The following is a 53,051-nucleotide window of genomic DNA, read 5'->3' on the forward strand; positions in this document are numbered from 1 at the left end:
GCACGACCTCGGCCGTGGCGCCGTGGTCGGACAGCTTGCCGGTGATGCCGCCGGCCTGCTCCTTGGTGCGCGGCACCAGGACGCGCCAGCCGAACAACGGCTTGGTCTCGTACCAGGAGTTCTGCTCGCGCAACGCGACGACGTCACCGATGACGGCCGTCGTCGGCGACCCGTCGAGGGCCGTGGCGATCGGCTCCAGCTCACCCAGGGTCGTCGTGGTCGTCGACTGGGTCGTCGTGGTGCCGTGCGAGGTCAGCGCGACGTGCGTCGCGGCCGACCGGCCCGCGCCGAGCAGCCCGCGCGCGGCGGCGGCGATGTCGTCACCGGTGCCGAGCACCACGACCGTGGCGTCGGAGTCGGCGTGCCGGGACCAGTCCAGCGACCGCCCCGCGGGGTGCACGACGTTGACGCTGGAGGTGCTCGGGGTCGTCATCGGCACCCCGGCGTAGGCCGGGACGGCGTTGACGGCCGAGACACCCGGCACCACGTCGAAGGAGACGCCGGCCTTGCGGCAGGCCGCGACCTCGTCCACCAGGCCGGTGAACGTCGACGGGTCGCCGTCCATGAGCCGCACGACGCGGCCGCCGGCCTTGGCGGCCTTCACGACGAGCTTGGCGCGCGCGGCGCGGGTCAGGGGCTGCCCGTCGTCGCCGAACCCGGCGTCGACGACCTCGACCCCGGAGCGGCCGAAGCGGGCCACCAGGTCCTCGCGGCTGCCCTGGTCCAGCACCACGACGTCGGCGGTGGCCAGCAGGTCCACGGCGCGGACCGTCAGCAGCCCCGGGTCGCCCGGGCCGGCGCCGACGAAGGAGACGTGACCGAGCGCCTTGTCGCCCTTGGTGGCCTTGTCGGAGCCCTTGGCCGGCTTGGCGCCGGACTTGCCGGTCACCTTCTTGGACCTGGACTGCGCGGGCACCTCGTCGCGCTCCTTCGCGTCGACCACCTCGGGCGCCTCGGTCAGGATGCTCACCTCAGGAGCGTCCGTGACCAGGTCGACCGTTCGCTCGGCCGGCACCTCGACCGGCTGGGCGACCAGGGGGCTGTTCGTCATCGTGCTCACGAGCCACTCTCCGGATCGGGACGTGGACCGTCGCCGGGACGGTCCTGGGGGTGGTTCTCCGGGGCGACCTTCGCACCGCCGTCGGCGGTGTTCCACAGTGCGTCCCGCAGTTCGTTGCGCAGCAGGTCGTGGGCGACACCGGCTCCGAGGGACCGCGCGGCGTCCTCGTCCGGGACGCCGGCGAACGCCGCCGTGCGCCGGACCAGCGCACCCGCGCCGTCCTGGACCGCCACGTGCAGCGTCGAGGCGTCGGCGTAGGCGCCGACGGGTGCCGAGCAACCCGATTCCAGGGTGGCCAGCAGCTGCCGCTCGGCCGCCACGGCCCGGCGCACCGCCGGGACGTCGAGCACGGCCAGCGCGGCGACCACCTCGGCGTCGTCGGCCCGGCACTCCACGGCCAGGGCGCCCTGCCCGGGGGCGGGCACGAAGGTGTCCGGTGCGAACAGCTCGCTGATCTCGGCCGACCGCCCGATCCGCGCCAGGCCCGCCGCGGCCAGCACGACGGCGTCGAGCTCACCGGAGGTCACGAAGCCGATGCGGGTGTCGACGTTGCCGCGGATCGCGACGACGTCGAGGTCGGGTCGCAGGGCCTTCAGCAGGGCCTGCCGCCGCGGGGAACCGGTGCCGACGCGGGCACCGGCGGGCAGCTCGGCCACCGTCCGGCCCCCCGAGGCCACCAGCGCGTCGCGCGGGTCCTCGCGTTCGGGCACCACCATCGCCAGGCCCGGCGCCGCGGCCGTCGGCAGGTCCTTGAGCGAGTGCACGGCGAGGTCCACCTCGCCGCCGAGCAGCGCGTCGCGCAGGGCCGAGACGAAGACGCCGGTGCCGCCGATCTGCGCCAGCGGCGCGCGGTTCACGTCGCCGTGCGTGGTGACCTCGACCAGCTCGACCTCGGAACCGGCCCGGCGCAGGGCGTCGGCGACCCAGGAGCTCTGGGTGGTGGCCAGGGCGCTGCGGCGGGTGCCGAGCCGGAGGACGCGGGTCTGCGGTGCGGGAGTCACGACACGCGTCCCACGGCGTCGGCGACCGTTCCCGACAGCGGCGCGTCCCCGGGCAGCGTCACCGCGCCGGACGTGCCGACCTCGAGGTCGAACAGGGCCCGCAGCGCGGCGGCGTACCCGACGCCGCCGGGGGCCTCGGCCAGCTCCTTCACCCGCACCGTCGGGGTGTGCAGCAGCTTCTCCACGATCCGGTGGACCGTGCGGTCGACCTCGGAGCGGGTGGACTCGTCCAGGTCGACGCGGCTGGCCAGCCGGCGCATCTCGGCCTCGACCACGTGCCGGGCCTGCGCCCGCAACGCCACGACGGTGGGGGCCACGTCGGCGGCCCGCAGCGACGCGGCGTGCGCGGCCACCTCCTCGGCCACGATGGTCCGCACCGAGCGCAGGTCGTCGGCCACGGCCGAGTTCGCCAGGTCCCTGCCCAGCCCCTCCAGGTCCACCAGGTGCGCGCCGGGCAGGGTCGCCACGTCCGGGTCGACGTCGCGCGGCAGGGCCAGGTCGGCCAGGAACAGCGGCCGTTCGGGACGGTCCAGCAGGGCCGAGGCGACGATCGCGACGTCCAGGACGTGCCCGACGGCGCCCGTGCAGCTGACCACGAGGTCGGCCGCGGCCACCTCGGCGCGCAGGTCGTCCAGGGCCACGGCGCGGCCGCCGACGGCGCTCGCCAGCCGCTGCGCCCGGTCCGGGGTGCGGTTGGCGACGATGACGTCCAGCCCCGCGCGGGCCAGCGTCGTGGCGACCAGCGCGCTCATCGCCCCGGCCCCCACGACGAGGGCGCGCCTGCCGGCCAGCTCGCCGACGACCGGGGTGGCGCGGGCCATCGCGGCGTCGACCAGGGAGGCCCCGGCGGCGTCCAGGCCCGTCTCGGAGTGGGCGCGCTTGCCCACGCGCAAGGCGTTCTGCAGCAACCGGTCCAGCGTTCCGCCGGCCAGGCCGCGTTCGTGCAGACCGCGCAGGGCGCCGCGCAGCTGGCCGATGATCTGGCTCTCGCCCACGGCCATCGAGTCCAGCCCGCAGGCGACGCGGAACAGGTGCTCGACGCCGGCGTCCTCGTAGTGCACGTAGAGCTGCTCGCCGAGCTCGTCCGCGCCCAGGCCGATGCGCCGGCACAGCGCGTCACCGACGTCGGCGACCCCGCCGTGGAAGCGCGACACGTCGCAGTAGAGCTCGACGCGGTTGCAGGTGGAGAGCACGAACGCCTCGTCGACGTGCGGCGACGCCGTCAGCTGCTCGACGACCTCCTCGGCCGCGGCGGCGTCGAAGCTCGCACGCTCCAGGACTCCCAGCGAGGCCGTCCGGTGGGACAGGCCCACGACCATGAGCGCCACTCAGACCACCTCCCCGATGCGGGGGCGCGGGGGCGTCACGAGGGACTCCAGCGGGGTCTGCAGCGGGCGGTCGGTGGGGGCGGTCGCCGGGCTGGTCGCACGGACGGCCCGCCGCTGGGCGTGGAAGGCGAGGATCTGGAGCTCCGAGGCGAGGTCGACCTTGCGCACGTCCACGTCGGCGGGGACGCGCAGCACGGTGGGGGCGAAGTTCAGGACGCTGGTGACACCGGCGGCGACGAGCCGGTCGCAGACGGCCTGGGCGTGCTCGGCCGGGACGGCCAGCACGCCGATGGTGGGTTGGCCGGGGCGGACCACGGCGGGCAGGTCGGCCAGCGGGCGCACCCGCATGCCGTTGACGACCTCGCCGACGACGTGGGGTCCGTCGTCGAACAGCCCGACGACGCTGAAACCGCGGGAGGCGAACCCGCTGTAACCGGCCAGCGCGTGCCCGAGGTTGCCGATGCCGACGATGACGACGTTCCACGGGACCGTCTGGCCGAGGTGGTCGGCGATCTGCCGGCGCAGCTGGGCGACGTCGTAGCCGACACCGCGGGTGCCGTAGCTGCCCAGGTGGGACAGGTCCTTGCGCAGCTTGGCCGAGCCGACGCCGACGGCCTCGGCCAGGGCCTCGGAGGACACGGTGCGCAGACCGGCCTCGGCCAGCGCGGTGAGCGCACGCAGGTACTGCGGCAGTCGCGCCACGGTCGCTTCGGGGACGTCGACCGTCCCCACCTCGTCCTCGTCCACAGCGGTCAGACCGGCATCCTCGTACGCGTTGCTCCCGGCTCCGGAGACCCCCGGAGCCGCTGGTCGTGCGCCAGCAGACTAGGCTCTTGTGAACCCGCGCACAAAGTCGTGAGCGTCGTGGGTGACGAGCGCCACGTCCGTCCTGAACTGCGCATTCGCAGGAAGGGTCACCTCACCGCCCCCTCCCGCACGGTCGCGTCAGCGTCGTCGCCGCCACCACCGGCGGCCCGCCAGCGCGTCGGTCAGACGCCCCGCGTCCAGCCGCCCGAAGTCGCGTTCGGCCCCGTCGACGAGCACCACGGGGACCTTGTCGGAGTAGCGCCGCAGCAGGTCCGGGTCGGCGTCCACGTCGACCTCGCTCCAGGAGGTGCCGGTCGCCGCGGCCACGGTCCGCACGACCTCGCGTCCCTCGTCGCACAGGTGGCAGCCGACCCGTGAGACCAGCACCACCCGGCCCGACCCTGCGTCACGCATCCACCACTCCCCTGTCCGGACGGCGTCCTACGATGCCGCGGTGCCCCAGTCCAACGTCGTACCCCGCACCGCCGGGCCGAGCGTCCCGTCCCGGGTCGACGCGGCGTTCTTCGACCTCGACAACACCATGGTCCGGGGCGCCTCGCTGTTCTACTTCGCCCGGGGGCTGGCCGCCCGCGGCTTCTTCTCCCGCCGCGAACTGCAGGGCTTCGCCCGCCGGGCGCTGCACTACACGCTGCGCGGGGAGGACCTCGGCCGCCTCGGGGAGGTCCTGGAACTGGGCCTGGCCTTCGTCGCGGGCCACTCCACCGCGACGATCGAGCAGATCGGCGAGGAGGTCTACGACGAGCACGTCGAGGCCAAGGTGCGCGCCGGCACCCGGACGCTGGCCCGCCGGCACCTGGCCGCGGGTGCTCCCGTGTGGCTGGTGACGGCCGCCCCCATCGAACTGGCCGGGGTCGTCGCCCGCCGCCTGGAGCTGACCGGCGCGCTGGGCACCGTGGCCGAGTCCGTCGACGGCGTCTACACCGGGCGGCTGATCGGCCAGCCGCTGCACGGCCAGGCCAAGGCCGACGCCGTGCGCGAGCTGGCGGCGGCCGAGGGCTTCGACCTGGCCCGGTGCGCGGCGTACTCCGACTCGGCCAACGACCTGCCGCTGCTGTCCCTGGTCGGCTTCCCGGTGGCCGTCAACCCGGACACGAAGCTGCGCCGCCACGCCGCAGTTCACGGCTGGCCCGTGCACGAGTTCCGGCAGTGGCAGCACGCCGTGCGCTGGACGCGCCGGATCGGCGGGGCCGGGGCGGTCGCGGCCGGGGCGGTGGTCGTGGCGGGACTGCTGCGGCGGCGCTGACGGCGCAGCAGGAAGGGTGCGGACCCGGTGGCCCGCCCGCCCTGCGGAGCCCGTGAACACCGGAGGGCGGGCTCCCCGTGGGGAACCCGCCCTCCGACGACTCACTTCTTGTTGCGGCGCTGGTGACGCGTGCGGCGCAGCAGCTTGCGGTGCTTCTTCTTCGCCATGCGCTTGCGACGCTTCTTGATGACAGAGCCCAAGGGGTCCTCGCTCACTCGATCGACTGGTGGTGCCTGTTGCCGTCCCACCAGTGCGTGACCGGCAGACCGACGCGCCGCCCGGGAGCGGCAGACCGACGTCGAGTCTACCCGTCGTTCACACCGGGGAGTGGACACCCCGGAGTGTCGCGGCGGGTGATCAGGCGGTGTCGATGTAGGACTGACGCAGGTACTCGTGCACCGCGTCCTCGGGCACCCGGAAGGAGCGACCGACCCGCACCGCGGGCAGCTCCCCGTTGTGCACCAGGCGGTACACCGTCATCTTCGACACGCGCATCATCGACGCGACCTCGGCCACGGTCAGGAACCGGACCTCGGACAGCGGGCGATCCTCAGGCATCCCCACAGCACCCTTCAGTTTGCGCGCCAGCGGTGCGCCGTCCACCGCGGACGGCCCGGTGGGGGCGCGTTCACTGACCACTGTAGGGGCACGTGTGACGTGCGTGGAAGATCTTCGTGTCCGAAAAGTCACGCAGCGTGACTTAGACACGCTGTGACCAGCGACAACGCTCTGTGAAATTTCCGGGGTCAGTCGAAGTCGGGGTCCAGGCCGTGCAGCGGGAAGGCCGCCCGCCGGGTCGCCAGGATCGCCCGGTCGACGGGGTCGTCGGGGTCGTAGCCCGCCTCCCACCCCGTGAACGTGGCCGGCTCACCGTCGGTCATCGACACCGGCGCCTCCCGGCCGAAGACCTCCTCCACGTGCCGGCGCCAGCCCTCCGGCAGCGGCATCGCCGGGTCCAGCGGCTGCTGGGACGCCTCGGCCACCAGGTGGGCCCAGGTGCGCGGGACGACGTCGACGACCTCGTAGCCGCCCCCGCCGAGCGCGAGCCAGCGGCCCTGCGCCGCCTCGTGCGCCAGCCGGTGCATCGAGGCGGCCGCCACCCGCTGGGCGTCGACCGAGACCTGCAGGTGCCCCAGCGGGTCCAGGGCGTGGGTGTCGCAGCCGTGCTGCGTCACCAGCACGTCGGGGGCGAAGGACGTCACCAGCTGGGGAACGACGGCGTGCACGGCCCGCAGCCAGCCCGCGTCCCCCGTGCGGGCCGGCAGCGCCAGGTTCACCGCGCTGCCCAGCGCGTCCGGGCCGCCGAGCTCGTCGGCGAACCCCGTCCCCGGGAACAGCGTCGTGCCGGACTCGTGGACGCTGATCGTCAGCACCCGCGGGTCGTCCCAGAAGACCGCCTCGGTGCCGTCGCCGTGGTGGCAGTCCAGGTCGACGTAGACGATCCGCTCGGCCCCCTCGCGCAGCATCGCCACGATGGCCGCCGCGGCGTCGTTGTAGACGCAGAAGCCGCTGGCGCAGCCCGGTTTCGCGTGGTGCATGCCGCCGCAGAAGTTAACCCCGTGCAGGGTCTGCCCGGCCACCAGCGCACGGCCGAGGTCGACCGAGCCGCCGACGATCCGGGCCGCCGCCTCGTGCATGCCGGGGAAGGCCGGGTCGTCCTCGGTGCCCAGCCCGAAGACCGCCTGGGCCTGCTGCGGATCGGCCGAGGCCGCCTTGACGGCCGCCACGTAGGCCGGGTCGTGGACGCTGGTCAGCAGCTCGTCGTCGGCCGGTTCGGCGGACACGACGCGCACGCCGGGACGCTCGAAGAGCCCGAACTCCTCGCACAGCTGGGCCGTCAGGGCCAGCCGGACCGGCGCCATCGGGTGCCAGCGACCGAAGTCGTACCCGTTGAAGGCGGGGTCCCAGACGATGTCCACCCGATCGACCACGTCAGCCCCCCGACAGCTGCTCGGACCGGACCGCAGCCGCTTCCACGGCCGAGACCAGCGCCGCCCGCACCCCGGAGTCGTCCAGCTGGCGCAACGCGGCCGCCGTCGTCCCGGCCGGGGACGTGACCTGCTCGCGCAGGACGGTCGGGTGCTGACCGGTCTCGCGCAGCATCGCGCCCGCCCCCACGACGGTCTGGACGACCAGCTCGGTCGCCGTCGCGCGCGGCAGGCCCAGCAGGACGCCCGCCTCGACCATCGCCTCCACGACGTAGAACACGTACGCGGGCCCCGAACCGCTCAACGCCGTCACGGCGTCGAGGTGCTTCTCGGCCAGCACCACCGTCCGGCCGCACGAGCGCAGCAGGTCCTCGGCCTCGGCCAGCTGCTCGTCCCCGCACGCCGAGCCGGCCGTGAGCGCCGCCATCCCCTCGTCGACCAGCGACGGCGTGTTCGGCATGACGCGCACGACGGCGGTGCCCGGGTGCAGCCGGGCCTCGATCGCTGCCGTGGTCACCCCGGCGGCCAGCGAGACGACGAGGGCGTCCGGCGCCAGGTGCGCGGCGATCGAGTCCAGCAGCGCCGGCAGGTCCTGGGGTTTGACGGCGAGCAGGACGGTGGAGGCCGCGCGCACGGCCGTGACGTCGTCGACGACGCGGACGCCGAACCGCTCGTGCAGCTCCCGGCCCCGGCCCGCGCGGCGGTCCACGACCAGGACGTCACCGGGGTCGCGCCCGGCGCGCAGCAGCCCGCCGAGCAGGGTCTGCCCCATCACCCCCGCACCCACCAGCGCCAGCATCAGGAAGCCACCTCCGGGGTGCGGGCCAGGTGGGCCCGCGCGAACTCCAGCGTCCGGGCCAGCGCCTGTTCCCGCGCCGCCCGGTCCCGTGCCTTGCGGGTGTTCACCTCGGCCACCACCGTTCCTGAGAATCCGTTGCGCACCAACTCGTTCAGCGCCGCGGCGACGGGCTGGGAACCGTCGCCGGGCACCAGGTGCTCGTCCTTGACCGAGCCCGTCCCGTCGCACAGGTGGACGTGGGCCAGCCGTGAGGCGAAGGCCCGGGTGAGTTCGAGGCTGTCCTGCCCGGACGTCGCGGCGTGGGAGTAGTCCAGCGTCAGGTTCCGGTACCCGGCGTGCGTGGGGTCCCAGCCGGGCGCGTAGGCGACGACCTCCCGGCCGCGGGCGCGCCAGGGGAACATGTTCTCCACCGCCAGGACGAGCCCGGTGCGGTTCTCGAGCGACTCGATCCCGGCGGCGAAGCCGCTCGCGTACTCGCGCTGCCAGCGGAACGGCGGGTGGACGACGACGGTGCCGGCGCCCAGGGAGGCGGCCAGTTCGCACGACTTCTCCAGCTTGCCCCAGGGGTCGCCGCGCCCCCAGGTGCGCTGGGTCAGCAGCAGCGTCGGCGCGTGGACCGACAGGACCGGCACCCCGAAGTGGTCGACGAGCCGGCGCAGGGCGGCGGCGTCCTGGCTCACCCGGTCGGTCCACACCAGCACCTCGACGCCGTCGTAGCCGAGCCGCGAGGCGATCTCGAACGCCGCGGTCGTCGACTCCGGGTACGAGCAGGTGGTCGACAGCCCCACCGGGACGCGTCGGTCGTCCTCGCAGGTGTCTTCGCCTGTGCGTTCCAGCGCGGGTACGGGCACGGGCGACAACCTAGAACGTCTCGGTACCGGTGAGGGAATGGATCCGGTCGGCGGCACCGATCGCGTCCAGCCGGCGCAGGATGATCCCCTCGCGCAGCGCCCACGGGCCGACGAGGGCCTCCTCGACGCCGAACAGCTCGAAGGCGGCCTCGGCGACGAGGGCACCGGCCAGCAGCTGCGGGGCGCGTTCGACGCTGACCCCGGGCAGCTCGGCGCGGCGCTGGGCGCTCATCTCCGCCAGCCGCGGAACCCACGCGGACACGTCCGCGCAGCTCAACGTCCGCCGCACCATCGGGCCCTCCTCGCGCGGCGCCGCACCGCAGATCCGGCCCAGGCTGCGGAAGGTCTTGCTCGTCACCACGACCCGGTCCGGAACGCCGGCGCGGGTGACGTCGCGCACGCGGGAGGCGATCTGCTGACGGACGTACCGGCGCACGTCGCGCACGGCCTCGGCCGACGGCGGGTCCCCGTCGAGGCGGTCGCGGGTCAGCCGCCCGGCGCCCAGCGGCAGCGAGAAGGAGACGTCCGGCGCCTCGTCCAGGCCCGCGGCGACCTCGAGGGAACCACCACCGATGTCCAGCACCAGCAGCCGGCCCGCCGACCACCCGAACCAGCGGCGCACCGCCAGGAACGTCAGGTCGGCCTCCGCGGTGCCCGGCAGCACCTGCAGGCGCACACCGGTGGCCAGCTCGACGTGGTCGAGGACCTCCTCGCCGTTGACGGCCTCGCGCACGGCCGAGGTGGCGAAGGCCAGCAGCTCCTCGACACCGGCGTCCTCGGCCGCCACGGTCGCGGCCGCCACGGCGTCGGTCAGGGCGGCCACCCCGGACTCGTCGATCGCCCCCTCGGGGGTGAGGTGCTCGGCCAGGCGCAGCAGCCGCCGGGTCGAGTTCGCCGCCAGCGGGTGAGCCCCGGGGTGGGCGTCGACGACCAGGAGGTGGACCGTGTTCGAGCCCACGTCGAGAACACCCAAACGCATCCTGCGACCCTATTGGACGTCAGCGCCTGCTCCGCACGCGCTTACGCTTCAGCGGTGAGCGTCGAGACCCCGCTGGACACCGCCCGCCTGTGGATCGAGTTCCCCGATCCCGAGGACGTCGCGCGCGCTCTGGCCGAGGGCGGCGGGACCGAGCAGCAGCCGGACACCGTCTACCGCTGTGACCTCACCTGGCTCACGAGCGACTACACGTGCATCTTCGGGCGCGGCTGCCCCGGCATCTACTCCGAGTCCCCCGACGTCGGCTGCTGCACGCTCGGCGCCCACTTCACCGAGAAGGCCGACGAGAAGCGTGTCGCGAAGGTCGTGGCCAGGCTGACGCCGGACACGTGGCAGTTCCACGACGAGGGCCGCGCCGGCGGCTGGACCGAGGTCGAGGACGGCGCCCGCAAGACCCGCGTGCACCAGGGCGGCTGCATCCTGGCCAACCGTCCCGGTTTCCCCGCCGGCGCCGGCTGCGCGCTGCACCTGCAGGCCCTGCGCGACGGCGTCGACCCGCTGACGTACAAGCCCGACGTGTGCTGGCAGCTGCCGCTGAAGCGTTCCTACCGCACGGTCACCCGCGGCGACGGCACGACCTACCTCGAGGTCAGCATCGCCGAGTACGACCGCCGCGGCTGGGGCGAGGGCGGTCACGACCTGGACTGGTACTGCACGGGCAACCCCGCCGCGCACATCGGCGAGCGGCCGGTGTTCCGCAGCATGGAGAACGAGCTGCGGGAGATGATCGGCGACGCCGCGTACGAGGAACTGGCCCGGCACTGCGAGGCGCTGGTGGCACGCTCCCGCCGGGGATCGGCGCACCGGCGGCTGCTGCCGCTGACGGTCCACCCCGCCGACCGGACCCGCGCCGGGCTGTGAGTCCGGGCTCGTGAGCTCGGGTGTCGTCCCCAGCCCGAACGTGTGGAACTCCCCCGACGTCTACGAGCTGGAGAACCTCGCCGTCGACCGCGGGCAGCGCATCGAGGCGGCGATGCGCTCGGTGCACGACTGGGCCGGCCTGGACGTCCTCGACGTCGGCTGCGGAACGGGTTTCCACCTGCCCCGGTTCGCCGCCACCGCCCGCTCGGTGACCGGCGTCGAACCGCACCCGCCGCTGCTGCGCCGTGCGCTGCAGCGGGTCCGGGACGTCGGCGGCGTCCGCGTCCTGCACGGGGAGGCCGGCGCGCTGCCGCTGCCGGACGCGAGCGTCGACGTCGTGCACGCCCGCTGGGCCTACTTCTTCGGGCCCGGCTGCGAACCGGGACTGGCCGAGCTGGACCGCGTCGTGCGCCGGGGCGGGACGGCGTTCGTGATCGACAACGACGCGACGCGCTCGACGTTCGGCCGGTGGTTCTCGCGGGCGCTGCCGTCCTACGACCCGCTCGCCGTCGACCGGTTCTTCGCCCGCCGCGGCTGGTCGGCGCAGCACCTGCAGGTGGCCTGGGAGTTCGACCGCCGCGCCGACCTCGAGGCCGTCGTGCGCATCGAGTTCGCCCCCCGGCAGGCCGAGGCGATCCTGGCCGAGCACGCCGGGACCGGCGTCGACTACGCGGTCGTCGTGCGGTACCGGTCGTACTGAGGGTCCGGGGGGTCGCGCCGGGGGTCGCGCCGGGCGCTCTCCACCCGGTCCCGGCCGGCCGACTTGGCGTCGTAGACGGCGGCGTCCGCCGCGGCCAGCGCCTCCTGCCACGGCCCGAGCGCCGCCCCGACGCTGACCGTCACCGCACCGGCGCGGTCGGGCCGGGCCGGGTGCGGCAGGGCCAGGTCGCGCACCGCGGCCCGCAGTCGCTGCCCGGCCGCCAGCACGTCCTGCGGCCGCGCGTCCTGCAGGACGACCACGAACTCCTCGCCGCCGAAGCGGGCCACGACGTTGCCCGGCCGCGAGTGCGCCGCCAGCGCGGCGGCCACCCGGGCCAGGCAGCGGTCGCCCTCGAGGTGGCCGAAGCGGTCGTTGTAGGCCTTGAAGTGGTCCACGTCGACGACGAGCACGCCGACGGTGCGGTCCTGCGGAACGCGTTCGAGCAGCCCGCGCCGGTTGAGCAGCCCGGTCAGCTCGTCGCGCACGGCCGCCTCGGCCAGGGCCCCGATGAGCCGCTCGCGCTCGGCCGCCAGGGCCCGCTCGCGGCGGACGGCGGCGAACCGGGCCCGCTCGCTGCCCTCGACGCTGGCGGCCATGACCAGCCCGAAGAACCCGCTGACGCCGACGGCCAGCAGGGCCGCCAGGTCGCCCGTCCCGGCCTGCGCGCCGACGAGGTTCTGGCTCCACGCGAAGGCGGCGAGCATGGCCGCCAGGCAGGCCGCCGCGCGGCGGACGTCGTTGCGCAGCAGGGTCACGAAGAACACGACCACGACGAAGGCGCCGGCGAAGTAGGCCCCCTCCAGCGCCCCGGGCGCGCTGCTCTGCACGGCCGCCAGCGCCAGGACGACCAGGGCCGCGGCCCCGGCGACCAGGGGGCCGTCCACGCCGGAGGCCGGCACGGCCCGCAGGCGCCGGGCCCGCAGCCACAGGCCGACGAGCACGACGGGCGTGACCACGCCCAGCCGCAGCAGCAGCGACCGGGCCAGCACCTCCGGGGCCAGCGCGAGGTCGACGAGCACGTAGGCGTCGAGCAGCAGCAGACCCAGCAGAGCGGTGGGGACGAAGTAGCGCGAGCGCGCGGCGTTGCGCGCCACCCGGTACTCGTGTTCGAGGTCCTGGTCGAAGGGTCGCAGCCCGGTGAACCACCTCGCCGTCCCCGACCTGTCACGTCCCGTCACCCCCTGGGTCTCGGCCGCCGCGGCCCGTCCCTCCAGCAGCTCTCACCCGCGCGGCCCAAGGTCAGCGCGCAGCTGTGCACGGCCCGTGTCGCCACCTGGGTCGCCGCGCGGGGCCCCGAGCGTGGATGATGGACCCATGAGCGCGCACGCCACCCCGCCGGTCCAGCACGAAGAGCAGCGGGCGATCGCCCCGATCCGGTGGAGCCGACCCAGCGGCGGCACCGTGGCCGCCCTGCTCATCTGGGTGGTCGGCCTGCTCGTGGGCGCCCTCGTCCCGCTGTTCATGCTGGGCTCGGACCCGTACGAGGCCGCCCCCACCGGGCGCATCGTCGTCGGGCTGGCCTTCACGCTCGTCGGCTCGCTGATCATGGTCTTCTCGGCCTACCTGCTGTACCGCAAGAGCGGCTCGATCGGCGCCGCCATCCTGGCCTTCGTGCCGAGCTTCGTGCTCGCGGTCCTGGGCATCCTCATGACGACGATGAAGACGCTCTACGGCAACTGACCACCACCCCGCTCCGAGACGACCCGCCCTCCCGCCCGGGAGGGCGGGTCGTCTCGTTCGTGCCGTGTCGGAGGTGGCGCCTAACGTCGTGCGCGTGCCTGCCAAGAGCTCCCCGAAGGTCCGCCCGTCGTACAGGTGCGCCGAGTGCGGCTGGACGACGGCCAAGTGGGTCGGCCGCTGCGGGGAGTGCCAGGCGTGGGGCACGGTGGAGGAGACCGGCACCACGGCCGTCGTCCGCACGACCGTCCCCGCCCAGGTGCGCGAACCGGCCCGGCCCATCTCCGAGGTCGACGTCGAGGCCGCCCGCGCCGCCCCCACCGGTGTCGACGAGTTCGACCGCGTGCTCGGCGGGGGGCTGGTCCCGGGCGCCGTCGTCCTCATGGCCGGCGAGCCGGGCGTGGGCAAGTCGACGCTGCTGCTGGACGCCGCGTCCCGGGTCGCCGCCAGCGGTCGCACCGTCCTCTACGTCACGGGTGAGGAGTCCGCGGCCCAGGTCCGGCTGCGGGCCGAGCGCATCGGCGCGCTGCGGCCCCGGTTGCTGCTGGCGGCCGAGACCGACCTGGCCACGGTGCTGGGGCACGTGGAGCACTCCGCACCGGACCTGCTCATCGTCGACTCGGTCCAGACCATCGCCTCGGGCGAGGTCGAAGGTGCCGCCGGCGGGGTCTCGCAGGTGCGCGAGGTCGCCGGGGCGCTCATCGGCGTGGCCAAGCGGCGCGCGCTGGCCACGCTGCTGGTCGGGCACGTCACCAAGGACGGGTCGATCGCCGGTCCCCGCACCCTCGAGCACCTCGTCGACGTCGTCTGCCAGTTCGAGGGCGAGCGGCACTCCCGGCTGCGGCTGCTGCGGGCGGTGAAGAACCGGTACGGCCCCACCGACGAGGTCGGCTGCTTCGACCTGGGCGAGGACGGCATCGTCGGGCTGCCCGACCCCAGCGGCCTGTTCGTCTCCGGAACCCCCGAACCCGTTGCGGGAACGTGCATCACGGTGACCCTGGAGGGCCGCCGGCCGCTGCTGGCCGAGCTGCAGTCGCTCGTGGCGGCCGACCAGACCCCGGGCAACGCGCGCCGGGTGACCAGCGGTCTGGAGTCCAGCCGGATGGCGATGGTGCTGGCCGTCGTGCAGCGTCGCCTGGGGGTGGCGCTGGCCAACCGCGACACCTACGTCGCCACCGTCGGCGGGGTGAAGCTCACCGAACCCTCCGTCGACCTGGCCGTCGCGCTCGCGGTGACCAGCGCCGCCAAGGACCGGCCCATCCCGGCGGGGACGATCGCCCTCGGCGAGGTGGGGCTGGCCGGGGAGGTGCGCCGGGTGACCGGGGTGCCGCGCCGGCTGAGCGAGGCGGCGCGGCTGGGTTTCACCTCCGCGATCGTGCCCAAGGGATCGCTGGCCGACGGCAAGGCCCCGCAGGGCCTGCGCGTGCACGAGGTCGAGACGCTCCTCGACGCGTGCGTGCGGGCGCGGTTGGCCTCCTCCTGAGGACGCCGGGGCGGGTGTGCCGCCCGTCCCGGCCGCGCCGCCGGTAGACTCCGCGCCAGGTTCGGGACGAGACGTGGCATTCGGAGGTGACCGGTGGTCGACCGCACCCCCGAGGACGTGCTCCGCCAGACCCTGGCCATCATCGCCCCGGGCACCGAACTGCGTGACGGCCTCGAACGCATCCTGCGCGGCCGCACCGGCGCACTCATCGTCCTGGGTTTCGACCGGGTCGTCGACTCCCTCAGCACCGGGGGTTTCGCCCTCGACGTCGAGTTCTCCGCCACCCGGTTGCGGGAGCTGGCGAAGATGGACGGTGCGATCGTCCTGGACCGGGACGTCTCGCGCATCGTGCGGGCCGCCGTCCAGCTCGTGCCCGACTCCTCGATCGAGACCAGCGAGTCCGGAACCCGGCACCGCACGGCCGAGCGCGTCGCCAAGCAGACGGGTTTCCCCGTCATCTCGGTGTCGCAGTCGATGCGGATCGTGGCCGTCTACACCGGCAACCGGCGGTACGTGCTGGAGGGTTCGGACGCCATCCTGGGTCGCGCCAACCAGGCGCTGCAGACGCTGGAGCGCTACCGCGCCCGCCTCGACGAGGTGACCGGCACGCTGTCCGCCCTGGAGATCGAGGACCTGGTGACGGTCCGTGACGTCTGCTCCGTCGTGCAGCGCATCGAGATGGTCTCCCGGATCGCCGACGAGATCTCCGGGTACGTCGTCGAACTCGGGGTCGACGGCCGGCTGCTGTCGCTGCAGCTGGACGAGCTCGTCGGCGGCGTCGGCCCCGACCGCGAACTCGTCGTCCGCGACTACCTCGAGGCCAGCCGGCACGAGGGCCCGCTGGAGGCGGTCCTGGAGGCGCTCGCCGGCCTGCACTCGGCCGACCTCGTCGACCTGGCCGCGGTCGCGCGGGTCCTGGGTTTCTCCGTCGGCGGGGATTCCCTCGACTCGGCGGTGTCCCCCAAGGGTTTCCGGCTGCTCAACCGGGTTCCGCGACTGCCCGGTGCGATCGTCGAGCGGCTCGTCGACCAGTTCGGGGACCTGCAGAAACTCCTGGCGGCCAGCATCGACGACCTCATGACCGTCGACGGTGTCGGTGAGCAGCGCGCCCGCGCGGTGCGCGAGGGCCTGTCCCGGCTGGCCGAGTCCTCGATCCTCGAACGCTACGTCTGAGGAACGCCGCAGCTGGGGAGGGGCTCCCGGCGGTCAGCCGGTGAAGGCGATCTTGACGGGTTCGGCCGAGACACCGTCCCAGCTCGCGTCGACCGTGTAGTTGCCGTTGCCCACCATCTCCTGCCCGTCGGGGCAGCCCGCGGCCGAACGCTGCCGCGACCAGGTGACCGCCATCGAGCGCGACGTGCCGGGTTCGAGGTCGTAGACCTGCGAGGCCGTCTCGGACTGGCAGTCCTCGCTGGACCAGACCTGGCTGCCCGCCTCGTCGGTGACGGTGAACGTGCGCACGGCGCTGCCGATCTCGGCCGAGCACGTGCTCTCGGAGGTGTTCTCGACCGTCAGGACCAGCCGCGGCGTCGCGCCCGGCCCGTAGGTCGTGGTGTTCGAGGTGAGCGTCACGCTCAGCGCGGACGCCTGGCAGGGGCCGACGGAACCCGTCTCGGTGGGGCTGGCGGAGGAGGTCCCGGTGGGCGAGCCGGTCGGGTCGGTGGGGTCGTCGGTGGGGCTCTGGTCCGGGCTGGCCACCTGGCTGGGATCCAGCTTGGTGGGCTGCTGCGCCGCGGCGTCCTCGGAGCTGGTCAGCGCGCGGATGCCGACGGCGGCCAGGACCACCACCGCGACGAGCGCCAGCAGCACCACCAGCCGACGTCGCCAGTAGGTGCCCCGTCCCTCCGGGCCGACCGGGTGCAGCACGCTGCTCACCGGGCGAAGGTAGGTGCCGGGCGTGCACCGGCGAAGGAGGCGCGCCGTGCGACGATCTGCCGCGATGACGACCGTCTCTCCCCCCGCAGCGCTCCGCACCGTCCCGGACCTGCACGAACGGGTCCTGCGCTGGTACGACGAGCACGCCCGCGACCTGCCGTGGCGGGCCCCGGACCGCTCGCCCTGGGGTGTGCTGGTCAGCGAGGTCATGCTGCAGCAGACCCCCGTGGCGCGGGTCCTGCCGCAGTGGCGGGCGTGGATGGAACGCTGGCCCACGCCGTCGGACCTGGCCGCCGAGCCGCCCGGGGAGGCCGTGCGGATGTGGCACCGGCTGGGCTACCCGCGGCGGGCGCTGCGCCTGCACGCGGCCGCGGTGGCGATCCGCGACGAGCACGGCGGCGCGGTGCCCGACGACCACGCCGCGCTGCTGGATCTGCCCGGCATCGGCGCGTACACCGCCGCCGCGGTGGCCTCCTTCGCCTTCGGCCGCCGGCACGCCGTCGTCGACACCAACGTCCGGCGCGTGCACGCGCGGGCCGTGACCGGAGCGGCCGAACCGGCGCCGTCGCTGACGGCCGCCGAGAACCGGCTGGCCACCGACCTGCTGCCCGACGACGAGGCGACCGCGGCCCGGTGGGCCGTCGCGGTCATGGAGCTCGGCGCGCTGGTGTGCACCGCCCGGTCCCCGCGCTGCGAGGACTGCCCGCTGCTGGACCGCTGCGCCTGGGTGCTGGCCGGTCGCCCCGCGCACACCGGGCCCGCCCGCCGCGCTCAGGCCTGGGCCGGGACCGACCGGCAGGTGCGCGGCAAGCTCCTGGCGGTCCTGCGCGCCAGCGCCGACCCGGTCGCGGCCGAGGACCTGGCCCGGTGCTGGGACGACGCGCTGCAGCGCGACCGGTGCCTGGACGGCCTGGTCGCCGACGGGCTGGTCGAGCCGCTGGAGGACGGCCGCTTCTGCCTGCCCCGCACCTGACGCCGCCCCACCGCCGGGGTCAGTCCTCGGTGGAACCGCGCAGGCGCTTGGTGTCGCCGCGGCGGCGCTTGGCGTCCAGCCGCCGGCGCTGGGACCCCTTCGTCGGCTTCGTGGGGCGCCGGCGGGCCGGCCCCGGGGCGAAGGCCTGCGCGAGCAGCACGCGCAGCCGTTCGGCCGCGGCGGCACGGTTGCGCATCTGGGCGCGGTGCTCGGCGGCCGTGATCGTCAGCACCCCGTCGACGAGACGGCCGGCGAGCCGGTCCAGGGCCCGGGAGCGCAGGTCCTCGGGCACGGACGGCGAGCGCAGCAGGTCGAAGGACAGCTCCACGCGCGAGTCGGTCGTGTTGACGCCCTGCCCGCCCGGACCGCCGGCGCGGGAGAACCGTTCGCGCAGCTCGGCCGCGGGAACGGTCACCCGCCGGTTCACCACGAGGTCCACGCGCGGCAGGCTACGCGCCGGCCCCCGGTGGCGATCGGGCGATGCACGGGCGCACGGGGTTCAGGTGGGGCCGGCACCGGCCGACTCCCTCCTCGTGCCCCCGGCGACCGCCCGCTCCTGCCCCACCCCGACACCGGTGGACGCGCAGAGTGCCCTGCTGGCCGAGCTGCACGACCTCGTCACCGCGGGACGGCCGGACCTGGAGGTGGTGCTGGGCACCGTCGTCACCCGGTTGGCGCAGGACTGCGGCGTGACGTCGGTGCGCGTCGACGACACCGGGCCGGCCGGGGACGCCCGGGTCCTGCCGCTGCGGCTGTTCGGCGAGGACCTGGGGCGGCTGACGGTGCGCGGGCACGCGCTGGGCAGGCTGCGTCCGGACGTCGCGCACGCCGTGGCCCACCACGTCGCCGTCCTCCTGCAGGCGGCCGCCGCCCACCGCGCGCGGGCGCTGGACGCCGCCGCCGCCGACGCGGTCCGCCGGCTGTTCGAGGAGGGCACCCGGGCCACCAGCGTGCAGGCGGCCGGTGAGGTGCTGGCCCGGGTCACGGCGCAGGCCCTGGGGACCGAGAGCGTCGCGGTGCACCTGACCGACGCCGACGGGCGGGTGCACGAGGTCCTCGACCTGGGCGTCAGCCCGCGGGTGGCCGCCGCCCTCCGCGCGCAGGTCGTGGGTGGACTGGCCGGCGACTCCCCCGTGTGGCGCCAGGCCCAACGCGACGGTGGCCCGGTCCTGGCCGACGACGCCGCCGCCCGTCCCGGTCGCCCCGGCGGCTTCATCGAGTGCATGGGCCTGCGCTCCTACGCGGCGATGCCGCTGCTGTCGGCCTCCGGCGCCGTGGGCATGGTCGTGTGCGGCGACGTGAGCGGTCAGCGCAGCTGGACCGAGCGGGACCGGCAGGTGGCCCACCAGCTGGCGATGCAGGGAGCCCTCGTCGTCGACAGCGCCCGGCTGCGCCAGGCCGAGCAGGCGCACGTCGAGGAGCTGCGGCACCGGGCCGACCACGACCCGCTCACGGCTCTGCCCAACCGCCGTCGGTTGCTGGCGGAGGTCGCCGCCGCGCTGCCGGCCGAGCGCGGCGCGCTGCTGCTGTTCGACCTGGACGGGTTCAAGCAGGTCAACGACACGCTCGGTCACCCCGCGGGCGACGAGCTCCTGCGTGCCGTGGGGCGCCGGCTGCGCCGGGAGGTCCGCGACGGTGACCTGGCGGCACGGCTGGGCGGGGACGAGTTCGCCGTCCTGGTGACCGGCACCTCCGCCGAGGAGACCGCGGAGCTCGCCGAACGCCTGTGCGCGGCGGTCCGCCGCCCGGTGGAGGTCGACGGTGCGCAGGCGCGGGTCGGCGCGAGCGTCGGGATCGCGCTGCTGGCCGACCACGGTCGGGACGTTGCCGGGCTGCTGCGGGCGGCGGACGCCGCGATGTACGGCCGCAAGCGCACGGCCCGGGCCGGGGCGCCGGTCGGGGCCGTGGCGACGGCGGAGGTCAGAGGTGTCGCAGCACCTCCTCCAGCACCTCGCCCGGTCCCCCCTGCACCCGCACCCTGAACCCGCGCTCGTCGGGTGCCAGGTCCTCGAGGGTGTCGAGCTGGCTGCGCAGCAGCGAGGCCGGCATGTAGTGGCCCGTGCGCTGGGTCAGCCGCTCCTCGAGGACCTCGGCGGGGACGTGCAGTTCGCAGAACACGACCGAGGGGTTGTCCTCCGCCAGCAGGTCCCGGTAGGCGCGCTTGAGGGCCGAGCAGGTGACGACGACCGACTCCCCGGCTTCCTCCCGTGCGCCGATCCAGTCGGCGATGGACCGCAGCCACGGCCAGCGGTCCTCGTCGGTCAGCGGCGTCCCCGAGCGCATCTTCTCGACGTTGGCCGCGGGGTGGAACTCGTCGCCCTCGGCGTGGGCCCAGCCCCGGGCGGTGGCGATGCCCTGGGCGACGGTGGTCTTCCCGCTGCCCGAGACCCCCATGACGACGACGGTCGTGGTCGTCACCGCTCCCCCTCCGCGACGCGCAGCATCCGGCTGTTGCCCAGCGTGTTCGGTTTGACCCGGGCCAGGTCGAGGAACTCCGCGACACCCTCGTCGTGGCTGCGCAGCATCTCGGCGTAGACGTCGGGCTCGACGGGCGTGCCCTCGATCTCGACGAAACCGTGCCGTTCGAAGAACGCCGTCTCGAAGGTGAGGCAGAAGAGCCGGCCCACGCCCAGGGCGTCGGCGCGGCGCAGCAGTTCGGACAGGATGAGGTGGCCCGTCCCCGTCCCCCGCGCGCTGGGGTCCACGGCCAGCGTGCGGACCTCGGCGAGGTCCTCCCACAGCACGTGCAGCGCCCCGCACCCGACGACCTTCCCGCCGCGCTCGGCGACGACGAACTCCTGCACGGCCTCGTACAGGGTGATGAGTTCCTTGCCCAGCAGGATCCGCTGCCGCGCGTACTCCTCCACCAGGCGCCGGACGTCGCGGATGTCGGACGTGCGGGCGGGGCGGATCACGACGTCGGGCACGGGCGCGATCCTTCCAGACCCGGCCCCGGCGTTCGTCGCGCGGGGTTTGGGCGCGAGGTCACCGCGCGCCCGGTCAACGCGCGCGAGGTCACCGCGCGCCGCCACCGGCGCGCGCGGACCCCGGGGACGCAGAACGGCCCGCCACCCCGGAGGGGGTGGCGGGCCGTCAGGGTCGGGAGGTCAGTCCTCCGTGCCGGCGTCGCCGACGGGGACGGTCACCGGGAGGTCCTCCTTCGAGGTGCCCTCGAAGGTGAACTTCTGCTCCTGCCCCTCGCCCTCGGTGTCCACCGAGACGATCTGACCGGCGCGCAGTTCGCCGAACAGGATCTTCTCGGACAGGACGTCCTCGATGTCGCGCTGGATGGTGCGGCGCAACGGGCGGGCGCCCAGGACCGGGTCGTAGCCCTTGGTCGCCAGCAGCACCTTCGCGGACGGGGTGAGCTCGATGCCCATGTCCTTGTCCTTCAGGCGCGCGTCCACCCGCGTGATGAACAGGTCGACGATCTGGACGATCTCCTCCTGCGTCAGCTGCGGGAACACGACGATGTCGTCGACGCGGTTGAGGAACTCGGGCCGGAAGTGCTGCTTGAGCTCGTCGTTGACCTTCGACTTCATCCGCTCGTAGTTCGTCTGCGAGGTCTGCGACCCCGCGGCGAACCCCGTGCCGACGCCCTTGGAGATGTCCCGGGTGCCGAGGTTGGTGGTCATGATGATCACGGTGTTCTTGAAGTCGACCTGGCGGCCCTGGGAGTCGGTCAGTCGACCGTCCTCCAGGATCTGCAGCAGCGAGTTGAAGATGTCCGGGTGGGCCTTCTCGACCTCGTCGAACAGGACGACCGAGAACGGCTTGCGGCGCACCTTCTCCGTCAGCTGGCCGCCCTCCTCGTAGCCCACGTAGCCGGGGGGCGAGCCGAACAGCCGCGAGACGGTGTGCTTCTCGGAGAACTCGCTCATGTCCAGCTGGATGAGCGCGTCCTCCTCACCGAAGAGGAACTCCGCCAGCGCCTTGGCCAGCTCGGTCTTCCCGACGCCGGTGGGGCCGGCGAAGATGAACGACCCGCCGGGACGCTTGGGGTCCTTCAGACCCGCACGCGTGCGCCGGATGGCCTGCGACAGCGCCTTGATGGCGTCGTTCTGGCCGATGACGCGCTTGTGCAGCTCGGCTTCCATGTTGAGCAGCCGCGAGGACTCCTCCTCGGTCAGCCGGACGACGGGGATCCCCGTCGCCGTGGCCAGGACCTCGGCGATCAGCTCCTCGTCCACCTCGGCGACGACGTCCATGTCACCGGACTTCCACTGCTTCTCGCGCTCGCCCTTCTGCGCCAGGAGCTTCTTCTCCTTGTCGCGCAGCGAGGCCGCCTTCTCGAAGTCCTGCGCGTCGATCGCGCTCTCCTTCTCGCGGCGGACGTCGGCGATGCGCTCGTCGAACTCGCGCAGGTCCGGCGGTGCGGTCATGCGGCGGATGCGCAGTCGCGCGCCCGCCTCGTCGATGAGGTCGATCGCCTTGTCCGGCAGGTACCGGTCGTTGACGTAGCGGTCGGCCAGCGTCGCGGCGGCCACCAGCGCGGAGTCGGTGATGGAGACGCGGTGGTGCGCCTCGTACCGGTCGCGCAGACCCTTGAGGATCTCGATGGCGTGCGCCAGCGTCGGCTCGGGGACCTGGATCGGCTGGAAGCGGCGCTCCAGGGCCGGGTCCTTCTCGATGTGCTTGCGGAACTCGTCGAGGGTCGTGGCCCCGACGGTCTGCAGCTCACCGCGGGCCAGCATCGGCTTGAGGATGCTGGCGGCGTCGATCGCGCCCTCGGCGGCACCGGCACCCACGAGGGTGTGGATCTCGTCGATGAACAGGATGATGTCGCCGCGGGTGCGGATCTCCTTGAGGACCTTGCGCAGCCGCTCCTCGAAGTCACCGCGGTAGCGGGACCCGGCGACCAGGGCGCCCAGGTCGAGGGTGTAGATCTGCTTGTCCTTGAGGGTCTCGGGGACCTCCCCGCGCACGACGGCCTGGGCCAGGCCCTCGACGACGGCGGTCTTGCCGACACCGGGCTCACCGATGAGGATCGGGTTGTTCTTGGTGCGCCGCGAGAGCACCTGCATGACGCGCTCGATCTGCGGGTCGCGCCCGATGACCGGGTCCAGCTTGCCCTCGCGGGCGGCCTGGGTCAGGTTGCGGCCGAACTGGTCCAGGACCAGCGAGCCGGACGGGGTGCCCTCCTGCGGGCCGCCGGACGTCGCGGGCTCCTTGCCCTGGTAGCCGGACAGCAGCTGGATGACCTGCTGACGCACCCGGTTGAGGTCGGCGCCGAGCTTGACGAGCACCTGGGCGGCCACGCCCTCGCCCTCGCGGATGAGGCCGAGCAGGATGTGCTCGGTCCCGATGTAGTTGTGCCCGAGCTGCAGCGCCTCGCGCAGCGACAGCTCCAGCACCTTCTTGGCGCGGGGGGTGAAGGGGATGTGCCCGGACGGGGCCTGCTGGCCCTGACCGATGATCTCCTGGACCTGCTCGCGGACCGCGTCCAAGGAGATGCCCAGCGACTCGAGGGCCTTGGCCGCGACGCCCTCGCCCTCGTGGATCAGGCCGAGCAGGATGTGCTCGGTCCCGATGTAGTTGTGGTTGAGCATCCGGGCCTCTTCTTGGGCCAGGACGACGACCCGTCGGGCGCGGTCGGTGAACCTCTCGAACATGCGGCGCTCCTCGCGGGTGGTCGGGTCCGGAGTGCTCGGGGGAGTCAGTCCCCCGACCGGACCATTCCGATGCTAGTCCCGAGCCCTGACACTCTCACTCCCATCGGGGTCGCCCGCAGGCGTCCGGTGTGGTCGTGAGGGAGTCGTGACCCGGTTGTCCTGTCCAACCTGCGCCCGCGGAGGGGTGTTCCGCCAGTTCGTTCGCCGTCGGCGCAACCCCACCGGGCCCCGCGCGGCGCCTCGGTGGGGGACGCTGCCCGGGTGCAGACCGCGCTCGTCGTCGAGGTCCCGGCCGCCGACCCCGTGGCCGGGCCCTGGCGCGCGCGGTTCGACCGGGCCGCGGCCGCCGGCGTGCCCGCGCACGTCACCGTCTGCTTCCCGTTCCTGCCGCCGGCGGAGGTCGACGAGGACGCCCTCGCCCGGCTCGCGGCCGGCACGGAGCCCTTCGTCGTGACGCTGGGCAGGACCGGGACGTTCGGCGACGCCGTCCTGTGGCTCGACCCCGAACCGGCCGGGCCCTTCCGGGAGCTGACCCGCGCGGTCACCGCGGCCTTCGGCGTCCTGCCCTACGGCGGCGCCCACGGCGACCCCGTCCCGCACCTGACGGTCGCCGAGGACCCCGACGACCTCGCGGCTGTCCGCGCCGACGTCGAGCGCCGGCTGCCGCTGACCCAGCGCGTGGAGGCGCTGACCCTGCTGCAGGGCGAGTTCGTCCCCGCCGGCTGGCGGGTGCGGCGCCGGTTCCCGCTGGGTCAGGGCAGCGGTGCGGGCGCCGCCGGCCCCGTGTAGCGGGCGGCGGGCCGGATGATGCGCGGGTCCCGCGCCTGCTCCAGCACGTTGGCGCACCACCCGATGACGCGGCTGGTCGCGAAGGTGGGGGTGAACAGGGCCGGGTCCAGCCCGCACAGCGCCATGACGACCCCGGCGTAGTACTCGACGTTGGCGTGCAGGGCGCGCCCCGGTTTCAGCTCGGCCAGCGTCGCCACGACCCGCCGCTCGACCTCGACGGCCAGGTCGGCCAGCGGCCCGCCGAGTTCGAGGGCCGTCTCGCGCAGCAGCACCGAACGGGGGTCCTCGGTCCGGTAGACGGCGTGGCCGAAGCCCATGACCCGCCCGCCGGCGGCCAGCTGCTCCCGCACCCACCCCGGGGCCCGGGACGGCGTGCCGATCTCCTCCAGCGCCGCCAGGGCCCGGTCGGGGGCGCCCCCGTGCAGCGGTCCGGAGAAGGCACCGAGCGCCGCGACCACCGCGGCGGCGACGTCGGCCCCCGTGGAGGCCACGACGCGCGCGGTGAAGGTCGAGGCGTTGAACCCGTGGTCGACGGTGGCCACCAGGTAGCGGCGCAGCGCGCGCACGTGCTCCGGCGGCGCCTGCCGCCCCGTCAGCGTCCACAGCCAGTTCGCGGCCGCGTCGAGGTCGTCGCGCGGTGGCACCGGCTCCAGCCCGCGGCCGAGCCGGTGCAGCGCGGCCAGGACCGTCGGCGTCAGCGCGCAGACGCGCAGCGCGTCGGCGGCCCGGGCCTCCTCGTCGAGGTCGTACGCCGGACGCAGCCCCTCGGCCGCGCCGAGCAGCGACAACGCGGTCCGCAGCCCGGCCAGCGGTGGCCCACCGGCCGCGGCGATCGCGGGCAGGGCGTCGGCGACGACGGCGGGCAGCCGGCGCCGCTCGGCGACCTCGGCCCGGAAGGCGTCGAGCTCGGCGGCCGAGGGCAGGTGACCGCGCTGCAGCAGGTGCCAGACGTCCTCGACCGTGCGGTGCCGGGCGAGGTCGACGGCCGAGTACTGCCGGTAGTGGAAGAACCCCTCCGCGCCCCGGACGTCGCCGAGCTCGGTGGTCGTGACCACCACGCCCCGCAACCCCGGGGGGACCGTCGTGTCCGTCATGCCGGCGAGGGTCGCCCCCTTGACCAGGCGCGTCAACGTTGATCCGATCAACTGTGGACGAGCTGATCAGCACCGCCGAGGCGGCCCACCGCCTCGGTGTGAAGACGGCGACGCTGTACGCCTACGTCAGCCGCGGCGTCCTGCGCTCGGTCCGCACCCCCGACGGCAGCCGGTTCGACCCCGGCGAGGTCGACGCGCTCGCCGGTCGCGGCCGGGCCACCGGCCGCCCGGCGGGGGCGGTCGAGACCGTCCGCAGCCGGCTGACCAGCCTCGACGGGCACCGGCTGCGCTACCGCGGCCAGGACGCCGTGGCGCTGTCCCGGGAACGGACCTTCGAGGAGGTCGCCCGGCTGCTGTGGACGGGGGTGGCGGCCCCGGGGCCGTTCGTCGCGCAGGAGCCGCTGACCGCAGCGGTGCGCGCCGTCGTGGCGGGCCTGCCCGAGCAGGTCCGCCCGCCGGCCCGGCTGCGCGTCGCCGTGGCCGTCTGCGGCGCGCTCGCCCCCACCGCCCCCGGCGCCTCCCCCGAGCCGCTGCTCGCGGCCGTCCTCGGCGCCCTGGCCCCCGGCACCACGACGGCGGGCACCGTCGCCGCCGTGCTGGGGACCACGATCGACCTGGACCCGGCGCTGGTCCTGCTCGCCGACCACGGCCTGGCCGTCTCGACGGTCGCCGCGCGGGTCGCGGCGAGCGCCCGCGCGCCCCTGTCGTCGGTGCTGGCGGCCGCGCTGGGTGCCTCGGACGGGCCGCTGCACGCCTCGGCCGGCACCGCGGCCCACCGCTTCCTCACCCGGGCCCTGACGGACGGGCCGGCGCGCGCGGTGGCCGAGCAGCGACGCAGCGGTGCTCCCCCGCCCGGCTTCGGTCACGTCGTGCACACCGAGCGCGACCCGCGAGCCGACGAGCTGCTGGCCCGCCTGCCCGCGGGCCCGGTGGCCGACGTCGTCCCCGACCTGGTCGGGCAGGTCGTCCGGGCGCACGGCGCGAGGGCCTTCCCCAACGTCGACCTCGGCCTGGCGGCGCTCGCCCTGGCGCACGACCTGCCGCCCGACGCCGGTGAGCTCGTCTTCGAGGTGGCCCGCACCGCCGGCTGGATCGCGCACGCTCTGGAGGAGTACGAGGCCCCGGGGCTCCGGTTCCGTGTGAGAGGCCTTCACGGAGCGTGATCTATCTAGAATGCCTGGGTTAGCATCGAGGCGTGTCCGGAGTCAGCATCAAAGACGTCGCGGCCCGGGCCGGCGTGTCCATCGGGACGGTCAGCAACGTGCTCAACCGCCCCGACTCGGTCTCGGAGGTCAACCGGGTCAAGGTCCAGGAGGCGATCGACGAGCTGGGGTACGTCCGCAACGAGTCGGCGCGCCAGCTGCGGATGGGGCGCAGCCGCTTCCTGGCGCTGGTCGTCCTGGACATCGCCAACCCCTTCTTCACCGAACTGGCCCGCGGGGCGGAGGAGACCGCCGAGGCCGGCGGGCACACGCTGCTGCTGTGCAGCAGCGCCGAGGACCTGACCCGCGAGCGCCGGCACCTGGAGGTCCTGCGCCAGCAGCGCGTGGCGGGGATCGTGCTGTCCCCCGTCGACACCTCCGAGGAGCGGCTGGCCGAACTGCGCAAGCTCGACGTCCCCCTGGTGCTCGTCGACCGGGGCGACCCGGACGGGACGACCCCCTCGGTCTCGGTCGACGACGTCGAGGGCGGCCGGATGGCCGTGGCGCACCTGCTGAACTCCGGGCACCGGCACATCGCCGTCGTCGGCGGACCGCGCGGGTTCCTGCAGGTCGACCAGCGGTTCGAGGGTGCGCGGCGCGCGGTCGCCGAGGCGGGGCTGCCACCGGGGACCCTCACGGAACTCGACGTGGCCGTGATGACCATCGAGTCCGGCCGCTCGGCGGGGACCCGGCTGCACGACTGGCCCCAGCCCGACCGCCCGACCGCGGTGTTCTGCCTCAACGACCTGCTCGCCCTGGGGGTGCTGCAGGAGGTCGTGCAGCGGGGTTTCAAGGTGCCCGACGACCTGGCCATCGTCGGCTACGACGACATCGACTTCGCAGCCGCCGCAACGGTTCCGCTCACATCGGTGCGCCAGCCCAAGGACCGGCTGGGCCGCTCGGCCGTGCAGCTGCTGCTCGACCCCGGGCACGCCGACGGCGACAGCGCGGGCACCGGCGAGGACGACCTGCCGGTCGTGGTGCACGACCGGCAGGTCGTCTACCTGCCCGAGCTCGTCGTCCGGGCCTCGTCCTCCTGAGGTCTCAGACGTCGCGGGTCTTCAGGGCCAGCGCCCCGAGGCCGAGCAGCGCCAGCACCCACACCGCGAAGACCAGCAGACCCGGCCCGGCGTCCAGGTAGGCGGGGTTCTGGGTCACCAGCGTCGCGTTCTGGGCGGTGTTGCTGAACCAGAACTCCTGGAGGTGGTCCCCACCCCAGCTCTCCGGGATCGGCATGAGCAGCAGCGGCACCACGAAGATCGAGGCGACGATCGTGCAGATGCCGCCCGCGGAGTTGCGCAGCAGCGCCCCCACGCCCAGACCGGCCAGCGCGACGCCGACGAGCACCGCGACGTTGCCCAGCAGCGCCCGCAGCACACCGTCGTCGCCGATCGCGACGCCGAAGTCCCGCGTGTCCAGGACGGCCTGACCCAGGAAGAAGGCCAGGAACACCGCGACCCCCGTGACGACCGCGACGTTGACCGCCAGGACCAGCGCCTTGGCGGCCAGCACGCCCAGCCGGCCCGGCGCGGTGACGAACGACGTCCGGATCATGCCCGTGGAGAACTCACCGGCGATGACGATCACCCCGACCGCGGCGACGATCAGCGTGCCCAGCTGGGCGCCCGTCATGCTCGCCCCGACGGCGTCGACCCCGTTGGCCGCCATGGCCTGGGCACCTTCGACCGAGCTCAGCGCCGACCGGGTGGCCAGCGACACCAGCACGCCGATGCCGACGATCGCGACGAACGACACGACCATCGTCACGATCACGGAGCGCACGCTCCAGAACTTGATCCACTCCGACCGGAGCAGACCGCCGAACGTCACCCGACGCTCGACGGGACGGAACTGCTGCACCTCGAACGTGGTCGCGCTCATCGCGACACCTCCTGCCGCACACGGGGTTCGCTGTTGTCTCGACCGTCGGGAACGACCACCGGACCCTGCCCGGTGGAGCCGTGGGCCTGGTACTCCACGGCGCTGGCGGTCAGTTCCATGAACGCCTCCTCCAGCGAGGCCTTGACCGTGGTGAGCTCGTGCAGCGCGACCCCGCGGGCCGCCGCGGCGTCGCCGATCCGCTCGGCCGACAGGCCCCGGACGTCGAAGCTGCCGTCGTCCATCGCGGCGAGCGTCCCGCCCTCGAGCGCGACGAGTTCACGCAGCTGCTCGACCTGCGGGGACCGCACCGTGACCCCGCGCGGCTGGACGCGGTCGACGAACGCGCGGACGCTCTCGTCGGCGATGAGCCGGCCCTTGCCGATGACGACGAGGTGCTCGGCCGTCAGCGCCATCTCGCTCATGAGGTGGGAGGAGACGAACACCGCCCGGCCCTGCCCGGCCAGCTCCTTCATGAGGTTGCGGATCCACAGGATGCCGTCGGGGTCCAGGCCGTTGACGGGCTCGTCGAACATCACCGTCGCCGGGTCGCCGAGCAGCGCCGAGGCGATGCCGAGCCGCTGGCCCATGCCGAGGGAGAACCCGCCGGCGCGCTTGCGGGCGACCTCGCGCAGGCCGACGAGGTCGACGACCTCGTCCACGCGCGAGGCCGGGATGCCCGCCGTGGCGGCCATGGCCCGCAGGTGGTTGTGGGCGGAGCGGCCGGTGTGCACGGCCTTGGCGTCCAGCAGCGCCCCGACGGACGACAGCGGCGAGCGGTGCTCGGCGAACGGCTTGCCGTCCACCAGCACGTGCCCGGCGGTCGGGCGGTCGAGCCCGACGATCATCCGCATGGTGGTGGACTTGCCGGACCCGTTGGGCCCGAGGAACCCGGTGACGATGCCCGGGCGCACGGTGAAGCTGAGGTCGTGCACGGCGACCTTCTTGCCGTAGACCTTGCGCAGGCCGACCGCCTCGATCATGAGCAGCCCTTCGGGTGGGTGGGGAGGTCTGGTGAACGGACCCGATCCTCACGGGAGGTGACGACGGGCCGCATCCACCGATGGGCGCACCCGGGGACGACGAAGGGCCCGACCGCGCGAGGCGGTCGGGCCCTTCGGGAGTGGTGCGGGTGCGACGAAGGTCAGTGCGCGTCGTCGTACGCCTGGAGGACCTCGGCGGAGATGCGGCCCCGGTCCGAGACCGTGTAGCCGTTCTCGCGGGCCCAGGTGCGGACCTCACCGGTGTCGCGCTCGGGGCCGCCGGAGGAGGCCTTCGCCGCGGCCGGGCGGGCCGAGGACGCCTTGCGGGCCGAGGCGGAACGGCCACCGACGCGGCGGGCGTGGCCGACCCACGGGGCGAAGGCGTCCCGCAGCGCCGAGGCGTGCTCGTCGGACAGGTCGATCTCGTAGTTGACCCCGTCGAGGGAGAAGGTCAGCGTCTCCGTGGCGTCACCACCGTCGATGTCGTCGACGAGGAGGACCTGCACCTTCTGCGCCATGAGCGGGCACCCTTTCTCGGAAAAGAATTCACGACCGGCGCGGAGGCCGAACCGGTCGTCGCCCACTCTGGCGCATTCCACGGCAACGGGTCAAATCCGTCAGGAAAAGCAAAGACCCGTGTCGCGAAGTCCTTCAGGAAGGCGTGCCCGTCTCGTTCGCGCCACCGTTCGCCGGCTTCTTCCCGCCACGTTCTGCCCGCGCCTTCGCCGCGGCCGCCCGTTCACGACGGTCCGCGTGCAGGATCGAGCGCATCAGCAGCACGAAGAGCACGGCCAGCCCGGCCGAGGGCAGGAGCGCGGCGAGGTAGTCCACGCCTCCCAGGGTACGTCCGCCGCTCCCCTGCCCCGGAGACGCCTCAGCGGGGCTTGACCAGCGGGAACGTGATGGTCTCGCGGATGCCGAGGCCCGTCAGGGCCATCAGCAGGCGGTCGATGCCCATGCCCATGCCGCCCGTGGGGGGCATGCCGTACTCCTGGGCCTGCAGGAAGTCCTCGTCGATCCGCATGGCCTCGTCGTCGCCGAGGGCGCCCAGGCGCGCCTGCTCGACGAAGCGCTGCCGCTGCACGACGGGGTCGACCAGCTCGGAGTACCCGGTGGCCAGCTCGAATCCGCGCACGTACAGGTCCCACTTCTCCACCACACCCGGGACGGAGCGGTGCGCGCGCACCAGCGGAGAGGTCTCCACCGGGAAGTCGCGGACGAACGTGGGCGTTTCCAGGGAATCGGACAAACGGTGTTCCCAGAGTTCTTCGACGAGTTTGCCGTGCGTCCAGCGAACGGTGTCGACGGCGATTCCCAGGCGTTCGGCGACCGCGATGAGGTGTTCCCGGGAGGTTTCCGGGGTGATCTCCTCGCCGAGCGATTCCGACAAGGACGGGTACATGGAGATGGACTTCCACTCACCGCCGAGGTCGTACTCGGTGCCGTCGGCCCACGTCACCACGTGGGAGCCGAAGGCGGCCTGCGCGGCCTCCTGGACGATGGTCTGCGTGAGTTCGCCGATCGAGTCGTAGTCGCCCCACGCCTGGTAGGCCTCGAGCATCGCGAACTCCGGGGAGTGCGTGGAGTCGGCCCCCTCGTTCCGGAAGTTGCGGTTGATCTCGAAGACGCGCTCCATGCCGCCGACCACGAGCCGCTTGAGGAAGAGTTCAGGCGCGATGCGCAGGTACAGGTCGGTGTCGAACGCGTTCGAGTGCGTCACGAACGGACGCGCGCTCGCGCCGCCGTGCAGCGTCTGCAGCATGGGCGTCTCGACCTCGAGGAACCCGCGGTCCTCCAGCGTGCGGCGCACCGAGCGCACGACGTTCGAGCGGGCGCGCACGTTGGTACGGGCCGCTTCGCGCACGATGAGGTCGACGTACCGCTGCCGGACGCGGGTCTCCTCGGACAGTTCCTTGTGCAGGGTCGGCAACGGGCGCAACGCCTTCGAGGCCAGCTGCCAGGAGTCGGCGAGCACGGACAGTTCGCCGCGCCTGGAGGAGATCACCGCGCCGTGGACGAACACGACGTCACCGAGGTCGACGTCGGACTTCCACCGCGCCAGGGACTCCTCCCCCACACCGTCGCGCGAGACCATGGCCTGCAGACGGGTGCCGTCGCCCTCCTGCAGCGTCGCGAACACGAGTTTCCCGGTGCCGCGCAGGAACACGACGCGGCCGGTGACGCCGACCTGGTCGGTCGTCTCCTCGCCGGCGCCCAGGTGGGCGTACTGCTCGCGCAGCGCGGCCAGCGACGTGGTGCGCGGGACGGACACGGGGTACGCCTCGCCGCCCTCGGCGATGATCCGGTCGCGCTTGTCGCGGCGGACCCGGACCTGCTCGGGCAGGTCGTCGAACTCGTCCTCGGTCGGTTCGTCGGGGGTCACGGGCGTCTGTTCACTCACGCCCCCCAGGTTACGGGTGCGCGCTCACCCGACCGGGCGGCCGACGACCAGGGGGACGTTGTCGATCAGCCGCGTCGAACCCACCCGGGCCGCGACCGCCAGCAGCGCCTCGCCCTGGTGGTGCTCGCGCACGTCGGCCAGGTCGTGCGGGTCGACCAGGGCCAGGTAGTCCACCCGGGCCGCGGGTTCGGCCACCAGCACGTCCCGCGCCGCCCGGCGCACGGCGCTGGGCCCCTCGGGGGCCGCGGCCTCCCCGGCGCGCAGCGCCCGCTGCAGCACCAGGGCCACCTCGCGGTCGAAGGGCGTCAGGTACCTGTTGCGGCTCGACATCGCCAGGCCGTCCTCCTCGCGCACCGTCGGCACGGCGACGACCTCGACGGGGACGTCGAGGTCGCGGACCATGCGGCGCACCAGCAGCAGCTGCTGGGCGTCCTTCTGGCCGAAGAAGGCCAGGTCGGCGCGCGTCAGGTGGAACAGCTTGTTCACGACGGTGAGCACGCCGTCGAAGTGGCCGGGGCGGCTGGCGCCCTCGAGCACCGCACCCAGCGGGCCGGCGGCCACCCGGACGCCGGGGTCGCCGTCGGGGTAGACGACGTCGGGACCGGGGGCGAAGACGACGTCGGCACCGTGCTCGCGGGCCAGCCGCAGGTCGTCGTCGAGGGTGCGCGGGTAGCGCGCGAGGTCCTCGTTCGGGCCGAACTGCAGCGGGTTGAGGAAGATCGTCACCAGCACCGAGGCCGCGCGGCGCCGCGCCTCCTCGATGAGCCGGGCGTGCCCGGCGTGCAGCGCGCCCATCGTCATGACGACGCCGACGGGGCCCTCCAGGGCGTTGCGGGCGGTGGCCAGTTCGGCGCGGGTGCGGGCTACGACGAGGTCGCTGGGGCGGGTCACGGTTCTCCTGCGGTCAGTTCAGCGCGCACGGCGTCCGCCGCGCGCTCGGTCAGCCTGCCCGAGGCCCGGGCCCGGTCGACGGCGACCCCGGCGAGCTGGGCGTAGGTGGCGGCGGTGGCCGCGTCCTGGTGCCGCAGGACGCGCAGGTGGGTCGCGACGGTGCCGGCGTCCCCACGGGCGACCGGCCCGGTGAGGGCCTCGTCGCCGTCGGCCAGGGAGTTGTCCAGGGCCGCCTGCAGCAGCGGCCGCAGGACGCGCCCGGCGTCCTCCCCCACCGCGGCGCGCGCGGCGTCGAGGGCCTGGGCGACGAGCGTGACGAGGTGGTTGGCGCCGTGGGCCAGCGCCGCGTGGTACAGCGGGCGGTCGGCGTCGGCGACGACCACGGGGGCCGCGCCCCACTCGCGCACGAGGGCGTCGGCCACGGGGACCAGCACGGCCGGGCTCGTCACCGCGACGGCGGCGCCCAGCATCCGCTGCAGGTCCAGCGAGGTGCCGGTGAAGGTCATCGCCGGGTGCAGCGCCAGCGGCAGCGCGCCGCGCTGCGCCGCCGGGTCGAGCACCGACAACCCGTGCAGCCCGCAGGTGTGGACCACCAGCTGACCCGGGCGGACGTGCGGGGCCAGCTCGGCCACCAGCGGGCCCAGGACGTCGTCGGGCACGGCGAACAGGACGAGGTCGGCGGCGAACGCGGCCGCCGGTTCGATCCACGGCACGTCGGGCAGCAGCGCCTCGACGCGTTCGGTGTTGTGCCGGGTGCGGGCGGCGATGCCGGTGATCCGGTGCCCCGAGGCGCGCAACGCCGCCCCCAGCACCGGCCCGACCCGGCCGGCTCCGACGACCGCGACGTCGAGCCTGCCCGCGGAGTTCACGTCCCGAACACTAACCCGGGCTCCCGAACGCACGACGACCCGCTGGTGGTCGAGCACGACACGTCGGCCCGAACCGCACCCGAGCGCGGACCTGTCGTGCTCGACCACCAGCGGGTCGTCGTGCGCTCTCCAGCCTCAGTTCCCCAGGAGCGCGGCCTGCTCGGCGCGCAGGGCGTCGATCAGGCGGCCCTGCGGCAGGACCACGTCGTCGTAGGTGAGGACCTGGTCCTTGGCCACGTCGCGCTTGAGCACGCACCCCTCGGCGACACCCATGGGCAGCAGGTTCTGCGCCTTGGTCGCCGCGTACGTCTCGGCCACGCCGTAGGAGTCGTAGCCGCCGAGGCGGTCGATCTCCTTGCCGGCCTTCAGGTCGGTCTTGGCCGTGGTGACGACCTCGACCTTCACCTCGTCGCCGGGGACGATCGCGGCGTCGCCGAAGATCACCGCGCGGGCGACGGTCAGCGGCACCTCGAAGTGGCACAGGTGGTACGGCGTGTAGAACGAGTACAGCGGCCCGGTGCCGAGCTTGTACAGGTTCAGGTAGTGCTGCTGCTTGGGGTCGTCGTGCGTGCCGAGGACGTACACGCCCGGGCCCGGCTTGGCGCCCACGACGTAGTCGACGACGCCGCCGAGCTCCTTCAGCTGGTCCACGTCGTACGCCTGGGTCAGCTCGTCGACGTGGCCGCGGTGGTCGGCGCCGCGCATGCCGCGCTTCTCCACCGAGAACCCCGCCGCGTTGGCGACCAGGGCCTGCTCGAACGACACCTTGGTGCCGTCGGCGAAGCTGGTCACCATGTAGGGGTCCTGCCCCCACTGCCTGGCGAAACCCTCCTGGGTGGTGGGGTTGCGGTACTCGTCCTGCAGGCCCTTGATGTTCCCCGACACCAGCGGCGTGACGCCGATGGAGCGCACGAAGCGGATGAGGTTCATCTGCACGCCCGGCTGGTCGCCGTCGCAGCCGGTGTAGACCACACCGGCCTTCTCGGCGCGGGTGCGCAGCGCCAGGCCGGCGGTTCCGTCGACCTCGGCGTTGAGCAGGACGATGTGCTTGCCCTGCTCGATGGCCCGGACGACGACGTGCGCGCCGTACTCGGTGTTGCCGGTCGCCTCGACGACGGCCTCGACCTGGCCGGCGTCGACGACGGCCTCGTAGGAGGCCGACACGACGGGCCTGCCCTGCGCGATGGCCTTGTCGACCGCCGCGGCGGAGTCGGCCTCGACCACACCGGTGACCCCGGCCTGCTCGTAGGCGTCGACCGCCTTGGAGACGGTCCGGTTGGCGATGGCGACCAGTTCCATGCCGGGCACGGAGTTCACGACCTGGTTGACGAAACCGCGGCCCATGAAGCCCGCACCGACGAGCGCGACGCGGATCGGCCGGCCCTCGGCCTGGCGCTGCTGCAGCGCCTTGTCGACGATGATCAAGACAGTTCAGCCCCGTCCGCCAGCAGCGTCCAGCTCTTGTCCTTGTCGCTGATGACGGCCACGTCGCGGGCCCACGGCAGCGCCAGGTCCGGGTCGTCGTAGCGCAGGCCGCGCTCGGTGCCCGGGGTGTAGCTCTGGGACACCTGGTAGACGACCTCGGCGCCGTCGGTCAGCGTGAGGTAGCCGTGCGCGAAGTACTCCGGCACGTACAGCGCCTTGCGGTTCTCGGCGGTCAGCTCCACCGCGACGTGCTGGAACCGCGTGGGCGAGTCCGGCCGCAGGTCGACGATGACGTCCTGGATCGCACCGGCGGTGCAGCGCACCAGCTTGGCCTCGGGCGCGGGGTCGATCTGCGTGTGCATGCCGCGCAGCGTCCCGGCCTTGTGGTTGTACGACAGGTTGCACTGCTCGACGGCCGGGTTCAAGCCGGCCTCGAGGAACTCCTCGCGACAGAACGTGCGGGCGAAGAACCCGCGGTCGTCGGCCCGTTCCTCGAGCTCGACGATCGCGACGCCCTCGATGTGGGTCTGGGTGATCTTCACTTGGTGATCCCGGAGGTCGGCTGGACGCGCCAGAACAGCTCCTTGTCGAGCTGCTCGGTGCGGATGAGGTGCTCGAGCTGCTTGAGGCGGGTGTGCCCCCTGCCCTTGAACGTCGCCTCGTCCAGGTCGATCGCCTTGAACACGTCGACGAGCTGCTGGGCGCCCTTGTCGGCGTTCCAGTCGCAGCGGAAACCCTCGAGGGTGGAGTGGATCTTGTCGAAGTTCACCTTGTACGAGCGGTTGTCGCCGTTGCTCTCGCCGAAGGTGATCTCGGCCTCGGGCAGCGCGCGGCCGACGGCCTCGGCGATCTCGCGGACGCGGTAGACCTGCTCGGAGTCACCCACGTTGAAGATCTGGTTGTGGATGGCCTCGCGCGGTGCGTCCAGGACGGCGCGGATCGACTTGGCGATGTCCAGACCGTGCACCAGCGGACGCCAGGGCGAGCCGTCGGAGGTCATGGCGATCTTGCCGGTGGTGTACGCCAGGCCGGCGAGGTTGTTGAGCACGATGTCGAAGCGCTGGCGCGGCGAGGCGCCGTAGGCGGTCGCGTTGCGCATGAACACCGGCGAGAAGTCGTCGTCCGCGAGCGGGGCGACGTCGCGTTCGACGAGGGCCTTGCACTCGGCGTACGCGGTCTGCGGGTTCACGGCCGACGTCTCGTCGACGGTGTCCTCGGCCACGCCGTAGACCGAGCAGCTCGACATGTAGACGAAGCGCTGGACACCCGCCTGCTTGGCGATCTCGGCCAGGCGCACCGACCCCTTGTGGTTCACCACGTAGGTGACGTCCGGGATCAGCTCACCGAGCGGGTCGTTGGACAGCTCGGCCATGTGCACGACGGCGTCGGCGCCGGCGAGGTCCTCGACGGTGACGTGGCGGATGTCCTTGGCCAGCGTCTCGACCGAGGCCGTGACGCCGTTGTAGAGCCAGCCCTGCTTGTAGTAGCCGGTGTCGATGCCGAGCACCGAGTGGCCGGATTCGAGCAGGGTCGGGGCGAGCAGCGCGCCGAGGTAGCCCTCGGTGCCGGTGACGACGATCTTCATGGTGTTCTGGTCCCCCAGCCTCAGTCTTCCCAGGTCTTCCACGGAGCCTTGCCGGAGTCCCAGAGCTTGTTGAACTCGGTCCACTCGCGGAAGGTGTCCATGCCCAGCCAGTAGCCCTCGTGCTGGGAAACGGTCAGCTGGCCGTCGCGGGCGACGGTCTGCAGGGGCTTCTGCTCGAGCATCATGTCGGGGTCGTCCTCGAGGTACTTGTCCGCGAAGGCGCGCTCGAAGACGAAGAACCCGCCGTTGACCCAGCCGTCGGCCAGGGTCGGCTTCTCGTTGAACTCGGTGACGGTGTCGCCCGTGACGTGCATCTCGCCGTAGCGCGAGCTCGGGTGCACGGCGGTGACGGTGGCCAGCCGGCCACCGGCCTCGTGGTCGCGCAGGGTCTTGAGGATGTCGACGTCGCCGAGGCCGTCGCCGTAGGTCAGGACGAACTTGTCGGCGGTCAGGTGCTGCTCGACGCGCTTGATGCGGGCCGCGGTCGCGGTGGTCAGGCCGGTCTCGACGAAGGTGACGTCCCAGTCCTCCTGCACACCGTTGGTGTGGAAGGTCGGGGCCTCCTGCGAGGAGAGGTTCAGCGTGAAGTCGCCGGCGTTGATGCGGTAGTCGAGGAAGTAGCGCTTGATGAGGTCGCTCTTGTACCCCAGGCACAGCACGAACTTCCGGAACCCGTACGAGCTGTACAGCTTCATGATGTGCCAGAGGATCGGGCGACCGCCGATGTCCACCAGCGGCTTGGGCAGCTTCTCGCTGGCCTCGCGCAGTCGGGTACCCATGCCACCGCAGAGGATGACGACGGGGATCTCGGAGACGGGCGTTCCGCCCGACACGTTGGCAGTGGCCTCGGTCATCTCTTCCCTCACTCGAACCTGGTCGGTCGGATCTCGTCGACCCGGTCCCGCGACGGAGCCGGACCGGGATCACACGTGGGGGAACGCACCTTCCGGAACACGGGTGAGCACTCCGGTGACGATTCGAACCCCCCACGAATCCGAGCCACCGGGTCACCCCTCGAGGTGCTGCCGCGAGGCTACTACAGCGCCTCGAACACGGAGCGTGATTGAGGGCAGAGAGGGCGAAGACCACCCCCTCTGCCCTCAATCACCTACGAACAGCGATCAGTAGTTCACGCAACGCAGTCATCGCGGAGTCCCACGAGAACGACTGCGCGACGTCGGCCGCCGCGGAACCGAGTTTCGCCGACTGCTCCGGGTCGTCGAGCAGTTCGGCGAGGGCGCCGGCGAAGGCCGCAGCGCCGTCGGCCACCCGCAGGACCTCACGGTGCTCCTCGAGGCCCTCCAGGCCGAGGCTGGTCGTCACGACGGCCCGCCCGCGCGAGAGCGCCTCGACGAGTTTGATCTTCGTCCCGCCGCCGGAGAGCAGCGGCACCACGCAGACGTCGGCGCGCTCGTAGAAGGGGTCGACGGAACTGACGTCGGAGTGGAACTCCACCCCGGCGGGTTCACCGCCGGCGCGCGGGTGCGTACCGGCCAACCCGCGCCCGACGGCGAGGAACCGCGCCTGCGGAACCCGCTCGAGCACACCCGGCCAGACCTCGTCGAGGAACCAGCGCAGCGCGGCCTTGTTCGGCCCGTAGTCCATCGCCCCGACGAACAGCGCCGTCCGTCGTCCCGGGGGGACGGTGGGCACGTGCCCGGCGGAGGTGACCCCGTTCGGCACGAACGTGCTGGCGATGCCCCGCTCGGCGAGCACCTCCTGGTCGCGGCGGCTGCACGCGGTCACGTGCTGCGCACGCCTGGCGGTGGCGAACTCGAACCGGCGGAACCGGGCGACCTCGACCGCCAGCGCCCGGGCCGCCAGCGGCTGCTCGGTGCGCAGCCGGCGGGCGACGAGGTCGGACTCGATGTTGTGCAGGTCCAGGACGTCGATGCGCACACCGGCCGGCACGTTGACGGCCATCTGCGGGAAGTCGACGTGCACGACGTCGCGCTTGTGCACCTCGGCGGCCAGCAGGTCGTGGATCTGCGCCGAGAACCACTTCCCCGCGAACAGCGACCCCCGCAGGACCGCCCCCGGGGTCGGCTTCGGACCGTGCACCTCGTGCACCGTCACGTGGGACGGCAGGACGTCGCGCCAGCCCGGCCAGGCGTCGAAACCGACGACGTGCACCTGGTCGAACACCTGCGCGTAGGCGTCGATGACGGCCCGGATGCGCTGACGCCCTCCGGAGTCGGTGCTGGCGGGGAGCTGCTTGGCGACGACCCAGGCCGTGCGGCTCGAACTCACCTGGTGCGCTTCTTCCAGGCTCCGCTGCGCGAGCGGCCCAGCGCCCGCGGGATGGACAGGACGAAGACGACCGGCGGCATGCCGACGGCCTGGCCGAGGATCCGCAGCGGGGCCGTCGCCTTGCCCTGCAGCCGGTCCCCCGTGAGGTAGGCCGCGACCGAGACGGCCTCGGCCACGAGGAACGCCTGGCTGAACCGGCTCGCGGGACGAGCCAGGCACGCCGCCGTCAGGGCCAGCTGCGCGGTGGGGCCGAGCGTGGACCGCCACCCCTTGTGCATCGCGAAGTGCAGGAACTTGTCGTCCCCGGACAGGAACGAGCGCCGGAAACCCCAGAACAGCCGCAGCTGACCGCTCATGATCCGGACCCGGCGTTCCAGCTGGTCACCGCGCGGGGCGGAGGCCTCGACGGCCACGCACTCGGGCACGACCCCCACGTCCAGCCCGCGGCGGGCGAAGTCGAAGGCCAGGAAGAGGTCGTCGTTGAGCACCGACTTGGGGATCGGCCGGAACGACTCCCGGCGCAGCGCGACCGCCTCGCCGACCAGCGCCAGCGAGCCGCCCCGGCCGGCCTCCGTCTGCTTGATCCAGTTCTCGTAGCGCCAGTAGAGACCCTCGTCCTCGGCCCCGGACTCCTTGCGGACGCCGGAGGCCAGGTGCAGGTCCGTGGCGACCCGGTCGACGAGGGCTCGCAGGCCCTCCCCCGGCACGAAGGCGTTCGCGTCGAGCAGGACGACGATGTCCGCCTTGGAGTTCTTCACCCCCCGGTTGACCGCGGCGGCCTTCCCGGACCGCGTGGGCGACCAGTCGACGCGGCAGCCGAGCTCCTCGGCCACGGCGCGGGTCGCCTCGTCCTCGTCGACGACGATGGTGATGCGGTCGAGCGGCACGCCCTCGGCCACCAGCTGGGGGACGGTCTGCGCCAGGACGCCGGCCTCCCCGAACGCCGGGACCAGCACGTCGACGTCGTCCCAGGTCCAGCCGGCCTCACCGGGCGCGGGACGGGGCAGCCTGCGCGGCGCGAAGCGCTCGCTGGCCAGCAGGTAGAGCGGGTACATGACGTGACCCGCGAAGGACATGACGGTGAGAGCCCCCACCGCCGGACTCGGACGACGAAGATGCACGCGTTGAACCCCCCAGACAACCGTCCGGAGCGGCGACATCCACCGGCACCGAGCCGCTGGACCCCCCTCGCCACCCCCGTGACCCCCGCGTCGCTCGCGAGGTGATCGTGGCATTCTTGCAAGCGCGGGGGGCGGCAGGCAACAACCTGCCGCGTGTCAGACGGCTACATCGAGTGATGTTCTCCGTGATCCGACGGTTCGGTGGGCAATTCAATCACAGTGCGTTCGTGCAGGTCAGCACAGGGTTACTGACTTGCTGGAGCATCCTCGCCCGGACCCCACGAACCACCCGTTCGCCACACTCGGTCACCCTCGCGGGGTCCCCCGAGGGGTCCACACTGGTCTCCGGTGCGCACGGTGGGTCACGATGCCACCGGTGCCAGGAGCCCAGCCCGCCTCGGCGGCCCGGGCCACCGAGGAAGACCGAGAGGGGACGAGGCGGTTGTGCGCGTGGACGTGACGGACACCAGGGGCCAGCAGGAGGACGCCTCCCGGCCGGGCAGCGGTCGCGGGCCGCTGACCCACGACGTCGAGCTGGTGCTCGTCAGCTACCGCAGTGCCCACCAGATCCGTGCACTGCTGGAGAACCTGCCCGACGAACTCCCGGTGGCCGTCGTGGACAACGCCTCCGACGTCGACGGCCTGTCGCAGCTGCCCTCGCAGCGGCCCAACACCCGCTACGTCGACTCCGGCGGCGGCAAGGGTTTCGCCAAGGCCGCCAACGCCGGCGCCCGCACCTCCACCCACGAGTTCGTCGTGTTCGGCAACCCCGACTCCCGGCCCACCCTCGAGCACCTGCTCACCCTCGTCGACGACGTCGCCTCCGACCCGCGGCTGGCGGCGTCGGCAGCCACCATGGCCGGGGTGGACGGCCGGGTGGAACTCGGGGTCGGCGGCTGGGAACCCACCGCGCGGCGCGCCCTGGTGCACGCCGTCGGCCTGCACAAGCTGTTCCCGCGGGCCGGCCTGTACGCCAGGCCGGCACCGGGCGAACCGCTCGACGTCGACTGGACCACGGGAGCGTGCATGGCCGTTCGCCGCAGCACGTTCCTCGAACTCGGCTGCTTCGACGAGGACTTCTACGTCTACAACGAGGACATGGCGTTCGGTCGCAGCGCGCGGGCGGCCGGACTGAGCGAGAAGTTGCGGACCGACGTCATCGTCCCGCACGCCGCCGGGGGCTCCGGTGCCCCCAACCTGGAGATGCTGCGGCTGCGCGGCGCCGCGATGCGCCGCTACCTCGCCCGTCACCACGGCACGGCGACGGTGCGCGGCATCAGCTCCGTGCTCGCCGCCGGGTACGCGGTGCGGACGGTGCAGTGCCTGGCGCTGCGCCGCAACGACCGCGCCGACCAGCACTGGGCGTACGTCAAGGGCGTGACCACCGGCCGCGCCAGCGTCGCCGGCCGCGTGGTGATGGACAGGATCAAGTGACCGCCCGGTCCTGATCCGCGACCGACCCGGACGCGACGGCGCCCCCCGGCCAGGTGGGACCTGGCCGGGGGGCGCCGTGCTGCCGCTGCTACGAGGGACGGACCGCGGTCCGCTCGCGCCGCACGAGGATCAGAACAGGTCCCTGTACTTCGCGGCGGTGCTCGGCATGCGCACGCCCGAGCCGTAGATCAGCCAGCGCTTGCCGTCGATGTCGCAGTTGAACTGGATGTCGTACAGGACCTGGCCGGGGCCGGTGCCGGCGTTCTCCTTGAAGAACGCGTACATGCCCTCGACGTAGCCGGCGCCGTCACCGTTGTCCGCGTTGCCGGACCACTCCGAGACGCCGAACGGGATGCCCTGGCTCTTGGCGAAGGCGGCGTGCGCACGGATGCCCTTGGGAGCGCCGTAGCCGTCCTTGTCCCAGCTGGCGGCGTCGAACTGCGCCTTGGTCGCCGCGTACGGGTACTGGTTGTAGTAGTCGACCGTCAGGACGTCGACGTACTCCTTGCCGGGGAAGAACTTCGTCCAGTCCATGCCGGTGCCGTTGCTGTCGCGGTTGACGCTGAAGACGAGCTTGGCCTCGGGGAAGACCTCCTTCTGCAGCGCGCGGTAGCGCTTCCAGGAGGTCACGAAGTCCTTGTAGTTGCTGGTGTTGACCGACCAGGGGAACCAGTAGCCGTTCATCTCGTGCGCCAGACGGATGTACATGGTGCCCTGACGGTCGCCCCACTGGGACTTGAGCTTCTTCAGCGAGGCGCGCCAGCGGGCGTCGAACTGCCCGGACGCACCCTGCGCCCACGTCTCGCCACGGTCGATGCCGCCGACGGCCATGTCCATGTCGGTGTTCCAGCTGCCGTACTCGGCGCCCTTGTCCAACTGCCAGAAGTGCTGGTTGTTGGTGTTGTCGTTGGCCCAGCTGGCGGCGATCTCGACCGCGCTGCCGCGCCAGGAACCGAACTGGCCGTTGCCGACGCCGACACCGGAACTCCCGGACAGCCAGCCGGGGGTGGAGTCGTCGGGGTTCGCCGGGGCCGGGGTCGTCGGGGCCGGCGTGGTCGGGGCCGGCGTGGTCGGGGCCGGCGTGGTCGGGGCCGGCGTGGTCGGGGCCGGCGTGGTCGGGGCCGGGACCGTCGGGGTGGGGGTCGTCGGGCGCGGGGTCGGCGTCACGACGACGCCACCGGTCGAACCGCTCACGGACTGGACCTGGATGCCCTGGATGTTGCCGTTGTTCACGACGTGCTGGAAACCCAGGTCGATGCGGCCGTCCTTCACCTGGACGGTGAACGTCTTGTCCAGGCGGGTGTTCTTCCCGGCCTCGGCGAAGACGTCGAGGTTCTTCAGGACGGTCGCGCCCTCGGCCGTCACGGTCATGACCCGGGTGTTGGCCTTGCCGTAGTAGGTTTCGGCGAACTTCAGCGTGACCTCGTACTTGCCGTTAGGAACGTTCGCGCGCCAGGCCGACATGCCCCAGTGCTCGTTCTGGTAGAGGGCGTCGGAGTCGGTGCCCTTGATGTCGGCCTTGGTGACGTTGGAGACCTGGTAGCCACCGACGAAACCGGTGTCCTTGCTCCAGACGTTGCCGGAGGAGTCCTTGTAGTCGGCCTTGCCGGTGCCGACGCGGATCGTGGTGGTGGCGGCCTCGGCGTGGGGAGCGCTCGTGGCGGTGAAACCACCGGCGACGGTCGCGACGGCGACGGCGGACAGCAGGAACTTGGAAACCTTGCTCATGGGGTGGATCAACCTCGCTGTGGTCAGGGTGCCGTCCGCAGGAGGGGGGCGGAGGAACCGAGTTGGCCCGTTCGGGGTGACACAGGAGTCATCGGGGTGGATCCGGCACACCTTGAGCAGGAACTTCCGCAGAACCTGTAACGCGCCGCCACGGTGCAGCGATAGCTGTGCCCGCGCGTGATCACCGGGCCGGGAGGCCGCCCGAGCCTGGCTACGATCGGCGGGTGAGACTCCACGTCGTCTACCGCTCGCACGGTGGGGAGAACAGCAAGGGCCGACCGCCCTGGTACAGCAAGCGGGTCGGTCTGCAGTCGTTCTGCCGCGCCGTCGACCTGGTCCGCACCCAGCGGCCCGCCGCCGACACCGAGGTCGTCTTCCTCAACGACGGTCCCGTCCCGGCCGACCGGCTGGAGCTGATGCGCGCCTGGGGCGACCCGGTGACCATCGAGGGGGGCTCGAACCGGCGCAGCTACCTCACGGCGCTGGGTCTGCCCCGGCGCCGCGGCTGGGCGCCCGAGGACCTCCTGCTGCTGGCCGAGGACGACTACCTGTGGCGCCCGGAGGCCCTGGTCGCCCTCGTGGACGCCGCGGGCGAGCCCCGGCACGCCGCAGCCGCCTACTTCGCCCCCTACGGGCAGGACGTTCCCGACACCGGTCTGCCGGTGCGCTGGGAGCGGTTGGAGAGCACCACGAGCACCTTCGCCGTGCGGGTGGGCGCGGTGCTGCAGGACGAGCGGCTGCTGCGGCTGTGCGCGCTGTCGGGCGGCGACTTCGACTACGCCAGCTGCCTGACGCTGCAGGGCCGGCGCCGGTTCGCGCTGCGCGAGCTGGTCGAGCACCACGATCCCGCCCCCGGGACCCCGGCCTGGCGGAACGTCCTGCGGCGGGGCTACCTCCTGGGCATGCGCGCGGCCGTGGACGTGCGGTCGCTGCGGCGGCCCTCGCGCCGGCGCGTGCTGCTCGGCGCGCAGCCCGCGCTGGCGACCCACATGGAGGACGGCTGGATCGTCCCCGGGCCCTGGGAGCAGATCGCCGCGGGGTGAGCCCGGTGGGCCCGGAACGCACGGAGGGCCGGCACCCCCGCGGGTGCCGGCCCTCCGTACGTTCCGGGTGTCTCGATCAGGCGCGTCGCGCTCCGGTGACCGGCTGGTCCACCGGGGCCTGCACGACGGGGCGCGGACGCTGCTCGAGGCGGCCGCTCTCGCCGCCGGGGCTGGAGACGTCACCGACCACGACCTGCGCCAGGACGGCCGGGGCCGCGATGGACAGCTGGTTGACCGTCTTGCTGACGACCTCGGCGCGCGGGTCGGCCTCGACCTGGACCAGGACGGCGTCGACCTCACCGGCGACGGCGAAGGCCACCGGGCTGGAGACGACCGAGCCGCCGACGAAGATCACCAGGTAGCCGGACTCCACGAGGTGCCGGACCCCGGCCCCGACCGCGTGCGGCTGCAGCGAGCGCGCGTCCAGCGGCAGGACGCCGACGACGGCGCCGCCGCCGATGACCCAGGGACGGACCTCCTCGCTCCAGCGGTGCTCGGACAGCCGGTCCTCACGGGTGGGCCCGACCGGGGCGCCCATGCGCGCCAGCCGGCTGCCGTCCTCGTCGGCGTCGACCAGGACCACGCGGCGCCCGGCGCGGGCGGCCGAGGCGGCCAGGCCCGTGGCGAGGGCACCGGCGTGGCCCGACGCGGCGGTGACCAGCACGCTGCTGACCTCCAGCCGGGGGGTGCGCAGGTGGCCGAGGTGCTGCAGACCGACCAGCACGACGCCGGCGCTGCGGCTGGGCTCGCTGTGCGGGTCGGCGAGCTCGCGCTGCGAGGGCAGCGAGCCCCAGCGTGCGAGCTCGGCCACCCCGGCCAGCGGCGGCGCGGTGACGCGCTGCTTGAGGTGGGCGGCCCAGGCGACCGCACCGGCGGCGGCCAGCAGGCCGACGATGCCGGCGACCAGACCGATCTGCCACGGGTACGGCGGGGCCGAGGCGGTCGGGACGTCCGCGTCGTCGATGGAGGCGACCCCGGAGCCGTAGGTCGTGGCGGCGATGTTGATCTGCTGGACCTGGTCGGTGTCGCTGGAGTCCACGTTGGCCAGGGCCGCGTCGCGGGCCGTGGTCACCGAGGCCAGGGCCTGCGCCTGGTAGGCGTAGACGACGGCGTCGACGATGTCGGCGGCGTCCTGCGCGGAGTCGGCGCTGGCCGTCACGACGATCTGGTTGGTGTCGGTCTTCGCGGTCACGGTGAGCCCGTCGCGGAAGGTCTCGGCCTCGTCGGCCGGCACCTGCACGGTGCCGGTCCCGGCCGGGACCGGGGACAGCGCGGCGTCCAGGACGGCGCTGGAGCCGACCACCGCGGCCTGCAGGGACGCCCACTGGGTGGGGTCGCCGAGCTGCGCGGCGTTGTTGCCGGTCGCCGTCGGGTCGAAGGGTCGGTCCTTGCTCAAGGTGATCGTCGCCGTCGCGCTGTAGCTCGCCGGGATGAACGAGCCGGCTCCCGCGAACCCGGCCACCGCCATGAGCACGGCGACCACGAGCACCTTCCACCGGTGGCGGAAGACCGCCGCCCAGGTTCCCGAACCGTTGCGTCCGGGAACACCCCCTGCCGTTGCTGCCACGCTTCCTCCTGGTCCCCCCACTGGGCGGTACGCCCGCGGCAGCCGCCCGCAGCGGCCGTCCGGCGGTCATCCTCGCACCCGATCACCGGTACACGCTGTCCCTCGTCGAGCTCCTCCGTGTGCTTCAACCCACTCGGAGCAACCGGCCGTCACTCCGAATGGATGACGGCGTCACTCACAGCACTCGTTCGGCCTCTCGCCCGGCAGAACACGGCTCCGCCCCGGTCAGCGGCACCTACGATGTCACGCGAGGGACGGGCTCCACGGCGCCTCCCGGGGATCGTTCACACTTCTCCTACTCGGATCCGGGGGGACCCGCGTGGCCTCGACGTTCACGTCCAGCAGACCGGGGCACGAGCCGGCACCGGCCACGGGCGAGGGCAGCACCGTCGCCGACCGCAGGGTGCTCGCCGTGGTGACGGTGCTCATGCTGTCCATCACGCTCTTCCAGCGCTTCGCGATCCCGCTGGGCGGTGTGCAGCTGTCGCTGAGCGTGCTCGTGGCGCTGGCCGGGCTCGGGTACCTGCTGTACCACGGCGACGTCGTGGAGAACCGGGCCGCGACGCGCGTCTTCGTGCTGGCGATGGCGGCGTGCTTCCTGTGCGCCGGGATCGTGCTGTTCCAGACCGGCGTCGGCGGGATCACGTCGCTGATCTACCTCCCGATCATCTGGGTGGTCTTCGCCTTCACGCTCCACCCGGCCCGTCACCACCTCTACGAGCGGGTGCTCGCGCGGTTCGAGACGTTCATGCTGTTCTTCGCCGGCGTCGGGATCCTGCAGACCGCCGCCCAGGCCGCCGGTGCGTGGACCTACGTCGACGTGATCCTGCGCTACGTCCCCGAGCAGCTGCTGTTCCTCGGGTACAACACGAGCTACCCGATCGAGTACGGCTCCCCCATCATCAAGGCCAACGGCTTCGTCTTCCTCGAGCCGTCCATCTACGCCCAGTTCCTGGCGATGGCGCTGCTGTCGGTGCTGGTCCGTCGCGCCGCCTGGTGGCGGGTCGTGCTGATCGGCGTCGCGCTGGTCTGCACCATCTCCGGCACGGGGCTGCTGTTCGCGGCCTTCGGCGTGCTGCTGCTGATGCTGCGCCGCGGGGGGCGCTGGACGGCGCGCATCGTCGTCGCGGTGGTCATCGCGGTGCCCGTCGCCCTGGCCACGCCGTTCGGCGCGATCATCGCCGAACGCGCCGGCGAGACGTCCAACACCAACTCCAGCGGCAGCCTGCGCTTCGTGCAGCCCTACCAGCGGATCCTGGACACCTGGGGCGAGAACCCGCTGTCGGTCCTCCTCGGGGACGGCGCGGGCCGGGCCGACGCCCTGGCCGCGCAGATCTTCGAGAGCACGGGACTGCCCATCAACTTCTCCGGCCTGGCCAAGGTGATCTTCGAGTACGGCGTCCCCGCGGCGATCCTGTTCTGCACCTTCGTCGGGCTCGCCCTCGTGCGGCGGGCTCCCTCGCCCACCCTGGCGTGGGCCGGCGTCTTCGCCAACGCCTTCCTCACCGGCGCGCTCCTGCAACCGCAGGTCCTCTACCTGCTGGTCCCCCTGGTGTCCCTGTTCGTCGGGCACGACTTCGAGAAGCGTCTGGACGCCGACCGCCACGCCCTCGCCGCGACGGCCGGGCACGATCCCGCCCCCTCGCCCGGACGGCAGCAGGCCCCGGTCACCCTGCCGCCCGCCTCCCCCAACGGACTGCTCGGCTGATCGTTCCGGCCGACCCGCCACCGCCGTCGTGCGGCGGCAGCGCAGGCACGACGTCCCGGCCGACCGTCGCTGGTGCGGATCGGGGCGGAGGAGGCGCGACGTCGCTCCGGCGGGTGCGTGACGTACCTCGAGGGGGCCGGTCGCACGGTTCCCGCCGCACCGTGGGTGCGGTCGTGGGTGCGGCGCGGCGGGGGTGATCACGACGTCTGCGCCGCACCCGTGGCCGTTCCGACGTGAGACCGGGCACGGGTGCGGTTCGAGCGCGCGTGCCGTGCCGTCCGGCGACGCGCACGCCGAGGCCTTCGGATGCCGAGCCGGTCCTGCCCGGCCGCACGACGGCGATCAGCCGATCGGGGTCGGCTCCACGTTCTCCGCCGGCGGCGCCACCGGCCGGCGGACGTGACGCACCATCGCGACGTACCACCAGGGCGCGGTGAGCCAGAAGGCTCCCGCCATCCCCCACGCCGTCCCGACCGCGCCGAACAGGACCGCCCCCGCCGTCGACAGGCCGATGAGCAGCACCGCGTAGACGGCGTGCAGCCGCATCGTCACCTTGGCGCCCTCGTTGGCGTAGAGCACCGCAGCCGGCCCGACCGACAACGCGGACCCGGCCTGCCCGACGATGATCGGGATGAGCACCTCCTTGGTGCCCGCCCACGAGTCGCCCAGCAACCACAGGCCGACACCGTCGGGCAGCAGCAGGAACAGCGAGCCCCACACGACGCCCGTCACCACGATCAGACCGGAGATGACCAGGGCCGCGACGCTCCAGCCGCGGCGCGTCGTGCGGTCGCGGCGCCGGGCCAGTTCGGGGATCGCGAACGTCATGAGCCCGGTGGACAGGATGGTCGCCGGGACGGTGAGCATGTTGGCGCCGCGCAGCGCGCCGGCGGCGACGGTGCCGGCGACACCCGCGACGACGAGGACGGCGATCTGCGCCCCGGACTGCAGGAGCACGTACTCCGGCACCAGGTAGCGCGTCAGCGAGAACTGCTCGCGCAGCCAGCCCAGCGCCAGCCCCGGACGCGGCCGGGTCCGCATGGCGCCCAGGCCCACGAAGGAGGCCGCGAGCGCCGCGCCGCCCCAGGCCAGGACGTAGGCGGGCACCGAGTGCACGCCTGCGGTGAACAGCACGACGACGGCGGTCAGCTGCAGCACGCCCCAGGTGGCGTCGAGCAGGCACGCCGCGGCGGGCCGCAGGCGTGCGAACAGCACCTGGCGCCAGGCGTCCTGCATGAGCAGGCCGGGCACGATGAGCCCGAGGGCGATCAGGGAGTGCGCCAGGACGGTGGGGAAGGGGACCAGGAGCCCGGCGAGGACCAGGACCAGCCCGAGCAGGAGGCTGCCGACGAGCGTCAGACCGGTCGAGCCCGCCGTCACCCGGCCGAACTCGCGGTCGTCCGCGGCGGCGAAGCGCATGCCGATCGGCGAGGTGGACAGCGCGCGGAAGAAGCCCGTGGCCACCGAGAAGATCGAGAAGACGATGGCGAAGGTGCCGAAGTCGTCCTCGCTGACCGACTTGGCGATGACGATCTGCACCAGGAAGTTGTTGGCGCTGGAGATCAGCTGGTCGCCGATGTTCCAGACCCCACGGGTCATGCCCGCGCTGCGCACCTTGGCGAGCAAGCCCACCGGTCGTTCTCCCCTCGATCCGTCGGCTCCGGACACCGACGCCCCCCCGGCCCCGACCGTACCCCGCCTCAGGAGTCGGCCGGGACCACGTCACCCGAAGCGCCGAAGCGGTCCAGGAAGGCCGCGGACCCTTCCGGCGCGTCGGCCAGCGTCATGCCCACGCCGCCCTCGGGAACGTTGAAGTAGGCCTGGTAGCGCAGGTTGGCGCTGGCCATGACGTCGGCCATCTGGTTGATGAACTCGGGGCTGTCCCCGCCGCCCTGGCTCTCCCCCTCGGCGACCATGGCCCACTCGGGGAAGCTCACGGGCTTGTCGTGCGCCTCGGCGAAGGCCACCACCGCGGAGATGCTGTTGACCTTCTCGTCCTTGGCCTGCCAGCGGGCGCTGGGGTCGATGGGCGAGATGTAGGAGTCGTAGACGTCGATGCCGATGATGTCGACGTAGTCGTCACCGGGGTACATCTCCTCGATGGAGACCGAGTTCTGCGGGCCCTCGGCGATGTTGAAGTCGATCTCGAAGTCCGACCCCTCGACCTCGATGGCCATGACGATGCGGCGGAAGTACTCCTTCCACTGCTCGCGCTGGTCGGCGTCCTCCCCGATGTAGTGGGTCTCGTACCACTTGCCGTTGAGCTCCCAGCCGATCCGCAGGATCGAGGAGCCCAGCCCGGCGTCGACGAGGTTCTGGCCGAACGTCTTCCAGTGCTCGTCGTACTCCCCGGCGGCGCCACGCTCGCGCCAGTCCGACGGCGGGTCCTTGGGAACCATGGCGGTGGAGATCACGAGGGTGTGGTTGTCGGGGTCGTCCTTCACCCACTGCGCCCAGTCCTGGCCCTCGGGGGCGTCGATGGCGAACCACGGCCCCTCGATGGCCTTCCAGTCCGTCTCGGCGCCGAAGACGACGACGCAGTCCAGGGGCCGCCCGAGGTACTCCTCGAACTCCTGCGCGACGGAGACGGTGTGCGTCTGGACACCGATCCACTTGGTGTCCAGCTCGGCGGCGGGCACGTGCTCGCGCGGGGCCCACTCCGCCGGTGGCGACGTCGTCTCGATCGGGTCGTCGTCGCGGGTGGCCAGGTAGGCCCCCCCGCCGGCCGCGGCGAGCGCCAGGACGCCGATGCCGGCCCCGATGACCTTGCGGCGCCCGTGCTTGCGCGGTTCCGGCGATCCGCCGGTCGCGGGACTCTCCCGGTGCGTCGTGTCCACCACTGCGCGGCTCCGCCTTCCCCCTCGGACAGGCGTCGACCCCGACCCCCGTCACCGTCGACCGCACCGCCCCCCGGCCATGCGTGCACCCGATGGGCGCTGGGTCGACTGTAGGCGAGTCGGCGCAACGTTGACGTCACGTGAGAGTGCTCGTTCACGCAATCTTCGACCACTCGGGGGTACGTGATCACCGACGGTAGTTCGGCCTCGACGAGTGGTGACGTGATGGGAGCCCGGGCCGAGTCGGCGTCGTGATCGTAGGCTGCGGGGCGTGGGTCGGTTCGAGAACGTCGCGGCGCTCGCCGGGATCGCGCAGGGGTCGGTCGCCCTCGACCTGGCCTGCGGCAGCGGCCGGACGACGCGTGCCCTGCTGGCCTCCGGTCCCCGGCTGGTGCACGCCGTCGACGTGGGCTCGACCCTCGACGACGACCTGCTCCTGGACTCCCGGGTGCGCGCCCACATCGCCGAGCTCGACAGCATCCCGCTGGCCGACGACAGCGTCGACGCGGCCGTCTCCCTCAACGCCGTCGAGCACCTGGCCGACGTCGGGGCGCACCTGCACGAGGTGCACCGGGTCCTGCGGCCCGGCGGGACGGCCGTGCTGGCCCACTCCGACTGGGACACCGCGTTGTTCACCAGCGACGACGACGAGCTGACCCGGGAACTGCTCGACCGGTTCGTGGCGCACGTGCCCGCCGCCGGGGCCCGGACGGACGGCTTCGCCGGCCGCAAGCTGCTGCGGCACGCGGCCTCCAGCCCCTTCACCGTGGAGTCGGTGCACTCCTGGGCCGACCCGCACCGCCGCTTCGACGAGGACTCCATCGCCTGGAAGGTGGCCACCGGGATCCTCGCCGCCGCCGGCGAGGACCCTGCCCTGGCCCCGCGGGCGGCGGGCTGGGTCGAGGGGTTGCGCCGCGCGGCGCGCGCCGGGACCTTCCTGTTCGCGGTGACCGACGTCGCGGTGGTGCTGCGCAAGGGCTGAGCGGGGTCGGTGTCGGCGCGCGGTGACCCCGCACGCGATGACCGCGCACGCGGTGACAGCGCGCTCGAACCCGCGCTCGAACCCGCGCCCGGACCCGCGCTCGAACCCGCGCCCGGACCCGCAGCCGGCCTCCGGTGGCGGAACCGGCGCGCCTGGCTCACCGTTGGAACCTCACGGACGGCGACACGGGAGGAACGACGTGGCAGGGCTGGTCGGCAAGGTGGGCGCCTTCTTGAAGTCCCCCGAGGGCAAGCGGTTGACCCAGCAGGTCCAGCGTGCGGCCAAGGACCCCGCGACCCGCAGGAAGCTCACCGACGCGGTGGCGCAGTTCCGCGGGAAGGGCCGCGCACGCTGAACGGGTGAGCGCATCCCCCGCGCCGGGGAGGCTGCGGCACGGGGCAACCCTGACGCGGGGTTAGAGTCCCTGGGTGCCCACCGCCCTTCCCGTGACCGGTGCTGCCCTGCGCCGGCGGCCGGCGTGGCTGTCGTCGTGGCGGGTCCTGCGCACCGAGGTCCTGGCCGGTCTCGTCGTCGCGCTGGCCCTGGTCCCGGAGGCGATCTCCTTCTCGATCGTCGCCGGCGTCGACCCCCGCATCGGTCTGATCTCCTCCTTCGTCATGGGCGTCACGACGTCGATCGTGGGCGGCCGGCCCGCGATGATCTCGGCCGCCACCGGCGCCGTCGCCCTCGTCGTGGCCCCGCTCTCGCACAGCCACGGCGTCGGCTACCTCATCGCCGCGATCCTGCTGGCGGGCGTGCTGCAGATCGCCCTGGGCCTGCTCGGCGTCGCCCGCCTCATGCGGTTCGTCCCGCGCAGCGTCACCACGGGCTTCGTCAACGCCCTGGCCATCTCGATCTTCCTGGCCCAGCTGCCGAACCTGCGCGACGCGGGCGTCGCCGGGTACGCGGTGCTGGTCGTCGGGCTGGCGCTGCTCGTGCTCGTCCCGCGGGTGGTGAGGTCGATCCCGGCGCCGCTGATCACCGTCGCGGTGCTGACCGTGGTCACGGTCGTCGCCCACGTCGACGTCCGGACGGTCGGTGACGACGGCGCGCTGCCGAACACCCTGCCCTCGCTCGGGTTGCCGGACGTGCCGCTGACCCTGGAGACGCTGCGCACGATCCTGCCGTTCTCGGTCGGGGTGGCCCTGGTGGGGCTCATGGAGTCGCTCATGACGGCCCAGCTCGTCGACGAGCTGACCGACACCCGGTCCTCGAAGACGCGCGAGTGCGTCGGCCAGGGCACGGCGCAGATCGTCACCGGGCTGTTCGGTGGCATGGGCGGGTGCGCCGTCATCGGCCAGACCATGATCAACGTGAAGGTCTCCGGCGCCCGCACCCGGCTGTCGACGTTCCTGGCCGGCGCGTTCCTGCTGCTGCTCGTCGTCGGGGCCGGTGACGTCGTGGCGCAGATCCCGATGGCCGCGCTCGTGGCCGTCATGTTCCTCGTCTGCTACGGCGCCTTCGACTGGCACAGCGTGCGCCCGGCGACGCTGAAGGCCATGCCGCGCAGCGAGACCGCGGTCATGGTCGTGACCGTCGTCATCGTGCTGCTGACCCACAACCTGGCCTACGGCGTCCTCGGGGGGACGCTGCTGGCGTGCGTGCTGTTCGCCCGCCGGGTCGCGCACCTGGTGGAGGTCCGCACGACCACCCCGGGCACGTACACCGTGCACGGCCAGGTGTTCTTCGCCTCTTCCGGCGACCTGGTGACGCAGTTCGACTACGCCGGCGACCCCGCGCGCGTGACGATCGACTTCACCGACGCGCACGTGTGGGACGCCAGCTCGATCGCGGCGCTGGACGCGGTGACCCGCAAGTACGCCGAGCACGGCAAGGAGGCCGCCGTCGTGGGGATGAACGCCTGGACCGCCGCGCTGCACGACCGGCTCGCGGGCCGCGTCACCGCCGCCGACTGACCCCACCCCGGGGGGGGGGGGGGGGGGGGGGGGGGGGGGGGGGGGGGGGGGGGGGGGGGGGGGGGGGGGGGGGGGGGGGGGGGGGGGGGGGGGGGGGGGGGGGGGGGGGGGGGGGGGGGGGGGGGGGGGGGG

52 protein-coding genes (1 of these 52 cut by a window edge) are annotated in these 53,051 nt (G+C 73.2%); 17 read left to right on the plus strand and 35 right to left on the minus strand.

What is annotated here, in order from left to right; translation table 11 throughout:
* The 5 genes from ACRYR2_RS12240 to ACRYR2_RS12260 form a co-directional block, all read right to left on the minus strand.
* Positions 1-1,051 carry the 5' portion of a bifunctional uroporphyrinogen-III C-methyltransferase/uroporphyrinogen-III synthase gene (locus ACRYR2_RS12240; protein ID WP_432563190.1) on the minus strand. It extends 755 nt beyond the left edge of the window, so the window shows 1,051 of its 1,806 coding nt (coding positions 1-1,051); the start codon lies at positions 1,049-1,051; its stop codon lies off the left edge, out of view.
* Positions 1,052-1,056: 5 nt separating this feature from the next.
* Entirely contained in the window at positions 1,057-2,061 is a 1,005-nt protein-coding gene (hemC, locus tag ACRYR2_RS12245) for a hydroxymethylbilane synthase (protein WP_432563140.1), read from the minus strand.
* Entirely contained in the window at positions 2,058-3,389 is a 1,332-nt protein-coding gene (locus tag ACRYR2_RS12250) for a glutamyl-tRNA reductase (RefSeq protein WP_432563141.1), read from the minus strand. Before ACRYR2_RS12250 ends, hemC begins: the two co-directional genes overlap by 4 nt.
* Positions 3,390-4,136 (minus strand): redox-sensing transcriptional repressor Rex, encoded by a 747-nt coding sequence (locus tag ACRYR2_RS12255; protein ID WP_432563142.1) that lies wholly within the window; start codon positions 4,134-4,136, stop codon positions 3,390-3,392.
* 198 nt (positions 4,137-4,334) lie between these two features.
* Positions 4,335-4,610 (minus strand): glutaredoxin family protein, encoded by a 276-nt coding sequence (locus ACRYR2_RS12260; RefSeq protein WP_432563143.1) that lies wholly within the window; start codon positions 4,608-4,610, stop codon positions 4,335-4,337.
* A gap of 40 nt (positions 4,611-4,650) precedes the next feature.
* On the opposite strand from ACRYR2_RS12260, the gene ACRYR2_RS12265 reads away from it, so the two are divergent.
* Positions 4,651-5,460: an HAD family hydrolase gene (locus tag ACRYR2_RS12265; RefSeq protein ID WP_432563144.1), complete on the plus strand. Its 810-nt coding sequence runs from the start codon at positions 4,651-4,653 to the stop codon at positions 5,458-5,460.
* Positions 5,461-5,561: 101 nt separating this feature from the next.
* Here ACRYR2_RS12265 and ACRYR2_RS12270 read toward each other — a convergent pair whose 3' ends face one another.
* The 6 genes from ACRYR2_RS12270 to ACRYR2_RS12295 all read right to left on the minus strand — a co-directional run bounded on the left by ACRYR2_RS12270 (position 5,562) and on the right by ACRYR2_RS12295 (position 10,017).
* Positions 5,562-5,660, minus strand: a complete 99-nt coding sequence (locus tag ACRYR2_RS12270; RefSeq protein WP_012085056.1) for a 30S ribosomal protein bS22 — start codon at positions 5,658-5,660, stop codon at positions 5,562-5,564.
* Positions 5,661-5,817: 157 nt separating this feature from the next.
* On the minus strand, positions 5,818-6,018 hold the full coding sequence (locus tag ACRYR2_RS12275) for a helix-turn-helix domain-containing protein (protein ID WP_179750884.1): 201 nt from the start codon (positions 6,016-6,018) through the stop codon (positions 5,818-5,820).
* 188 nt (positions 6,019-6,206) lie between these two features.
* Positions 6,207-7,391, minus strand: a complete 1,185-nt coding sequence (locus tag ACRYR2_RS12280) for an acetoin utilization protein AcuC (RefSeq protein ID WP_432563145.1) — start codon at positions 7,389-7,391, stop codon at positions 6,207-6,209.
* A gap of 1 nt (position 7,392) precedes the next feature.
* Positions 7,393-8,187 carry a pyrroline-5-carboxylate reductase gene (gene proC / locus ACRYR2_RS12285; RefSeq protein WP_432563146.1) on the minus strand — a complete coding sequence of 265 codons (795 nt, stop codon included), beginning with the start codon at positions 8,185-8,187 and terminating at the stop codon, positions 7,393-7,395.
* Complete coding sequence (locus ACRYR2_RS12290) at positions 8,187-9,038, minus strand: sugar phosphate isomerase/epimerase family protein (RefSeq protein WP_432563147.1); 852 nt, start codon at positions 9,036-9,038, stop codon at positions 8,187-8,189. The genes proC and ACRYR2_RS12290 overlap by 1 nt, the downstream gene beginning before the upstream one ends.
* Positions 9,039-9,048: 10 nt before the next feature.
* Positions 9,049-10,017, minus strand: coding sequence for a Ppx/GppA family phosphatase (locus ACRYR2_RS12295; protein ID WP_432563148.1), 969 nt, complete (start codon positions 10,015-10,017; stop codon positions 9,049-9,051).
* Positions 10,018-10,071: 54 nt separating this feature from the next.
* Here ACRYR2_RS12295 and ACRYR2_RS12300 point away from each other — a divergent pair, with 54 nt between their 5' ends.
* Entirely contained in the window at positions 10,072-10,896 is an 825-nt protein-coding gene (locus ACRYR2_RS12300) for a hypothetical protein (protein ID WP_432563149.1), read from the plus strand.
* Positions 10,897-10,906: 10 nt separating this feature from the next.
* Positions 10,907-11,596, plus strand: coding sequence for a class I SAM-dependent methyltransferase (locus ACRYR2_RS12305; RefSeq protein WP_432563150.1), 690 nt, complete (start codon positions 10,907-10,909; stop codon positions 11,594-11,596).
* On the opposite strand, the gene ACRYR2_RS12310 is transcribed toward ACRYR2_RS12305, so the two are convergent.
* Complete coding sequence (locus tag ACRYR2_RS12310) at positions 11,563-12,774, minus strand: diguanylate cyclase (protein ID WP_432563151.1); 1,212 nt, start codon at positions 12,772-12,774, stop codon at positions 11,563-11,565. The genes ACRYR2_RS12305 and ACRYR2_RS12310 overlap by 34 nt on opposite strands.
* Positions 12,775-12,910: 136 nt before the next feature.
* Between ACRYR2_RS12310 and ACRYR2_RS12315 the strand changes: the two genes are divergently transcribed.
* The 3 genes from ACRYR2_RS12315 to disA all read left to right on the plus strand — a co-directional run bounded on the left by ACRYR2_RS12315 (position 12,911) and on the right by disA (position 15,929).
* Positions 12,911-13,276 (plus strand): hypothetical protein, encoded by a 366-nt coding sequence (locus ACRYR2_RS12315; RefSeq protein ID WP_432563152.1) that lies wholly within the window; start codon positions 12,911-12,913, stop codon positions 13,274-13,276.
* Positions 13,277-13,370: 94 nt separating this feature from the next.
* Positions 13,371-14,756: a DNA repair protein RadA gene (radA, locus tag ACRYR2_RS12320; protein ID WP_432563153.1), complete on the plus strand. Its 1,386-nt coding sequence runs from the start codon at positions 13,371-13,373 to the stop codon at positions 14,754-14,756.
* A 93-nt stretch (positions 14,757-14,849) separates the two neighbouring features.
* Positions 14,850-15,929: a DNA integrity scanning diadenylate cyclase DisA gene (gene disA / locus ACRYR2_RS12325; RefSeq protein ID WP_432563154.1), complete on the plus strand. Its 1,080-nt coding sequence runs from the start codon at positions 14,850-14,852 to the stop codon at positions 15,927-15,929.
* Positions 15,930-15,962: 33 nt separating this feature from the next.
* On the opposite strand, the gene ACRYR2_RS12330 is transcribed toward disA, so the two are convergent.
* A complete protein-coding gene (locus ACRYR2_RS12330) occupies positions 15,963-16,631 on the minus strand; it encodes a RodZ family helix-turn-helix domain-containing protein (RefSeq protein ID WP_432563155.1) in 669 nt (222 codons plus the stop codon).
* A 64-nt stretch (positions 16,632-16,695) separates the two neighbouring features.
* Here ACRYR2_RS12330 and ACRYR2_RS12335 point away from each other — a divergent pair, with 64 nt between their 5' ends.
* Positions 16,696-17,604: an HhH-GPD family protein gene (locus ACRYR2_RS12335; RefSeq protein ID WP_432563156.1), complete on the plus strand. Its 909-nt coding sequence runs from the start codon at positions 16,696-16,698 to the stop codon at positions 17,602-17,604.
* Between the two features lie 19 nt (positions 17,605-17,623).
* Here the strand turns inward: ACRYR2_RS12335 and arfB are convergent, their stop codons facing one another.
* Positions 17,624-18,043, minus strand: a complete 420-nt coding sequence (arfB, locus tag ACRYR2_RS12340) for an alternative ribosome rescue aminoacyl-tRNA hydrolase ArfB (protein ID WP_432563157.1) — start codon at positions 18,041-18,043, stop codon at positions 17,624-17,626.
* 136 nt (positions 18,044-18,179) lie between these two features.
* On the opposite strand from arfB, the gene ACRYR2_RS12345 reads away from it, so the two are divergent.
* Positions 18,180-19,586 (plus strand): diguanylate cyclase domain-containing protein, encoded by a 1,407-nt coding sequence (locus ACRYR2_RS12345; protein WP_432563158.1) that lies wholly within the window; start codon positions 18,180-18,182, stop codon positions 19,584-19,586.
* Here ACRYR2_RS12345 and ACRYR2_RS12350 read toward each other — a convergent pair.
* The 3 genes from ACRYR2_RS12350 to ACRYR2_RS12360 all read right to left on the minus strand — a co-directional run bounded on the left by ACRYR2_RS12350 (position 19,525) and on the right by ACRYR2_RS12360 (position 23,216).
* A complete protein-coding gene (locus tag ACRYR2_RS12350; RefSeq protein WP_432563191.1) occupies positions 19,525-19,998 on the minus strand; it encodes a gluconokinase in 474 nt (157 codons plus the stop codon). The genes ACRYR2_RS12345 and ACRYR2_RS12350 overlap by 62 nt on opposite strands.
* Before the next feature lie 20 nt (positions 19,999-20,018).
* Positions 20,019-20,540: an amino-acid N-acetyltransferase gene (locus ACRYR2_RS12355; protein WP_432563192.1), complete on the minus strand. Its 522-nt coding sequence runs from the start codon at positions 20,538-20,540 to the stop codon at positions 20,019-20,021.
* Positions 20,541-20,711: 171 nt separating this feature from the next.
* On the minus strand, positions 20,712-23,216 hold the full coding sequence (locus tag ACRYR2_RS12360; protein WP_432563159.1) for an ATP-dependent Clp protease ATP-binding subunit: 2,505 nt from the start codon (positions 23,214-23,216) through the stop codon (positions 20,712-20,714).
* A gap of 261 nt (positions 23,217-23,477) precedes the next feature.
* Here ACRYR2_RS12360 and ACRYR2_RS12365 point away from each other — a divergent pair, with 261 nt between their 5' ends.
* Entirely contained in the window at positions 23,478-24,005 is a 528-nt protein-coding gene (locus ACRYR2_RS12365; RefSeq protein ID WP_432563160.1) for a 2'-5' RNA ligase family protein, read from the plus strand.
* Here ACRYR2_RS12365 and ACRYR2_RS12370 read toward each other — a convergent pair.
* Positions 23,969-25,099 (minus strand): citrate/2-methylcitrate synthase, encoded by a 1,131-nt coding sequence (locus tag ACRYR2_RS12370; protein ID WP_432563161.1) that lies wholly within the window; start codon positions 25,097-25,099, stop codon positions 23,969-23,971. The two genes, ACRYR2_RS12365 and ACRYR2_RS12370, sit on opposite strands and share 37 nt — an antisense overlap.
* Before the next feature lie 53 nt (positions 25,100-25,152).
* On the opposite strand from ACRYR2_RS12370, the gene ACRYR2_RS12375 reads away from it, so the two are divergent.
* Together ACRYR2_RS12375 and ACRYR2_RS12380 are read left to right on the plus strand one after the other, a co-directional pair.
* A complete protein-coding gene (locus ACRYR2_RS12375; RefSeq protein ID WP_432563162.1) occupies positions 25,153-26,262 on the plus strand; it encodes a citrate/2-methylcitrate synthase in 1,110 nt (369 codons plus the stop codon).
* A gap of 32 nt (positions 26,263-26,294) precedes the next feature.
* Positions 26,295-27,341, plus strand: a complete 1,047-nt coding sequence (locus tag ACRYR2_RS12380; RefSeq protein WP_432563163.1) for a LacI family DNA-binding transcriptional regulator — start codon at positions 26,295-26,297, stop codon at positions 27,339-27,341.
* A gap of 4 nt (positions 27,342-27,345) precedes the next feature.
* Here the strand turns inward: ACRYR2_RS12380 and ACRYR2_RS12385 are convergent, their stop codons facing one another.
* The 13 genes from ACRYR2_RS12385 to ACRYR2_RS12445 form a co-directional block, all read right to left on the minus strand.
* Positions 27,346-28,182, minus strand: a complete 837-nt coding sequence (locus ACRYR2_RS12385) for an ABC-2 transporter permease (RefSeq protein WP_432563164.1) — start codon at positions 28,180-28,182, stop codon at positions 27,346-27,348.
* Positions 28,179-29,162, minus strand: coding sequence for an ATP-binding cassette domain-containing protein (locus ACRYR2_RS12390; protein WP_432563165.1), 984 nt, complete (start codon positions 29,160-29,162; stop codon positions 28,179-28,181). Before ACRYR2_RS12390 ends, ACRYR2_RS12385 begins: the two co-directional genes overlap by 4 nt.
* 161 nt (positions 29,163-29,323) lie before the next feature.
* The gene (locus ACRYR2_RS12395) at positions 29,324-29,680 is read right to left on the minus strand and encodes a histone-like nucleoid-structuring protein Lsr2 (protein WP_432563166.1); all 357 of its coding nucleotides are present in this window, start codon (positions 29,678-29,680) and stop codon (positions 29,324-29,326) included.
* Positions 29,681-29,813: 133 nt separating this feature from the next.
* Positions 29,814-29,993, minus strand: a complete 180-nt coding sequence (locus tag ACRYR2_RS12400) for a hypothetical protein (protein ID WP_432563167.1) — start codon at positions 29,991-29,993, stop codon at positions 29,814-29,816.
* A 43-nt stretch (positions 29,994-30,036) separates the two neighbouring features.
* Positions 30,037-31,563 carry a lysine--tRNA ligase gene (gene lysS, locus ACRYR2_RS12405; protein ID WP_432563168.1) on the minus strand — a complete coding sequence of 509 codons (1,527 nt, stop codon included), beginning with the start codon at positions 31,561-31,563 and terminating at the stop codon, positions 30,037-30,039.
* Positions 31,564-31,587: 24 nt separating this feature from the next.
* On the minus strand, positions 31,588-32,454 hold the full coding sequence (gene panC / locus ACRYR2_RS12410; RefSeq protein ID WP_432563169.1) for a pantoate--beta-alanine ligase: 867 nt from the start codon (positions 32,452-32,454) through the stop codon (positions 31,588-31,590).
* Positions 32,451-33,323 (minus strand): Rossmann-like and DUF2520 domain-containing protein, encoded by an 873-nt coding sequence (locus tag ACRYR2_RS12415; protein ID WP_432563170.1) that lies wholly within the window; start codon positions 33,321-33,323, stop codon positions 32,451-32,453. The genes panC and ACRYR2_RS12415 overlap by 4 nt, the downstream gene beginning before the upstream one ends.
* A 135-nt stretch (positions 33,324-33,458) precedes the next feature.
* Positions 33,459-34,748: an NAD(P)H-dependent oxidoreductase gene (locus ACRYR2_RS12420; protein ID WP_432563171.1), complete on the minus strand. Its 1,290-nt coding sequence runs from the start codon at positions 34,746-34,748 to the stop codon at positions 33,459-33,461.
* Entirely contained in the window at positions 34,745-35,290 is a 546-nt protein-coding gene (gene rfbC, locus ACRYR2_RS12425) for a dTDP-4-dehydrorhamnose 3,5-epimerase (RefSeq protein WP_432563172.1), read from the minus strand. Before rfbC ends, ACRYR2_RS12420 begins: the two co-directional genes overlap by 4 nt.
* On the minus strand, positions 35,287-36,333 hold the full coding sequence (locus ACRYR2_RS12430; RefSeq protein ID WP_432563173.1) for an NAD-dependent epimerase/dehydratase family protein: 1,047 nt from the start codon (positions 36,331-36,333) through the stop codon (positions 35,287-35,289). The genes rfbC and ACRYR2_RS12430 overlap by 4 nt, the downstream gene beginning before the upstream one ends.
* A 20-nt stretch (positions 36,334-36,353) precedes the next feature.
* A complete protein-coding gene (locus ACRYR2_RS12435) occupies positions 36,354-37,187 on the minus strand; it encodes a glucose-1-phosphate cytidylyltransferase (RefSeq protein WP_432563174.1) in 834 nt (277 codons plus the stop codon).
* 250 nt (positions 37,188-37,437) lie between these two features.
* The gene (locus ACRYR2_RS12440) at positions 37,438-38,583 is read right to left on the minus strand and encodes a glycosyltransferase family 4 protein (protein WP_432563175.1); all 1,146 of its coding nucleotides are present in this window, start codon (positions 38,581-38,583) and stop codon (positions 37,438-37,440) included.
* On the minus strand, positions 38,580-39,677 hold the full coding sequence (locus ACRYR2_RS12445; RefSeq protein WP_432563176.1) for a glycosyltransferase: 1,098 nt from the start codon (positions 39,675-39,677) through the stop codon (positions 38,580-38,582). The genes ACRYR2_RS12440 and ACRYR2_RS12445 overlap by 4 nt, the downstream gene beginning before the upstream one ends.
* A 483-nt stretch (positions 39,678-40,160) precedes the next feature.
* Between ACRYR2_RS12445 and ACRYR2_RS12450 the strand changes: the two genes are divergently transcribed.
* Complete coding sequence (locus ACRYR2_RS12450; protein WP_432563177.1) at positions 40,161-41,138, plus strand: glycosyltransferase family 2 protein; 978 nt, start codon at positions 40,161-40,163, stop codon at positions 41,136-41,138.
* Positions 41,139-41,267: 129 nt separating this feature from the next.
* Here the strand turns inward: ACRYR2_RS12450 and ACRYR2_RS12455 are convergent, their stop codons facing one another.
* On the minus strand, positions 41,268-42,866 hold the full coding sequence (locus tag ACRYR2_RS12455) for a malectin domain-containing carbohydrate-binding protein (RefSeq protein ID WP_432563178.1): 1,599 nt from the start codon (positions 42,864-42,866) through the stop codon (positions 41,268-41,270).
* A 224-nt stretch (positions 42,867-43,090) separates the two neighbouring features.
* Between ACRYR2_RS12455 and ACRYR2_RS12460 the strand changes: the two genes are divergently transcribed.
* Positions 43,091-43,909, plus strand: a complete 819-nt coding sequence (locus ACRYR2_RS12460; protein ID WP_432563179.1) for a hypothetical protein — start codon at positions 43,091-43,093, stop codon at positions 43,907-43,909.
* A gap of 76 nt (positions 43,910-43,985) precedes the next feature.
* Here ACRYR2_RS12460 and ACRYR2_RS12465 read toward each other — a convergent pair whose 3' ends face one another.
* Positions 43,986-45,476 carry a GumC domain-containing protein gene (locus ACRYR2_RS12465; RefSeq protein ID WP_432563180.1) on the minus strand — a complete coding sequence of 497 codons (1,491 nt, stop codon included), beginning with the start codon at positions 45,474-45,476 and terminating at the stop codon, positions 43,986-43,988.
* Between the two features lie 319 nt (positions 45,477-45,795).
* Here ACRYR2_RS12465 and ACRYR2_RS12470 point away from each other — a divergent pair, with 319 nt between their 5' ends.
* Positions 45,796-47,184 (plus strand): hypothetical protein, encoded by a 1,389-nt coding sequence (locus ACRYR2_RS12470; protein ID WP_432563181.1) that lies wholly within the window; start codon positions 45,796-45,798, stop codon positions 47,182-47,184.
* A gap of 342 nt (positions 47,185-47,526) precedes the next feature.
* Here ACRYR2_RS12470 and ACRYR2_RS12475 read toward each other — a convergent pair whose 3' ends face one another.
* Positions 47,527-48,816 (minus strand): MATE family efflux transporter, encoded by a 1,290-nt coding sequence (locus ACRYR2_RS12475; protein ID WP_432563182.1) that lies wholly within the window; start codon positions 48,814-48,816, stop codon positions 47,527-47,529.
* Positions 48,817-48,884: 68 nt separating this feature from the next.
* The gene (locus ACRYR2_RS12480; RefSeq protein ID WP_432563183.1) at positions 48,885-50,021 is read right to left on the minus strand and encodes a glycosyl hydrolase; all 1,137 of its coding nucleotides are present in this window, start codon (positions 50,019-50,021) and stop codon (positions 48,885-48,887) included.
* A 271-nt stretch (positions 50,022-50,292) separates the two neighbouring features.
* On the opposite strand from ACRYR2_RS12480, the gene ACRYR2_RS12485 reads away from it, so the two are divergent.
* From ACRYR2_RS12485 to ACRYR2_RS12495, 3 genes are all read left to right on the plus strand, one after another.
* A complete protein-coding gene (locus tag ACRYR2_RS12485) occupies positions 50,293-51,003 on the plus strand; it encodes a methyltransferase domain-containing protein (RefSeq protein ID WP_432563184.1) in 711 nt (236 codons plus the stop codon).
* Between the two features lie 199 nt (positions 51,004-51,202).
* Positions 51,203-51,358 (plus strand): hypothetical protein, encoded by a 156-nt coding sequence (locus ACRYR2_RS12490; protein WP_432563185.1) that lies wholly within the window; start codon positions 51,203-51,205, stop codon positions 51,356-51,358.
* A gap of 73 nt (positions 51,359-51,431) precedes the next feature.
* The gene (locus ACRYR2_RS12495) at positions 51,432-52,919 is read left to right on the plus strand and encodes a SulP family inorganic anion transporter (RefSeq protein ID WP_432563186.1); all 1,488 of its coding nucleotides are present in this window, start codon (positions 51,432-51,434) and stop codon (positions 52,917-52,919) included.
* Positions 52,920-53,051: the final 132 nt, after the last annotated feature.

Origin of the sequence: Kineococcus deserti (assembly GCF_050871945.1) — a bacterium.
Taxonomy (GTDB): Bacteria; Actinomycetota; Actinomycetes; order Actinomycetales; family Kineococcaceae; genus Kineococcus.

Coding starts and splice junctions, on each gene's coding strand:
- ACRYR2_RS12315 (WP_432563152.1), top strand. CDS start 12,911: ATGAGCGCGCACGCCACCCCGCCGGTCCAGCACGAAGAGCAGCGGGCG.
- ACRYR2_RS12295 (WP_432563148.1), bottom strand. CDS start 10,017: ATGCGTTTGGGTGTTCTCGACGTGGGCTCGAACACGGTCCACCTCCTG.
- ACRYR2_RS12370 (WP_432563161.1), bottom strand. CDS start 25,099: ATGACGGACACGACGGTCCCCCCGGGGTTGCGGGGCGTGGTGGTCACG.
- ACRYR2_RS12395 (WP_432563166.1), bottom strand. CDS start 29,680: ATGGCGCAGAAGGTGCAGGTCCTCCTCGTCGACGACATCGACGGTGGT.
- ACRYR2_RS12385 (WP_432563164.1), bottom strand. CDS start 28,182: ATGAGCGCGACCACGTTCGAGGTGCAGCAGTTCCGTCCCGTCGAGCGT.
- ACRYR2_RS12335 (WP_432563156.1), top strand. CDS start 16,696: ATGACGACCGTCTCTCCCCCCGCAGCGCTCCGCACCGTCCCGGACCTG.
- proC (WP_432563146.1), bottom strand. CDS start 8,187: ATGCTGGCGCTGGTGGGTGCGGGGGTGATGGGGCAGACCCTGCTCGGC.
- ACRYR2_RS12260 (WP_432563143.1), bottom strand. CDS start 4,610: ATGCGTGACGCAGGGTCGGGCCGGGTGGTGCTGGTCTCACGGGTCGGC.
- ACRYR2_RS12360 (WP_432563159.1), bottom strand. CDS start 23,216: ATGTTCGAGAGGTTCACCGACCGCGCCCGACGGGTCGTCGTCCTGGCC.
- ACRYR2_RS12350 (WP_432563191.1), bottom strand. CDS start 19,998: ATGGGGGTCTCGGGCAGCGGGAAGACCACCGTCGCCCAGGGCATCGCC.
- ACRYR2_RS12390 (WP_432563165.1), bottom strand. CDS start 29,162: ATGATCGAGGCGGTCGGCCTGCGCAAGGTCTACGGCAAGAAGGTCGCC.
- ACRYR2_RS12435 (WP_432563174.1), bottom strand. CDS start 37,187: ATGACCGAGGCCACTGCCAACGTGTCGGGCGGAACGCCCGTCTCCGAG.
- ACRYR2_RS12275 (WP_179750884.1), bottom strand. CDS start 6,018: ATGCCTGAGGATCGCCCGCTGTCCGAGGTCCGGTTCCTGACCGTGGCC.
- ACRYR2_RS12430 (WP_432563173.1), bottom strand. CDS start 36,333: ATGAAGATCGTCGTCACCGGCACCGAGGGCTACCTCGGCGCGCTGCTC.
- ACRYR2_RS12455 (WP_432563178.1), bottom strand. CDS start 42,866: ATGAGCAAGGTTTCCAAGTTCCTGCTGTCCGCCGTCGCCGTCGCGACC.